A 57671-nucleotide genomic window follows, 5' to 3' on the forward strand; every position below is an offset into this window, starting at 1 on the left:
TGTGCGCTTTGTCAGCCAGCTTCTGAGTTTCCTCATGGCTAAGCCCCGGAACATGCACATCCAGCTCTGCAGAGAGCACATAAGCATTACCATCCTGATTAAACGAAACCTGTACGTTAACTGTAGCATCAGCCACCTCTATACCTTCGTTTTTAGCCACTGCATGTAATGCGCCCAGGTAACAGGGGCCCCATGCCGCAGCGAATAATTGTTCAGGATTTGTTGCTCCTCCCTGACCACCCATTTCTTTAGGTGTTCTTACTTCAAATTCTATTGTTCCATCACTTGATTTTATATGGCCATCACGACCTCCTTTAGCTAGTACTGCAGCTGTATATAACTTTTCCATGTTTTCTTGTTTATGCTATTACAACAAAAATCCATGCCTTAAGTTTTATATTTTAATCCTTTCAGTTAATTTAAAAATATCATAAGCCACCTTCTGGATCATATCATACTGCTCAGTAACCATCCTTTCATTCGGATCGGTAACCTTCTGATCATCCTGTATACTTTTGATTAAGGGCACGTTACTCAGCTCGCCATCATTTTTAATCAGGTACTCCGCAGAAAGGTTCAGCAGGTAAAGCGTGTTGTTTACAATGGGCTTTAATTCATCAGGCCGGCTCAATGAAAAAGCATGTTCTTTAAAATAAAGGGAAAGTGTAGCCGTATAAGAAGACAACAAATGATTAAGTGCAGTGAACTGATGCAGCTCAGGCATTAACCGCTGTTTACTCTTAGGCTCAGAGAACATCTTTTGAAAAATAGAAGATAAATTCGCAGACGTTACATAGACCTCCTTACGTGACAGCCTGTAATTGGTCAGGTTGTGTTCTGTCTCAGTATATAAAAGCGTGACTTCGGTAAAATAAGCCATATTTGCTCTTATCGTACTCAGCATGGCCTCTTTTAAATTCTTGTTCTCCCAGTTAGGGAATAAAGTATAACTTCCTAATAAAGCAATCCCAGAACCAATTAAAGTATCAAAAATCCTTTCCCGGGCTACAGATAAACTCCCCATCCCCAGAAAATCGAACAAGACCAGAATATACGGGGTCATAAACAGCACACTCACAATATAATTCTTCCGTTGAAAGCTGTAAGTCCCGATCATGCAAAATAACAGGATAAAAAACAGCGTATGCCTGTCATGGATATAAACCAGGATACCCATTCCAATAAGCGCCCCTACAACAGTACCGATTAAACGCTCGTAATTACGCTGTTTGGTTAAACTAAATGCCGGCTTGGAAATAACCAGTACTGTCAGTAAGATCCAGTAACTATGAGAAGAATCAAGCATTTTGGCGACCAGGTACCCAATCAGCATCGCAATTGATACACGCATTGCATGTCTGAAAGTAGAAGAACTAAAAGTAAGGTTATCAAAAAACAACTTGGCATCAAACTTCTGCCGCGTAATAAAACGCTCTGTATCCACTGCACTGCTATTTTTTAAATTCTTTTTCTCTTTCTTATTGAAGTATCCATTGATAGTTTTAACCCTGGCAGCTATATTTTCAATATTTACCTCGATATTTTTCAGCGCAATCAGCCCTAATGTATTGTACTTGCCGTCCGTATTATCCTTTTCAAGCACATTGATTTCATCTTTCAAGCGCTTCACATCTTCGGTTAATACTGCAGGCGGGCGGGGAGTGCCACCAGTTTTAAGTGCAAATGCAATTTCATCAAGCTCCCAGGCAATCCTGTTGATAATCCGCTCATAGCGGGAAAGTATCCCAGCCTTATCAAATTGATCATGGAGCTGCTCATAATTATAATAAGTGGACATGACCTGTTCATAAAGATCTACCATGTCTACAAAAACCAATAATAAAAACCTGCCTTCCGGAGTAGATTCCCTGACGATCTCGCGGGTTTTAAATAAAACCTCTCTCACCGCATCCTGCTTTTCATGAACAGCTACCTGAAGCTGGATCAGTTCCGCGTAATTATCGTCATAATTAGTGCTTTCATGATAAAATTTAGCCTTTGCTCTCAGAAATTCGCTGACCTCATGGATAGAATCGCTCAGCGTTTGTTGTACCAGCCGATAAGGTCTGAGCCTATAGAAGAAATAACTTAAAACCGTATACCATAAACTACCTGAGAGGACCAGCGCAGAATAGATCAGCACATCTTTCCATGGCCTTACATCATCAATACTCAATACCATGATCAGCAAAGATGCTGTACCCACTAAAGCTGCTCTTGTGCCATAAAGGAAAAACATAGAGAACAGGAAACTACAGCCCACCAATAACACTGCGATGAAATACTGGTTCTTATTTGTCAAACCTACAATCACAGAAAGTATCGTGATCAGTACCGTAGTAACCAGCATTGCATTCCTGCGATGAACAATCGGCCCCGGGGTATCAACAACGCTCACACATAATGCGCCCAGTGATAAAGTCATCCCATATTTCAATAGCCCGAACTGCGCTAAAATCAAAGAGGGCAGAAGCACCCCAAAGGTGATCCGCAGCCCATCTGCAAAATAGGTGCTCAGTAAAAAATCATGTATACTTCTGATGGGACGGTTAAACATTTCTGGAGGTTAATATTTGAATTGAGCAATAATCTGACCGAAACAACTTAATTAATCAGGAATGGTGCTTTTTAAGTGCAGCAGAACAAATAAACAGGCCGATAAGGGTTAGAAAAGCAGCCATTAAAAACGGTGCTCCCGGAAAATAAACGGTATGTTTTGGATTCGTGAAATAGGCAAAAAGATTGTTCATCAAAAATGGGCCGATGATGGCTGCAACACTCATCAAACTTGCCGTAAACCCCTGTATCTCACCTTGTGCATTTGCTTCAACATTATTGGAAATAATCCCCTGCATTGCCGGCCCGTAGATACCTGCCAGCCCATAAGGAAGCATAAAAGCAAACATCATCCAGCCCTGTGTTGCGAAGGCAAAAAGAACAAATCCGACCATATATAAAAACAGGCCATAAAAAACAGCCTTTTCCTGTCCTATCTTAGGGATAATGATCCTGATCAGTCCACCTTGTACTACACCAACTACAATTCCGACAAAACCCAAAGAATATCCTACCCAAGCCTCATTCCAGTGGAACTTTTCCATCGTATAATAAGTCCAGGTAGACTGAACAGCATGTGCCGCCAGATATAAAAGGAACAAAGCACCCAAAAGACCGATCAATTTAGGATATTTTGCAACCCGCAATAAAGACCCTACAGGATTTGCTCTTTTCCAGTCAAAACTTCTTCTGTTTTCTTTTGCCAGTGATTCCGGTAAAATGAAATACCCATAAAGCCAGTTGACCAGGGCCAGCACAGCCGAAATAATAAAAGGTACGCGCAGTCCGAACTGGCTGAACACACCGCCAATAACAGGCCCCACAATAAAACCTATACCAAATGCAGCTCCGATCATGCCAAAGTTCTGCGCTCTTTTTTCCGGCGTACTCACATCAGCAATATAAGCCATTGCCGTAGTGAAACTTGCCCCGGTAACTCCTGCCAGTGCTCTTCCTACAAACAACCAGCCTATAGTCGGTGCAAATGCCAGGAAAATATAATCAATTCCAAGGCCGAATAAAGATGCCAGGAGTATGGGTCTGCGTCCAAACTTATCACTCAAACCACCTAAAACAGGGGCGCTGATAAATTGCATAATAGAGTAAGACATAGTCAGATAACCACCGTAAAGTGCAGCAACACTTATTCCGCCGCCTGTAAGTTCTTCTATTAGTTTTGGTAACACGGGGATGATAATTCCAAATCCCGTAAAGTCAATCAGTAAAGTGATAAAAATAAATCCAATTGCAGATTTTTTTGGAGAGGCCATATGATAAATTGAACCGTAAAATTAGCTTAATTTCTTTAATTGGCACCAATTGCATACTGAATACCACCTAACAAATGTCCCAGATAATTCTGATCCGCATAAGATTCCTCAGTATGACCTAGTTCCGTATACCAGGATCTTCCGCCATCAAAATTATGATACCAGGCCATCGGATGAACTTCGCCATTAATACCACCTGTATAAGACTTTTCATCTATCGTGATCAGTACCTTGATGTCTTTACTTACGTCTTTGAAATTGTACCACTCATCTTTCCTGGTCCAGACTGCAGGCAAATGTTTGGTAGAAATATGCGTGCGGTCTATCACATGCAATACCGCTTGCTGCTGCGCAGGATGGCTTACAAAATAAGCACCAACCAGCTGACCATACCATGGCCATCCGTACTCTGTATCAGTTGCCGCGTGCACGCCGGCAAATCCACCACCAGCTTGTATATATTTTTCAAAACTCGCCTGCTGCACATCATTCAAGACATCACCAGTAGTCTGGAAGAAAACTACGGCGGCATACTTTTTCAAGGAATCAGGATTAAAATAACTGGCGTTTTCAGTAGTATCTACATCAAAATTATGTTCCTTCCCCAATTTTATGATAGCCGTTTTTCCAGTAGCAATAGCACTATGTCTGAATCCGGCTGTTTTAGAAAACACAAGAATCCGTGGTTTAACCGATTGTCCATACGTTGTAACCACCAAAAAAGGCAGCAAAATAAAACTAAATAATAAGGTTAGATTTTTCATAATTGAAATATACCTATAATATTTTAAGAAATGTTTTTTGCGTTAAAGCTTTGATAACTATTGGCCAGACCGAAGATGCCAGGATTTGGTCTTGGTGAATGCCCTTAACCCCTGATGGGATAAGGTAGCGCCGATCCCCGAATGTTTTCTTCCGCTCCAGGGCAGGCCTGCACTTACCCGGTCACAACAATTCCAATAACCAGTTCCAGAATCAATCTGCGCAAGAATTCCCTTTGCCCGGTCCAGGCTATCCGTATAAACGGACGCTGTCAGGCCGTATACAGAGTCTTTCATTAACCGGAGCGCCTCAGCATCATCCTTTACCCTCATAATGCCTATAATCGGCCCAAAACTCTCTTCCTGCATAACTTTCATTCCATTTGATACGTCAGTTAAAACAGTAGGCTCAAAATTATAACCCTTACCAGCAACTCTTTTTCCACCACTTAACAAGACTGCTCCTTTGGCCAAAGCATCCTGAACCTGGCCCTCCAATACATCAAGCTGTTCTTTACGCGTTAACGAAGCAATATAAACTCCTTCTTCAGTTGGAAGACCTATCTTCCATGATTTGACCTCTTTAACGAAAGAAGAAATGTAACTATCATAAACCTTTTCATGAACATATATTCGTTCCACCGCACAACAGCTTTGTCCGTTATTATAAAATGCACCATCTGCAGTTCCAGCAGCTACAGCTTCAATATTCTTCACATCATCAGCTACATACAAAGGATCTTTACCACCCAGTTCCAGCTGACAAGGAACCATTTTGACTGCTACCCGCTGATAAATATGCTGCCCGGTACGGTAAGAGCCTGTAAAATAATATCCATCAAAATCCATGTCCAATAAGCGTTCACCAGTTTCCCCGCCACCTAAAGCCACCTGGAAAACCCCATCAGGTAAACCAGCCCGTTTAAGCAGCTTTTCAATTTCCAATCCAGTTAACGAAGCATACTCAGAAGGCTTGTAGAGCACTGAATTCCCAGCGAGTAATGCAGGTATAAAAACATTCACACCAACCAGGTAGGGGTAGTTCCAGGCTGAAATATTACAGACTACCCCAAGCGGATCATAAGAGATCACTTCCTTTAGGTCATTATATTTAACAACCTGTTCATCAGAAAGATATTTAACAACATTACTATACATCCACTGAATCCTGGAGCGGGCACCATTAATCTCATTCCGGGATTGCTGTAAAGGTTTTCCAACTTCCGAAGTCAACACACCAGACAACCTTTCTTTCTCCATTTCCAGTAAATCATCAAATCGCTGAATCACATGAATGCGCTCTGCCAAATCTCTTTTAGCCCATTCCTTTTGCGCCTTTTTCAATATTTCCAGTTTTGTATGCAGCGAATGCTCAGTATCTTCCTGAAGCGTTGCAATGATCTCTTCTGTAGCAGGGTTTATTACGTTCATTTTTCCATTTTTTTTATCTCCTCCAAAAACCGTTCTTTGAGTTTTTGAGAAAGCGGATTTATTTCCTTTTCCTTCATTCTTTCCGGATGCCATTGCACCGCAAGCATGAAAGATTTATCTGTTTTGTCTTTAAATTCCAGACCCTCAATTAATTGATCCGGACTGTCAGCATAAGAATTTGATATTAAATTGTTACTTAAGTTATAACTATTAACTCCCTGATGGTGTGCACTATTAACTTTTCCATTTTGCACGCCAACTATAGCGTATAACATAGAGTTATGACCTATATGGATGGAATGCACCTTATCTTCAGCCTGTTTTTGATGAATCAGATTTGCCTGACCAATGTCTTCCAGAACTTTACCACCTTCCAGGATATTGATATATTGCATCCCTCTGCAAATTCCTAAAACCGGAATTTTAAAGACCTGTGAATATTCATAAATGAGCTTTTCAAACTCGTCCCTTTGCGGCAGGAAAAAATCGGGTTGCCCGGGATAATCAAGAGCTCCATCATAAAAAGAAGGAGTCACGTCAATCCCCCCGGTTAACAGGAAACCAGCACACAATTCAATATCCTTTACATTGTTTTTTTCGAAGGACAACTCAATCAATTCCAAATCTTCCCCCAGATCAGCAGCTGTAAACCAATTCCAGTAATTTTGAAAATTAGTCTCCGTATAACTTATTCCAATCTTCTTTTTCATTAAAGCGCCTTTAAATACAACTGCTTAAAATCCTCCCGGCTTACCGGTTTTGGATTATTAGGATGTGCAAAATCTGCCACTGCCAGATCTGCCAGTGTTTCAATATGTTCAGATTTCACCCCAATTTCACTTAACCGCTGAGGGATATGAACCCTTGAATTCAGCTCAGCTAAATAGTTCACCACCGCTGCACCCGTTTCATCTTTTAACTCCAGAGTTCTTGCAATACGCCTGAAACGGTCTTCAAAACCAGCAATATTAAACTCCATCCCATAAGGCAGATTAACGGCATTGGCTAAGCCGTGGTGTGTATCCAGCAAAGAAGAAAGCGGATGCGCCAGAGAATGTACCACTCCTAAACCTTTTTGAAAAGCAATCGCACCCATCATAGAAGCCATTAACATTTTGCTTCTGCTTTCTAAATCCGGGTGGTTCGTAGCCTTTTCAATTGAATCTTTGATCAGGTATATACCTTCTAAAGCAATCCCATCACATAAAGGATGCGGGTTCTTCGCTAAAAAAGCCTCCAGGTTATGTGTAAGCGCATCCATTCCAGTTGCCGCTGTAATAAAAGGGGGTAAATCCATCGTCAATGCCGGATCTGCAAACACAATCTTCGCCATTAGCTTGGGAGAGAACAGGATCTTTTTCTGATGGGTCACATCATCCGCAATAATTGCACTCCTGCCAACTTCACTTCCTGTACCGGCAGTAGTTGGAACAGCAATAAAATGAGGCACCTCATTCGTTACATAAACATCACCACCAATCAGGTCATCGTATTTAAACAAATCTTCCCGGTGATTCACCCTTAAAACAATAGAACGGGCTACATCCAAAGCTGCACCTCCGCCAATGCCAATAATACTGTCCCGAGAGGTATTGTCCCACACCTCAGTCCCTTTATAAACATCACTCTTTACCGGGTTTTTATGAATTTCGCTAAATACCTCAACAGAGATATGATTAGCCTGCAAATCATTCACAATAGCCTTAAAAAAAGGTAAACCGGCAATAGTCAGATCAGTCACAATCATCGGGCGCTTTAATCCATTCTGCTGTAAATAGGCAGGTAATTCTTTAATCGCACCTGCACCAAAACGAATGATTGTAGGAAAGTTATACTGATAAACTTTATCAAATGTCATAGCTATAATCGTTTAAATAATTTCAAAGTATCTTTTGAGTTCCCAATCGGTCACTACTTTTGCATATTGTTTCCATTCCCATTCCCTGGTTAAAGTAAAATGCTCCACAAAATCACCCCCGAATAACTCTTTAGCAACTGCTGATTGTTTCATTAGCTGTGTAGCATCATGCAGATTGCGCGGTAAAACTCCATAAGCAAGTTCTTGATAACCATTACCCTGAGTAGCGGGCTGTGTTAATTTCAACTGATTCTTAATTCCATATAATCCGGCAGCAAGACAAGCTGATAAAGCCAGGTAAGGATTCGTGTCTGATCCAACAACCCTTGTTTCTAACCTTGTGGCTTTTTTACTTCCCGGTAAAGCCCTTAAAGCGACCGTCCGGTTGTCAATTCCCCAGGTTAGCGTAGTCGGGGCCCATGCACCCTCCACAAGCCGCTTATAACTATTCACCGTAGGGGCAATCATGGGTAAAATATGCGGCAGACAATGCAGCTGTCCGGCGATATAACTCTTCATCAGTTCACTCATTTTAGCCGGATCATTTTCCTCATAAAACAGGTTTTTCTTCGACTCCTTATCCCATAAACTTTGATGAACATGACCACTGCATCCGGGCAGGCCTTCGCTGAACTTCGCCATAAAAGTTGCCATAATCCCATGCCGGTAAGCAATCTCTTTCACTGCAGTTTTAAACAATACCGCCTGATCTGCTGCCTGTAATACAGACGCGTACTTAATTGCAGCCTCATATACACCAGGGCCTGTCTCGGTATGTAAACCTTCAACCGGAACCCCAAACTTGCAAAGCAAATCAAACAAGTCACTCATGTAATCATTTTTCAGAGAACTCCGCAGAATAGAATACCCGAACATGCCGGGAGTCAATGGGGTAAGCTGTTGAAAACCCTTTTGATGCGCACTTTCAGGTGTCTCGTTAAAATTGAACCATTCAAACTCCTGTGAAAAATAAGGGAGAAAACCCTGTTGCTCAGTCTCAGCCAGTACTTTACGCAACAGCTGCCGCGGACAGGTATAAGCAGGCACATCACTTTCATTAACAAAATCGCCCAGAAAGAACGGCACCTCATTTTCCCAGGGAATTTTACGGAATGTGCCCAGATCAAGCTTGACCAGCGCGTCAGGATAACCCGTATGCCAGCCCGTAAACTTTACATTATCGTAAGCTGCATCGCTCATATCCCAGCCAAAGGTGACATCGCAGAACCCAATCCGGCCTTCAACAATAGACGTAAACTTTTCAGCAGCAATATATTTGCCCCTTAAAACACCGTCTATGTCGGCAACAGCTACTTTTACTTTTCCCGAAGGATGTTGTTTTACATACGCTAATATTTCTTGAACTGTCATGAAGCAGAGGATTTAAACGTTCGGTATAACAAAAAGGTAATGGCCAATATGGAAAAATAAATCAGCCCTAACTTAAAACTATAGATGAGCATGGCGATGATGGAAACCAAGGCAATCACCAGGGAAATTATCGGAAATAAAGGATAAAAAGGTACACGGAAAGGGCGCTCCAGCTCAGGTTCATTCTTCCTTAAAAGCAGAATGGAAACCATGGATATACTATATAAAGTCAAAGCGCCAAAAACAGAAATCACAATGATCTCTGAGGTTTTACCCGATAATAGCGCGAAGATCCCGATCACCATATTTCCGAATAAGGCATTTGCCGGAGTTTGAAAACGCGGAGATATTTTACCTAAAAAAGAAGGAATGTGATGTACACGCCCCATTTCATAAGTAGAGCGTCCGGCAGCAAGGATCAGCCCGTGAAAGGAAGCAACCAGGCCAAATAACCCTACCGTAATCAGCAAATGATACATCAGGTGGTTACTACCTGTTATTTTAGCCAGTGCCAGCGGAAGTGGAGAATCTGATGTTTCACCGCTTATTCCGTTTTTATAGACAATTGCTTCCCATCCGGCGATGCCTGTAGCGGCAATAAATACCAGTACACACAATACAACCAGCGTAAATATTGCCCAACCGAATCCTTTGCTAATATCTCTTTGAGGATTTTTTGTTTCCTCGGCCACGTTAGCCAGTCCCTCAATCCCTAAAAAGAACCATATTGCAAAAGGAATGGCGGCAAAAACTCCGCCCCAGCCATTCGGAAAAGAATTGTGGGTCAGGTTAGCTATTTCTATTTTCGGAAAGGCCAAGCCTGAGAACAATAACAATTCACCAACTGCCAATACGGTGATAACCACTTCAAACGAAGCGGCAGCCTTAATTCCATATATATTTAACCCGGTAAATATAAAGTAGATCACAATCGCAACGGTTAAAATAGGCACCTGGGGGAAGAAGGCATTAAAATAAGCACCAATAGCGAAAGCGATTGCAGGAGGGGCGAGTATAAATTCAACAATTTGTGCGATCCCGGCAATAAAGCCAATATTCTTGCCCATTGCTCTGCTGGCATAATCAAATACACCGCCAGCTTTAGGTATGGCACAAGCAAGCTCGGTATAACTGAATGTAAAAGTGACGTACATGATAGCCACTCCGAAAGTCGCTATAGCCATTCCGCCTGTACCGCCTTTTTCAAGGCCCAGATTCCAGCCGAAATACATGCCTGAAATTACATAACCGACACCAAGTCCCCAAAGCATAAATGGAGTTAGTGTTTTTCTTAAACCCTTATTTTCTGTCATTTACGCCTTAATTACCCGGTTACTAAATATAAGATAAATATTTAAAAACGTATCGGGTAATCAAAATTCCCTATGCTTTCTTTAAAAGAAAATTAAAAGACAAATTATCTTATAAAGATCCGGTTTTAAGATGCTTGAGCAATTTATCTCTCCTGAAAAGGCTAAATGTTTTATCCTTTGAAAGGAGGCAAAACATCGAATTTTCTTAGGGCCGTTATTTCAAAACAATAAAGTGTTAAAAATACACAACAATAGGTATCAAAAAACTGCTCCCATTATTCACAAACGCATAATAATATGAGTTTTAAGCCTTGTTTTATCGTATTAGCAATATTTCGTTCACCACGTGAATAAGCAGGTTTCGTCAAATAAATTATGATTTTAAATTATAATTACGAAAGTTTATACACTAATTATTTAAATCAATTAAACCAATATAAAATCAAAATGCAGTTACATAATATTCTTTTCAACAACAGAATCAACGTGCCAATTGATTTTTCCTTAAATGACCAAAGTTATCCTAATGTTAAATTAATAATTTTATAAAACCTATAAAAACACCTCCATAGCAACTTAAAAAAACCAAATACATTCAAACAATGGCAGACAACATTAAATTCATTAAGGGTGAAGGTATTCGCCTTTACACCCCAGAAAACGAAGAGTACATTGATGCTGTTTCCGGGACTTTCAATCTTTCATTAGGCTATAGTCATCCGGAATTAGTAGATGCCTTAAAAAAACAAGTAGAAGACCTGATCCACGTATCCTCGTCCTTCACCGGTGAACTGGCGCAAGAAGTACTGGACAGCATTCTTGATGAAGCACCTGAACACATTACTGACGGCTGGATGCGTGACATCATCGGTTCTACAGCAAACGAAGGGGCAGTAAAAATTGCGAATAAATTCAATGGTAAGAGTGAGGTATTGAGCGTATCGCTATCACACCATGGACAAACACTTTTTACGACGAATATCTCCGGAAACGCTTTCAGGAGAAAATCCTTCGCCAATACGATTACAACCAATAACGCTGTAATTCCAGCTCCATACTGCTACCGTTGTCCTTTTTCAGCAAAAGGCCCGGATTGCGGATACCTGTGCGCAGAAGCGATTCATGATTATGCACAGTATGGAAGTTCTGGCGGGGTATCCTGTATGATTATAGAGCCAATCCTGGGCAATGGCGGAAATATTATCCCACCAGATGGTTATTTCAAAAAAGTAAGAGAAATATGTGACGAACTGGACATCACCCTTATTGCTGATGAAGTACAAACAGGAATAGGCAGAACAGGCCACATGTTTGCCAGTGAACACTATGATATTAAACCGGATATTATTACCCTCGCTAAAGGTTTAGGCGGCATCGGTATCCCTGCAGCAGCTATTCTTTATAAAAAAGAATATGCAGTGCTGGAAAAATTTGAACATTCCTATACTTCAGGAGGGAACTTACTTTCACTAACCGCGTCACAAAAAACAATGGAAGTCGTTTCCAGACCAGGTTTCCTGGAGAATGTACAGGAAACAGGGAAAATACTGGGAGACTTCCTGTATAAACTAAAAGAAAACTACCCGGTTATTGGTGATGTGCGCGGTATCGGTTACATGTGGGGGCTGGAAATCGTGGATAAAGACGGTGCACCAGACGTTGACCTTGCCAATAAAATCGTTGATGTAGCCCTTTCAGACCATAAAATGATTCTTAGAGGATCACGTTACGGGTTTGGAAATGTGGTCAAAGTCCGCCCTGCATTAACCGCTACACAAGATGACATCGAAGAGATTTATTTCCGCTTAAACAAAATATTCAGTCAATTATAAAATGAAAGCAATCGTATATAACGGAGCCTGGGACATCCAGCTCAAAGAAAGAGAAGAACCCGTAATCACAGCTGCCGATGAGGTTATTGTCGAAATCAAAGCTACAGGTATTTGCGGAACAGACCTGAGTATAATTTCCGGAGAATACAATGCAAGTCCGCGGGTAATTATCGGTCATGAATCCGCAGGAATAATTGTTGCCAAAGGCGAAGGTGTAGAAACCTGCAGCATTGGACAGCGCGTTATCATTGATCCGACTTTTTATTGCGGTTACTGCGAAAACTGCCGTAAAGGACTTCGCAACCACTGTTTGTTGAAATCAAGTACAGAAGCTGGTGTTTCTATAGACGGTACTTTTACCAAATACTTTAAAACTACCAAACAGTTTATTTATCCACTGAACGATAACATCCCTTTTGAGCAGGGCGCAATGTCTGAGCCGCTGAGCTGTGTACTTACCGCAGTTAAAAAGCTGGCTGTAACCCCGTATATGCGCACAGCAATTCTGGGTGGAGGGCCAATTGGCTTGCTATTTTATATGGCATTAACCCAGCACGGCATACAAGAAGGCGTTGTTTATGAAGCCTCCCGTGACCGGATTAAACTCATCGAAGAAAACAATGTCCTGTCCAGGAACTGGAAGATAGAGCCTTCATTTATTCCCCAAAAGAACCAATATGACCTGATTATTGACACTACAGGTTCACTATTGGAAAAATCAATGCAAGCTATCGCAGATGGCGGTAAAATCTGTATGATGGGCTTACGTAATAACCAGCAGACTATCAACGCAAGAGAAATTGCAGACCGCAGTATTTCAATTATCGGTTCTATTGATTCTATGGATACCTTCAGACATGCTGTAGACCTGATCAATAAAGGAAATTTAGGTTTAGAAAAGATCATTACCAACGAATATGGCCTGGAAGATTTTGAATCAGCGATTAAAGATTTGGGTTGTGATGTAGGCACCAAAGTAAGAAGTAATAATATTTCCAGCCTTAAATCAGTCATCAGAATTTAAACCCTTAAAAAACGATCATGAGATACATCATATTTGATATAGACGGAACATTGACAGACACAACCGAGGTAGATGATCATTGTTTTACACAGGCATTGGAAGAAACTTTCGGTTTCCGCGGTTTTGAAACAGATTACGGACATTATGAGAACACAACAGACTCCGGCATTATCCATCAGTTATTTATGGAACGTGACCAGCGTACCTATACCGAAGCAGAAAGAGAACGTTTTATTCAAAACTTCTTAGTTTTATTGAAAGATGCTTATGCCCAGCGCAATGACTGTATGAAAGAAATACCAAAAGCAGGTAAAATACTCCACGCACTGTGCACGCAGGAAGGGATCAGTGTTGGCCTGGCAACTGGTGGCTGGAGAGAATCTGCACTATTTAAATTGAGCTGTGCAGGGATTACTACTGCGGCTTGTGCAGCGGCCTCATTTGCACAGGACGCAAGAGCAAGGCGGGACATTATAGGCAATACTATCCTGCAAATGAACAAGCTGCATAAAATAGATATGCCCTTATCAGAAATCATCTACGTAGGTGACGGCAAATGGGATTACCAGGCGACACAACAATTAGGTATACAATTTATTGGAATTGATAACAAAAAGTTAGAAGATCTTGCAGATATTGTAAAGATTGGAGATTACGACGAGTTACAACTTCACCTGGTATAAAATATAACACTTAACACCAAACAGGGCATTGGACAAAATCTGGTGCCCTGTTTTAAAACACAAATGATCTATGCCTTTATCTATTGATAAAAAACGTTCTCATCGTATTGCAACCAGTATCTTCTTTTTCATTGCCGGGCTTACTTATTCCAGCTGGGCATGCCGTATCCATGATATTAAATCTTTCTATACTTTAAGCGATGGAGAACTGGGAAGCGTGTTATTTGCGTTACCAGTAGGCTTGATGATCAGCTTACCCATATCCGGTTGGATGGTCACCAAATTTACAAGCCGTAAAATACTGATTGCCGCAGGTTTGCTATTTCCTTTCGTATTATGTATCATCGGATTGACTTCCCATATCTGGCAGCTGGTTATTGTGCTGTTTCTATTTGGATTTTTAAATAATGTTTTTGAAATCTCGATGAACACACAAGCGGTGGGGATAGAAGAATTGTATAAAAGATCAATTATGGGCTCTTTCCATGGACTATGGAGTTTAGCAGGTTTTACAGGCGTTGCCATCGGCACTTTGGCCATTGCGTTAAACTGGCCTTTCTGGATGCACTTTACACTGATTGGTATACTCTGCTGGGTCCTGGTTTTTTATTCCTGGCGCTATTTGCTACCAGAAGACGGAGCTTCAGAATCACAACCCTTATTCGCAAAGCCTGACGGTAACATTTTGAAACTGGGTATGATTGCTTTTGCAAGTCTGATTACTGAAGGGACCATGTTTGACTGGAGCGGGGTGTACTTTAAAACAGTAGTTACAGTTCCCGAAGCCTTGACCACCATGGGCTCTATTGCATTTATGGCTACTATGGCCGGCGGACGTTTTGCAGCCGATAAGTTTGTGACCCGCTTCGGGATCAGCAGAATCTTACAATGCAGCGGAATCATTAGTACAACAGGACTCTTACTGGCTGTGATGTTTCCGAATATTTACACCGCTACTCTGGGCTTTTTGATGGTAGGAATTGGCGTATCGTCTGTTGTACCACTGGTATTGGCATTAGCCGGAAAATCTAAGACTATGGCTCCGGGAATGGCGATTGCAGCAGTTTCTACAGTTGGGTTTTTAGGCTTTCTGATCGGCCCGCCGATGATTGGTTTTATTGCACAGGCAACCAATCTCCGCTGGTCATTCTTGTTAATTGCCATACTTGGGTTCGGAACCACCTTATTAGCTTCTCAGATTAAAAAAATGACTTAAACCCCCTTAAATAACTACCTGTAAACCAGCCACTAAACACATTAATAACGCGTTTCAAGAGCTTTAATCAGCATCTTCAATGAATTCATACTGAATATGGAAGGGAAGGTTCACGGCCCTTATTTCAGTCCTTAAAATTAACATTTACGGTATTAAATTAATGGTTTCACCTGCCCAAATAATTGGGACTTAAACGTTGTAAATTTTCATTTAATTACATTAAATTTAAGTAAGTGTAAACCAAATAATAAATTAACGTATGATGAGAAGATTTACAAAACCAGTATTCTTGCTTTTAATGTTCTGTATCACAGCAATCTGTGTTCAGGCACAAAGCATTGTGATTAGCGGATCAGTCACTGATAAGCTTAGCAAAGAACCTATCCCTGGTGCAGGAATTACCGTTAAAGGAAAAACAGTAGGTACAACCACTAATCAGAGCGGAAAGTACGCATTCAGCACCACACAAAAAGCACCCTTCATTCTTGTAATCTCTTTCCTGGGCTATACATCCGTTGAAAAACTGATCACAGGAAATACAACCGATCTGAATATAACACTGGAACAGGAAGGTATTCTCGGACAGGAAGTTGTGATTTCAGCTTCCAGAACTCCCGAAAGGATACTGGAATCTCCTGTTTCTATCGAAAGAATGGGCAGCAGTGCAATCAAAGAGCAAGCCACTCCATCTTTTTATGATGCTTTAAATAATATGAAGGGTGTTGAAGTGAGTACGCAGAGTTTAACTTTCAAATCTATCAATACCAGAGGCTTTAATTCGAACGGAAATACCCGGTTCAACCAATTTGTCGACGGGATGGATAACCAGGCTCCGGGGCTTAATTTTGCGGTAGGGAATATCGTAGGGATTAATGATCTGGATGTAGACAATGTCGAACTGCTGCCTGGTGCCTCATCAGCGCTCTATGGCGCAGGCGGGATTAATGGTACCATGCTGATGACTTCAAAAAGTCCGTTTGATTACCAGGGACCTAGTTTTCAGTTCAAAACAGGGATTAACCATGTGAATGATAACAATACAGGTGTACAACCTTACAATCAGCTGGATGTCCGCCTGGCGAAGGCCTGGAATAATAAGTTTGCCATCAAGGGAACTTTCTCTTTTCTTCAGGCACAAGACTGGCAGGCAGACAATTTCTCCAACTTTGACCGCGCTGCAAGAACCGGGAAAGATGGCAACAGAAGTTCAGATCCGAATTATGACGGGATCAATGTATATGGTGATGAAGTGAGCCAGAACATGCGAAATGTGGCACAGTCCGTATTAAATGCCGGGACTTCTGGTTTTGTTCAGGGTGCGCTTGGTTTACAGGCCCCGCCAACTGCTGCACAAATTGACGCGTTTAAATCAAATCCTGCAGGGCTAAATGCTTTAAACGGCTTTCTAAGAACAAATGCTACCATGAGGCCTTTTTATGCCGGTCTGAATACACCTGGCTTATTACCTGATCAAAATGTTTCCCGGACAGGCTATAATGAAAGTTCCCTGGTAGATTATAAAACACAATCGCTTAAAATGTCAGGTTCAGCGAATTACCGTTTCAGTAAAACTATAGAAGGGATTGCGCAGGTTTACTGGGGCAGTGGTACTTCTGTGTATACCGGGTCGGATCGTTATTCTTTGCGGAATTTCACTATTGGACAGTATAAACTGGAATTAAAAGGGCAGGATTTTTTCATCAGAGGTTATACCACACAAGAGCGTTCTGGTGATTCTTATATTGCTTCAATTCTGGGTAGTTATATCAATGAAACTTCTAAAAAATCGACAGACTGGTTTCCTCAGTACGTAGGAAATTACATAGGCGCAAAATCTCAGGGGGCTACAGATGCAGCAGCATATGCGGCAGCAAGGGCAGCTGCTGATCAGGGCAGGTTCGCTCCGGACTCCAAAGAATTTGGACTCGCTAAAGAACAGATCCTGAATACAACGATTGCAGGTACTGATTTTAAAAAGGGAATTTACGGAGCCAAGTTTAATGATAAAACCAATTTATACCATTACGAAGGAATGTATAACTTCAGCAACCTGTTTAATAATGTTGTTGAATTTCAATTAGGCGCATCTTATCGTTTGTATCAATTAAGATCAAACGGGACTATTTTTAATGACCTGACTGATGAAATAAATATCAAAGAATATGGCAGCTTCGCACAATTAGGGAAGAAGTTTTTTGAGGATAAGCTTAAACTGACTGTTTCCGGCCGTTATGATAAAAGCACTAATTTTGACGGTAGGTTTACCCCAAGGGTGACCGGCGTATATACAGTAGCAAGGAACAATAATATCCGGGTTTCTTACCAGACCGGCTACCGGAACCCGACTACGCAGAACCAGTATATTGATTTATCCGTGGGTGGCGGCTCACAAAGGCTCATTGGAGGAATCCCCGAAATTCTGAATAAATACAGCTTGTTTACCAACCAGGCATTTACAGATGTTAGCTATAGGGCTTTTCTGGCCGCTGCAGCAGGTGGAAATCCTGATCCGACCTTGTTAAAAGGGTATAATTTCAATGCAAAAGGGGTGAGGCCAGAAAGCGTTCAGGCTTTTGAAGTAGGTTATAAGGGCTTGCTTGGGCCTAAATTCCTGATTGACGCATATGCTTATTACAATATTTATAAAGATTTTATTACAGCGGTAGATGTTTATCAGAGAAATACTGACGGATCTGGTTTTACCAAATTCGGTGTTCCGGTAAACGCTACCGGTAAAGTAACTTCCTATGGCGCAGCACTGGGAATCGACTATTTACTGGGTAATTATAACCTGAGCGGTAATATATCCTATAATAACATTGGAGACATTCCTGACAACTACATCAATGATTTTAACACACCAAAAATCCGTTACAACCTGGGAATAGCGAAAAAAGAACTGATTAAAAATGTAGGTTTTAATGTGAACTACCGATGGCAGGGCAAGTTCTATTGGAATTCTTCTTTTGCTTCTGGCGATGTTCATGCATTTGGCTCGCTTGATGCACAGGTCAATTTAAAAATTCCTTCAGTGAATTCCATGATCAAAATTGGCGGCTCAAATGTGCTGAATAAATACAATTTCACTTCTTACGGAAATCCTGCAGCTGGCGCAATTTATTACGTGGCTTACGCATTTAATCCTTAATAATAAACTCAGTATATCGCCTGGAATGAATTTTTCAGGCGATATACTGAGTTTTCATTGTGGAGGTCTATTTAATATGTCTAAACAATCGTATTTATTACAAACGAGCTTCTACTAATTCGTTTTTAATAAATAATTTAGACGGTTTATTAAAAACCATAGATGAAGAAACCTTACTTACCAATTTTACTTTCACTCTGTACTGGGTACAGCGCAATGGCGCAAACAAAAACATTTACCATTACAGAATCTTCAGTCGCAGCTCCTAAAGCAAACTATCAGCTGGCCTCAAGATTTTCGCCAGCCAAAGTTAAGAAGATGGTCTACTCAGTTGAAGCAGATCCGCATTGGATGAAATTAAGCAACCGGTTTTGGTATGCTTATGAATCCCCGGCAGGTAAGGAATGGTACCTGGTAGATCCATCGGCAAAAACCAAAAAGAAAATCTTTGACAAGGCAAAACTCGCTGCCGAAATAACGACCATTATTCGTGACCCTTTTGATGCACAGCATCTGCCTTTAGAAAACCTGAAATTCTCAGGTGATGAGAAATCGGTTACTTTTGAAGTTAAAAGCTCCATCGATGAGCCCAAAAAAGACAGAAAAGATAAGAAAGCAGCTGACTCTACGCAGAAAAAAATCTTCTCTTTTCACTATGTGCTTGCCACCGCAAAGCTAACAGAGATAGCTGATTATTCTAAACCTAAAGAAAAGCCGCAATGGGCCTCAGTAGCACCAGATTCTTCTGCTATTATTTTTAGCAGGAACTATAATCTATACTGGATGGATAGGGAAAACTATAAAAAGGCAGTTAAAAATGAAGAGGATAGTACCATCATAGAACATCAGCTCACCAAAGACGGAGTTAAATTCTATTCTTATGGTGCTAATGGCGATGGTGAAAACAATGAAGAGAATGAAAAGAAAAATAAAAAAAGGAGGGAAGCCTACGTATTATGGTCGCCGGATGCCAGAAATTTTGTATTAAACAGAAAAGACGAGCGTAAGGTGAAAGATCTTTGGGTAATCAATAGTATAGCCGAAGGAAGGCCGACATTGGAAACCTATAAATACCAGATGCCTGGTGAAGCAGAAGCACCAATTAATGAATTGTTGTTGTTTAATTTTGGAGCAAAAACTTATAAAAAACTAAATACGGTAGCTTTTAAAGATCAGGATTTCTCCTTGTGGGATGCGCCATCACTAAATAAAAACAGAGATAACGAATTCAGGCCATCCATTTGGCTGGGTACAAATAGTAAGATTTATTTCTCCCGTAAAAGCAGAGATTTAAAAAGAGTAGATCTGTGTGCAATTGATATTCAAAATGAAACGGTTACTCCTTTGATTGAGGAACGTTTTAATACTTATCTGCAGACCGAACGTCCAGCGTTGGTAAATGACGGCAAAGAGATCATTCATTGGTCTGAGCGTGACGGATGGGGACATTTCTACCTGTTTGATGCTACAGGAAAACTGAAAAATCAAATTACCAAAGGCGCTTTTCATTGCGAAGACATTGTCAATGTAGATCATAAGAACAGAGTTCTTTATTTTACTGCTAATGGCAGGGAAACAAAAGAAAATCCTTACTACCTGCATTTGTACCGTATCAACTTTGATGGTTCAGGAATTAAGTTACTGAATGCCGGGGATTTTGATCATGCGATCAGCATGAACGATGAAGCAAAGTTTTTTATAGACAATTCATCCAGAGTGAATACTGCTCCAAAAGCAATCGTGAAAGATAGCAATGGCCAGGTGGTTATGGAGCTGGAAACTACTGACCTTTCTTTATTAATGGCTACAGGATATAAATTCCCAGAACCCTTCACTGTAAAAGCTGATGATGGTATCACTGATCTTTATGGAGTGATGTACAAGCCTTTTGACTTCGATCCGAATAAAAAATATCCGATTATTGAGTATGTATATCCTGGTCCGCAAACAGAAGCAGTAAATAAGTCATTTAACAAAAGTATGGACAGAATAGACCGTCTGGCACAGTTTGGCTATATCGTCATTACTGTTGGAAATCGTGGCGGGAACCCTGCAAGGTCTAAATGGTATCATACTTTTGGCTATGGAAATCTGCGAGATTACGGATTGGCAGATAAAAAGGCTGCAATAGAGCAATTAGCAGACAGAAATAAATTTATCGACATCAGCAGAGTAGGTATTACCGGACATTCTGGTGGTGGTTTTATGTCTACAGCTGCGATGCTTGTTTATCCTGATTTCTTTAAAGTTGCAGTATCCAATGCAGGTAACCATGATAATAATATTTACAATCGTTGGTGGAGTGAAACCCATAATGGCGTAAAAGAAATTATTACAGCAAAAGGTGATACAACGTTTAAATATAGTATTGACAAGAATCCTGACCTTGCCAAAAATCTTAAAGGACATCTAATGCTGATGACGGGCGACATTGACAACAATGTACATCCAGCAAATACAATCAGGGTTGCAAATGCTTTAATGAAAGCCGGTAAACGTTTTGAGTTTGTAATTGTACCTGGGCAGCGTCACGCATTTGGAGAGCTGACAGAATACACATTCTGGAAATTAGCAGATCACTTCAATAAATATTTGATTGGCGATTTCTCTGCTGCAGATCAGGTAGATATTGTGGAAATTGAAAAAGAAATCGAACAGAAAAAATAATAAAATAAGCTCAGGATGATAACTGACCCTAATTACCTTAAATGGTTAAGGGTCAGTTTCTTTTTATTTGTTCTTTGCCGGTAAAGTCGTACATTATTCCCTTTTATATTATTGTTATATAATTAACATTATGTTAAGTACATTTTTATCATACGCTCCCCGGCAACAAAATCAGCCTCAAATCTGAGCTGTATCCCTTTTCCTGATATTTAGTTTTTTATAATCTTATAGGTCTTTGTAATCCCCTCTAAACTGAGTACAGTTAACACATAATATGGATCATGATAATCTTTCATATTCAATTCGAGATTTTTACTATTTACCTGTGTGACGGTTTGAACGACCTGACCAGTTCTGAGTGAAGTCAGTTTTGCAGAGGAAATTTCGGGGTTAATTATATTTGGTTTGGTGATGTACCCTAAAAATAACCAGAACCACCCACCGAAGGTTATGCTTTTTTGGCCTTATATTAAGTTATACCCTGAAAAATCCCTAAACGCAAAAAGCATCAGAAAATCAAACCCTTGCGAATCCTTATCTGATGCTTTTTATATTTTAAACCTCTGCCCTGCGCTAAAACTCTTCTAACTGAGCTTTCAATTCCTGAGCCCTGTCAAATCTGTTTTTACGTGTATAAATATCAATTAACAAATTGATAGTAGGTTTATCCTTTCTATTCACCTGGTGAGCCTGTGCTAAAATGATCTCAGCGCGGTTAAGATTAGAAGTAAATGCCAATATATCCTTTTTAGGTGTAGCCAACGCATCATTGCTCAGGTTGATATAAACCAGCCCTAACTGATATAACGCATCAAAATAATTACGGTCAATTTCCAAAGCATTATTGTAAGCTAATTCAGCAGTTCCCATATTTGTATTTTTCTGGTGCAGATAACCATACAGATAATACAACAACTTACTTCTTGTCTCTACCTTCAACGTATTTTCAATCACTTGTCTCGCTTCAGTATACTTTTCAGTATCCAGCAATAAGTTGATATAATCATTGTTCAATAAATCATTATAAGGATTATAAATCAATCCCTCCTGCAGCGTTTTTAAAGCAAGTTCATTATCAAGCTTACGCTTATAAATATCAGCCATACGCTGGAATACCACGGCATTCATAATGCCATTCTCTTTGGCACGTTTAAAATAACCTAAAGCCTCATCCTCGTTTTTGACACCTTCTGCACTTAAAGCAGCGTTTACCGCAAGGATTGTATCCTTAGGAAAGAAATCACTGACCTCTTTCAAATATTTGAATGCAGCGCCAAAATCTTTAGCCTGGTAAGCATACTTTCCTTTTTGCTGCTTTTTGATATTTACATTATAACTTGACGCTTTAATTAAACCGGAGTTATCTTCAAACTTATCAAACCTTTTAGCAGAATCTATCGCATTAATAGCCAGATCAAAATATTTATCAGAATTATCCTGGCTCGGGTCAACAATTGCAATATATGAACTCAGGTAAGATTTGATTGCCCAGGTTTCAGGCCATTTCTTGGTTTCTCTGTCCTTTTCAGCAGCTTCTACCGCCTTAATACCTTCTGATAGTATAGACAGTTGTGTTTTTTGATCTTGCTTGTTTGCAATTGCTGCCTGAAGCTTTCCTACACTATTTCTCGCAATATAGAGTTGGGTCTTTTGGGAAAACGCTGAAGTGGAACTCACCATCAAAATAGTAACTGCAAATAAATATCGTTTCTTCATCATATGCTTCATTAGGCTTAGCTACAAATTTATACAAAAAAAAAGAGGGATAAAATTTATCCCTCTTTTAATATCACATTTGTGATTAATAATTATTTTTTTGGTGCTGCAGCCGGCGTACCATTTTGCGCATCCAGTAATTTTTTAGTAGCCTCATAGTTTACTTTGTCATCTTTAAAAGCATAAATAACTTTTAAGTTTTCTAAAGCAGAAACCATTTTAGGATCTAACTCATAAGCCTTTTTGTAGAAAGGTAAAGCCTGATCGATGAAACCTTTCATCTTAGCAGTTACATCATCAAATTCCTTTTTCTTTTTAGGATCGATTTTGTTTCTTTTTCCTTGTAAATCTAAAGCTTGTTTGTAGTAAGTATCGCCCATAGCATATTGGTATGAAGCATTTTTACCGTCTTTAGCAATTAATTTAGCTAATGATTCCTGAGCTTTTGCAACATTACCCTGTTTGATATAAAGGTCAGTCTGCATACCAGAGAAATATGAATTCTCAGGATATTTAGCCAAAGCAGCCTCTAATAAAGCAGTACCAGCAACTGTATCTTTCACCTGGCTGAATTCAGTAGAAATGATTTCGCTATACAAAGATTCTGAATCTTTAGAACCTAAATCAATTGCTTTTTTGAAATTTTTAACCATTTCAGGATAATCATTGATCTGCTTAGCAGTAACACCTGCATTTACAAACGTTGAAGTATCCTGAGGATTTTTAACCGTTAACTCATTGAAAAACTGAAGTGCAGATTTGAAATCTTTTTTATTGTAAGCAAAAATCGCTCTGTTTCTTAAAGCATTAGACAAAGTTTGTTCCGCCTCTTTAATATTTTCCTTCTCACCACCTTTTGTATCTAACTCTTTAGCTTTTGCGATTGCCTCTTCAGCAATTTTATCCTTAGCAACTGCATTTGCAATATTTAAAGAATCTACAAATGAGATTCTTGAAGCAAATAATGCTCTGTAAGACCATGCCTCAGGCATATCTTTAGACTTTTCGTTTGCAATAGCATTATCAGTAGTCTTCAAACCATCTTCAAGAGATTTTAAGGTTTCATCTAAAGTTTTAGCACCAGGTAAACTCGCTAATGCCCAGGTATTTTTAGCTTTGGAAACTTCACTCTTCTGAGCGTTCGCATAGGTGGCAGCACCTATTAAAAGCATACTTAAAACTACTTTTTTCATATTGTAAATTGGTTTTAATGAACATAAACCCTGCAGTTTAGAAGGATAAAAGCTATCCGTTATTGCTGCAGGGTTTATTGGGTCTGTTTTTAATTTAATTTATTCTTACTTTTCTTCTGTTTCGTCAGTATCATCTGCTTCACCTTCCTCATCAGACTCTTCTTCCTCTTCTTCAGTTTCAGCTTCTTCAGCACCACCTTCTTCAGGTAATACATCAGCAGGATCTACAAATAATAACTCTCCGTTAACTTCTTCTTCAGGATCATCCTCATGCTCGATTTTCGCAACAGATGCAATAGAGTCATTTCCTTTTAAGTTAATCAAACGAACCCCCTGTGTTGCTCTTCCGATAACTCTAAGCTGACTTAATACAATTCTGATAACGATACCCGATTTATTGATAATCATTAAATCATCAGCATCCGTAACCGCTTTAATAGCGATCAAATCACCTGTTTTTTCAGTAATGGTAATTGTTTTTACACCTTTACCACCACGGTTAGTAACGCGGTAATCTTCTACATTAGTACGTTTACCGTAACCTTTTTCAGAAACTACCATGACCGTTGCTGATGGATCATCAACAGCAATCATGCCAACAACTTCATCAGCAGCATGACCTAAGGTAACACCTCTTACTCCGGTAGCTGTTCTGCCCATAGGTCTTACGGTCGCTTCATTGAACCTGATTGCACGTCCTGAACGCAATGCCATGATGATTTCGCTTGATCCGCTTGTTAAACTAGCTTCCAGTAACTGATCACCTTCATTGATATTAATTGCATTGATACCATTTACCCTTGGTCTTGAATAAGCTTCCAGAGAAGTTTTCTTAATCGTTCCCTTTTTGGTACACATGATAATATAATTGTTCTCCAGATAGTCCTGATCTTTCAGATTCTTAACCTTAATATAGGCCTTGATTTTCTCTTCTTTAGGAATATTGATAATGTTCTGGATCGCTCTTCCTTTACTTAGTCTTGAACCTTCAGGGATTTCGTATACCCTTAACCAGAAACAACGTCCTGTTTCGGTAAAGAATAACATATAGTTGTGGTTAGAAGCAATCAGTAAATGCTCAATGAAATCTTCATTTCTTGAATCACTTCCTTTAGAACCTTTACCACCTCTTGCCTGTGTACGGTATTCAGTTGCAGGTGTACGTTTGATATAACCTTCATGAGAGATTGTGATCACGACTTCTTCATCTTCGATAAAGTCTTCCATGCTCATATCTTCAGCAGAGTGAACGATAGTAGTTCTACGTTCATCGCCGTATTTATCCATCATTTCAGCAAGCTCATCCTTGATAATCTGCATTCTAAGACTTTCATCAGCTAAGATAGATTGTAAGTACTCAATCGTTTTCATCAACTCATTAAACTCTTCTTTGATTTTGTCTCTTTCCAGTCCTGTTAAACGACGTAAAGTCATATCCAGAATCGCTCTCGCCTGAATATCACTTAAGCCAAACTGCTCCATTAAACCTGTTCTGGCTTCTTCAGGAGTATTTGACGCTCTGATTAACTTAATTACTTCATCTAAGTGATCTAAAGCAATCAATAAACCTTCCAGAATGTGTGCACGTTTCTGCGCCTCATCCAATTCAAACTTAGTACGGCGTACAATTACGTCATGTCTGTGATCCACAAAGTGTCTGATCAGATCTTTCAGATTTAACATCTGAGGTCTGCCATTCACTAACGCAATGTTATTTACACTGAATGAAGTTTGTAAAGCTGTTTGTTTGAAAAGGTTATTCAATACAATTGAAGCATTCGCATCACGTTTAATTTCATAAACGATGCGGATACCATCCTTGTTTGACTCATCCTTGATATTAGAAATACCTTCCAGTTTTTTCTCTCCGACTAATTCAGCAGTACGCTCAATCATCATTGCTTTGTTAACCTGGTAAGGAATTTCAGTAACGATAATCGTTTCACGGTCTTTAACAGTTTCGATTTCCGCTTTAGCGCGCATTACAATACGGCCTCTGCCAGTTTCGAAAGCATCCTGAACACCTGTATATCCATAAATTATTGCTCCGGTAGGAAAATCCGGGCCCTTTACGAACTTCATTAACTCAGGAATAGTAATTTCTGTATTTTCAATGTATGCGATAGTCGCGTTGATTACTTCTGTAATATTGTGAGGAGGCATATTGGTTGCCATACCTACTGCAATACCCGAAGAACCGTTGATTAAAAGGTTGGGTACTTTTGCCGGAAGCACTGTTGGCTCTTTTAAAGAGTCATCAAAGTTCAACTGAAAATCTACAGTATCTTTATTAATATCTGCAAGCATATCTTCAGCGATTTTCTGGAATCTCGCTTCCGTATAACGCATTGCTGCCGGAGAGTCACCATCAATCGAACCGTAGTTACCCTGGCCTTCTACCAGTAAATAACGTAAGCTCCATGGCTGTGCCATACGAACCATAGTCATATATACTGAAGAGTCACCATGCGGGTGATACTTACCCAGTACTTCTCCTACAATACGGGCTGATTTCTTGTAAGGCCTGTTATTCGCCAAACCAAGATCAAGCATCCCGTAAAGTACACGACGGTGTACAGGTTTTAACCCATCGCGTACATCAGGTAACGCCCTTGATACAATAACAGACATCGAATAATCGATGTAGGCAGACTTCATCTGCTCGTCAATATCAATTTTTATTATTTTGTCGTTTTCCTGATTTTCTAAATCTTCTGCCATAAAATATTGATGTTCGTTAAAAACGATTTAAATAAGGTAATGTTATAACCTTGCGAATTTAAGAAAATATTGCCGTTTAAGCGCATTGTGGAAAAAAATTAAGCCCAGTCTATACCTTTTATTAACTTGGTCAGAGTTGCAGCCTCAGGGCTGTTTTCTGCAGCCTGATGATTATATATCCATTTTGCCATTGGTGGTAAGCTCATTAAGATAGATTCGATCCTTCCGTTTGTCTCCAAACCGAACTTTGTACCCGAATCATAAACTAAATTAAATTCTGCATAACGGCTTCTTCTCACATATTGCCATTCCTGCTGTGCTGCTGTAAATTCAGTATTTCTGTTTCGCTTAATCAGCTCAGTATAAGCAGGAATGAACGAATTACCAACCGCAAGGGAGAAATTAAACAATTGATCCCAGTCCAGCCCGGTATTTTCAGGTTTCAGCCTGTCATAGAATATTCCGCCTACACCACGCATTTCATTGCGGTGTTTAATGAAGAAATAATCATCTGCCTGTTTTTTAAATTTCGGATAAAACGAAGCGTCGAACTCATCGCAGGTTTGTTTCAGCAGCTGATGAAAAAAGCGGACATCCTCATCAATTACATAATGTGGTGTTAAATCAATCCCGCCACCAAACCATCTTGTTTGTTCATCCATTTCAAAATAACGGATATTCATATGTATAATAGGTACAAATGGATTCGAAGGATGAATAACGATAGAAACTCCAGTAGCGAAGAATTCATCATTTTCTACCTTGAAAGCTTTTTTGACCGCTTCGGGTAATTTACCATATACAGCAGAGAAATTAACTCCACCTTTTTCAATTACATTTCCATTCTGAAAAATACGTGTACGGCCACCGCCTCCACCCTCTCTGGTCCAGATTTCTTCTTCGAACTGCACTCCGCCATCGGCTGAAGCCAAAGCCTGGCAAATCTCATCCTGGATCTTTTGGTACGCTTCTACAACTTTATCTTTTAACATCGTTCCGTGAATATATATAGGCGGGCAAAGTTAAATTTTTATACCTTAAAAAGTACAAATCACACATTATTATGTGCGATTTGTACTTTTTAAAGCGGAATATTATTATACAAAAAAAGGCTTTGCTATCAACCAGCAAAGCCTAAAAAATCAACTACTTATTTTATTTAGAAACTATTTTTTCGGCATTAATACCGTATCAATAACATGTGTTACCCCATTGCTTGAAACTGCATCTGTAATCGTGATTTTTGCGTCATTCACATACCACTGACCATCTTTTTTAGTGAATTTAATTTTCTGTCCCTGAACAGTGGTCAGTTCCAAACCATCTTTTAAATCAGCAGCTTTATAATTTCCTGCTACTACGTGGTAAGTTAAAACACCAGCCAGGTCTTTTTTCATTTCTGGTTTAAGCAATTTAGCGACTGTACCTGCAGGTAATTTATCGAAAGCTTCATTTGTTGGTGCAAAGACAGTAAAAGGGCCTTTTCCACTTAACGTTTCAGCCAGACCAGCAGCTTTAACAGCAGCAACCAATGTAGTATGGTCTTTAGATTCAACAGCATTTTCTACAATATTTTTTGTAGGTACCATTAAAGCTCCACCTACCATAACGCCTTCCTGAGTGCTCATTTTTGAAGTATCAGCCGTGCCTGACATTTTACTGCTCGTATCGGTCATTTTTGACGTTGTTGTATCCGTAGCAGCGTCAGGTTTTGATGAATTACAAGCTGAAGCTAAAGAAAGAAATGCAACAGCCATTGCAATCGTAAAAATTTGCTTTTTCATAAAGTTTAATTTTGTTTTATCTGTTTTGTAAGCTCATATACGGCAACAAAAGCCAGCTGGTTTTTTTAAGGACGATTATTCTATAAGAACTGTAAAATTTATCACATTAATTCTTACAGTTCCTACAAGATCCCAATAATCTTTCTGATATTTAAAGCTCATGATAGTATCAGAAAGAACACTTAAATGGGGACTACGCTTTTATCCCCCACTTTTATTTCAGCGTATTTGGGTTAAGAAATTCCATAAAGGGTTCAGGGGAGCTGATGTTAAAATCTATAAAAGCCTTTTCAATAAAAACTATAACGGATCTATATTTGGCGGAACTATTTATGCCGCAACAGATCCATTTTATGCGTTATTATTCGATCAGCTCCTGCAACGCCAGGGATTTAAAATCAGAGTATGGCTTAAAAGCGCAAGTATACAATACCTGAAACCAGGGAGATCAGCCCTGGTTTTTACTATTATTATTACCGATGAAATGCTGAATGATGCTATTGAAGCGTTAAATACCAGTGGCAAATTTGTAAAAGCTTATCCCATGGAAATTAAAAACAGCGATGGTGAAGTTTGTGCCACAGTGATGAACGAGGTATATGTCAGAAACCTGCACAGCGGCGAAAATGGCCCGGTAGCTTATTAAATAGAAATGTCCGTTAAAACCTCTGAAAATGAATATCAGGAAACTTATTTTGCAAGGAGAAGGAACTACACTGGATTTTAAAAAGACGATTAATAACTATGAAAAGATTGCAAAAAGCCTGGTTGCCTTTGCAAATAATAAAGGAGGACAATTATTGATAGGTGTTGCCGATGACGGCACTATCAAAGGCGTTAAATCTGAAGAAGAAGAAAAATATATGATTACCAGATCCGCACATCAATTCTGCAAACCAGCAATTGAACCGGAATTTGAAGAAATATACATTGATAATAAACTGGTTCTGGTCGCTAAAATTCCGCAGAGTGATACTAAACCACACTATGCACTGGATGAAAATAAAAAATGGTGGGTCTATTTCCGTGTCAACGACAAGAGTATTCTGGCCAGTAAGATCATCGTTGATGTGTTAAAAAAGGAAAATACACACAGCGGACAACTGATTACCTACACCGAACAAGAACAAAAATTATTACAGTATCTCGATCAGGAAGGGCGTATTACCTTAAAACAATTTAGTAAACTGACTAAAAGCTCTAACCAGAAAGCGCAGAAAATATTAGTCAGTTTCATCCTTGCTGACCTGATTCAGCCTCATTCTTCCGAAAAAGAGGAGTATTTTACCATGACAACGCCGAAATAGCCGTACCTTTGCTGATTCAATCAATCGTTATGTTCAGTTCCTTTTACGCAAAATACAAGCCCTATTATTCAGATAACCTTAGATTGGCTATGCCTATTGTGGTATCCCAGCTGGGTCAAACGCTTGTGCACCTTGTCGATAGTGTGATTGTTGGTCATTTTGCAGGAACGGTCCAATTGGCAGCAGTTTCCCTGGTGAATAGTTTGTTTATGATCATCCTTGTTATAGGGATGGGTATTTCTTACGGATTAACCCCGCTTATCGCACAGGAAAACGGACGGAAGAATTATAAAGAATGCGGAAGATTATTATCAAATAGTTTATTGATTAATATCATGATAGGTATCTTCCTGTACCTTTTGACACACTTTGGAACCTTATTGATCATTGATAACCTCGGACAATCCCCGGAAGTTGTTGCCTATGCAAAACCTTACCTTGGATACCTGAGTTTTTCTATCATTCCATTGATGATTTTTAATACTTTCAAGCAATTTGCCGAAGGACTCGGTTTCACCAAACAGGCTATGTTTATCTCTATCTGGGGAAATATTATCAATGTTATCCTTGGGATAATCCTGGTCAAAGGAATGTTCGGCATTGCACCTATGGGCGTTAAAGGTGTAGGGATCTCTACCCTGGTAGACAGGATCTTAATGGCTACTGTGATGTGCATTTATGTCTTTAACTCTAAGAATTTCAAAATATACCTGAAAAACTTTAAACTGACGCTGATTGATAAAATAAGAAGTATTAAAATCTTAAAAATTGGTGCACCCGTTGCTTTGCAATACTCTTTTGAGATCAGTGCATTCAGTGGCGCTGCGATCCTGATTGGTACCATTGGTGCTGTAGAACAAGCAGCTCACCAGGTAGCAATTAACCTGGCTTCTGTAACTTATATGCTGGCCAGCGGAATTGCCTCAGCAGCCACCATTAAAACAGGTAATAACCTGGGCAAAAACAACTTCCTTGACCTCAGAAGATCAGCCATAGCAAGTTATCATGTCATTGCTGTTTTCATGAGTATCACCGCTGTTGCTTTTGTTTGTGCAAACCACATTTTGCCATACATTTATACAGAGGATACTGCTGTAATTCATATTGCAGCTCAGTTATTGATTATCGCTGGTTTCTTCCAGTTATTTGACGGCACACAAGTCGTTGGATTAGGTGTTTTGCGAGGTCTGGGCGATGTAAACATTCCGACAGTCATCACTTTTGTCGCTTACTGGATTATTGGTATCCCGCTAGGTTATTTTTTAGGTATCACGTTAAAAATGGGCGTAAACGGAATCTGGTACGGTTTAACTTTTGGACTGCTTACCGCTTCTGTCATGCTGTTTTTCAGGTTTCAAAAAAGAACAAGGATGCTAATCCCTGTTACCGCATAAAAAAAGGAGGATGCCCAAATAATTTTGGACACCCTCCTTTTATTCTTCGTATCAGCATGAGTAAGAGATATGATTTTCTGGCTTATGGTCTTTCCATGGCTGAGCAAGCTCTAATTGGGCCGCCAGATTAAACAACATAGCTTCATTTCCGATTTTTGTTGAAAATGTGATACCTATAGGCATTCCTGTGCTGCTCCATCCCAGAGGCAGCGTGATTGCAGGGACACCTGAAATGTTGAATACCTGGCCAAAAGGAGCAACTTTACAAGCTTCCAGCACCCAGTTATACCAGTTAAGGTCCTTAATATTCTGATCTGCCAAAGGAGCCTGAATTGCATTTGTAGGTGTGATCATCACATCATACTTTGCAAAGAAATCACCAACTGTACGGGCTACAGTATTGGAATATTCTATAGCTGCTATAAGGTGCTGCGAAGTGTAATTCATCCCGGCGCGATAGCCATTAAGGCTACTCTGCTCAAGTGTTTTTGCCGAAATTTCTCTTCCTGTTATGGCAGCTAAGTTATTGATGCCATAGGTCGTATAACAAGCCCAGATGGTTTCCATACAATTCAGAACCTGCTCTTCATTGAGCTCAAAACGGTTCGAATCTACCTGATGGCCAAGTGATTCACAAAGTTTTGCTGCCAGGATAGTTGCCTGAAGTACTTCTGCATCTACAGCTGCGCTGATCCAGGGAGCTGTATTTACAGCAATTTTAAGTGACGCTGGTCTTTCAAACATGGCCGACAGGTAGGACTTCGTGTTTTTAGGTGTATGATAGAATTCACCTGCCGCTGGTCCCGCTGTTGCATCCAGGACTGCTGCGGAATCTCTTACGGTTCTTGTTAAAACATGTTCAGTGGCCAGGCCCAGGAAAAGCTGGCCCGCATCAGGACCTACAGGATTAAGGTTTCTGCTGGGTTTGAGGCCAACAAGACCAGTGAATCCTGAGGGAATCCTGATTGAACCTGCCAGATCTGTGGCGTGGGCTATCGGAACTATTCCTGTCGCAACCGCAACAGCAGATCCTCCGGAAGAACCGCCGGGAGATAAATTGAGGTTCCAGGGGTTACGGGTAATTCCACAGGCGAGAGAGCCTGTAATAGTTGAACCTCCAAATTCCGGAGTAGTCGTGCGGCCTAAAATATTAAGGCCCGCTCTCTTATAACGTTTTACCAATTCACTATCATGACCAAATTTTAATCCCCTGGCCATTCTGCTTCCCATTTCTGCATTTTTATTTGCTTCATGGGCCCCCAAATCTTTTAATAACATGGGAACGCCATCATAGGGCTGGCCATTTTGGGAAAGCGCATTGGAGATAACCGCCCGTTCTTCATAATATTCAACCACCGCATTTAATTTAGTATCGATAGTTTGAATTGCTTTTATTGCACATGCTGCAACCTCAGACTTTGTTAATTCTTTTTTTCTAATCAGCTCTGCCAGACCTATGCCATCAAAGGAGCTATATTCTTGTAAGTTCATACTATTGTTTTTTTTGACAGCAAATTTATGCTGATAACACAGTGTACATCTGTATTATTTTGCCATAAAAAGAGTAAATTTGAGCGTGAAACAAAATCTATATTACCCATTTGAGATCCTTTATAAGGAGATCAACGAATGTTCGAATTCAGGATATAGCCAGAATTTCTTTGAATTGGTTTATATAGTTGAGGGAACCGGGATACAGCATATCAACAAGAATACATTTAATTATGCAGCAGGTCATTTACTACTGATCACTCCAGAAGATCTTAACGCGTTCGAAATACTTACAACTACTAAAGTGCTGTTTATTTGCTTCAATGATATTTATCTCAAGTCTGGTCCTGTTGGTGTAAATGACAAAGAGCGTATACAATGGGTAAAAAGACTGAAATTTATACTGCATCATGCTACGCATTTACCAGGATGTATTTTAAAAGATGAGATTGATAAGGTACTGGTGAGATCACTGGCGGCAAGCATTGTTGAAGAACAGCGATGCAGTAATCTTTATAGTAAAGAGTTGATTCAGCAGCTGATGAATAGTCTCATTATTTTAGTTGCGAGATCTATTGCTGATAGTTTACCAACAGATCTTTCTCCGGTTACTGATCAGAAACTATTGGGAGTTTTCCAATATATACAGGATAATATTTATTTTCCGGACCGGTTGAAAGTTACTGTGATCTGTAGTCATTTTAATATATCACCTAATTATTTTGGTAAGTTTTTTAAAAAGCATGCTGGTGAAACTTTGCAGGATTATATCTTGAAATATAAGATCAAAATAATTGAGACGCGGCTTTTAAGCAGTGACATGAGGATCAATGAGATTGTGAGTGAGCTGAAGTTTTCGGACGAGAGCCATTTAAACAGAATATTTAAGAAATACAAAGGAGTGAGTCCTTCGGTATTCAGGAAAAATGAGCTGGTGCTTTAGTGGTGATGTTTTATTTAAACACGTTTTGTGTTTTTTGAAATATCTTATAGAACTACAAAGCGGGTGTCATATTAAACCGTTTTAAAACATTTTGCCCTTTGCTGTTGTACAGTAAAGGGCAAAGTTTTTTAAAACTTATTTTTTTCTTGCGTATTTTACACCTATGACCAATCAAAAAGCATCAATTTACAGCGCGCTGGCGGCGAACCTGCTCATTGCGATTACCAAATTTATTGCGGGTGCATTCAGCAACAGTGCTTCGATGATTTCCGAAGGGATACATTCCATGGTCGATACCGTTAACCAGGTTTTACTGCTTTTTGGATTGAGAAGAAGTAAAAAACCTGCAGACGCATTGCGTCCTTTTGGCTATGGAAAAGAGCTTTATTTCTATTCCTTTATCGTTTCCATTCTGATTTTTGGTTTAGGCGGCGGAATTTCCATTTACCAGGGTATTATACATATTGCAAACCCGGAACCCCTTGGAGATCCGACCTGGAATTATATAGTACTTGCTTTATCTGTTGTTTTTGAAGGTACATCCTTAGTTATCGCCGCTAAAGCTTTCAATAAAGTGAGAGGTCAGGATAGCTGGTGGAATGCCATTGTAAAAAGTAAAGATCCTTCCAGCTTCTTAGTTCTTTTTGAAGATGGCGCAGCTGTTTTAGGCTTATCAATTGTGATGGTCTGTATGGTGATCGGTCATCGGTTTCATATTCCACAATTGGATGGCGTAGCGTCCTTATTAGTCGGCCTGCTATTAGTCGGAGTTTCTTTAATACTGGCCAGGGAAAGCCGGAGTTTATTAATGGGCGAAGGAATTTCTGCAATGTCAAGACAGAAAATCGTTGAAAAAACTGAGGCAGTTCCCGGAGTTGTTAAAGTTTTAACCGTTGTTTCCACTTACCAGTCACCAGATGAAGTATTATTAATGCTGATTGCAACTTTTAAAGAAGATCTGAATACCCATCAAATCAATGAAGCTATTGATGCTATACAGGCTGGGATCAGAAAAGAATTTCCACTGATCCGTTATATTATTGTACAACCAGAAGAGTTTACAAAGCAGTTTAAGTTTTAAGAACTGACAGGATATTCCTGAAACAGGTGTCTATTCCTGGCTGGATTTTGCAACACATCCCTTACACAATATAGCTTTAATCCTGTTTTTTAGCTGAAGTACTTGACCAGGAATTTATTTATATTTATCGCATATTATGAAAAGAAAAATCAGTCTCCTCCCCTTCGTACTTTTTGCCGCGTTTATCTTTCTTTTAAACTGGTACGTGCTTTCGGGTTTATTAATTATAAGTACATCCAGCCTTACTACTCCCTTATTCTGCCTGTTTATTATAGCGGCTATCGGCTCTCTTTTTTTCGCGATCAGAAGAATGAATGCACATGGCATGGACCTGTTCTTTAAAATCTCCAGCCACCTGCTCCTTACGCTTTTTGCTGCCGAAGTAGTGGTGTCACTTTTCCTGTTTATTGGTGATGTGCCCCGGATTTTCACTGGTACAGGAAGAAATGTTTATTGGGTAGATCTATCTTTTCTGATGTTCCTGCTCACAATTGTACTCTTCATTTATGGAATGATCTTCGGGAAATACAATTACAAAGTCATCAATCATGTACTTTATTTTGACGACCTGCCCAATAAATTCAACGGTTTTAAACTCGCACAAATCTCCGATGTCCATGCCGGAAGCTTCAATAATCCAGCTGCTGTACAGCGCGGCATCAGCTTAATCAATGCACAAAAAGCCGATTTATTTGTTTTCACGGGTGACCTGGTTAACAATAAAGCAGAAGAAATCAAACCCTGGATCAGCTACTTTTCGCAGATCAAAGCACCATACGGTCAATTCTCTATTTTAGGGAACCATGATTATGGCGATTACATCAAATGGGATACTGAGCTTGAAAAAGCGAAAAATCTGCAGCAATTAAAAGCTTATCATCAGGATCTGGGCTTTAAACTACTGCTTGACACCCATGTTGAAATTAAAAAAGACGAGCAGCATATTATACTCGCAGGCGTAGAAAACTGGGGACTTGGCTTTGGAGAAAGAGGTGATTTACCAAAAGCCTTAGCCGGTACAGACAACAGCGAGTTTAAAATCTTATTATCCCATGATCCAAGTCACTGGGAAGAACAGGTAAAGGTATTTGGCAATAAAGTCCAGTTAACGCTTGCAGGCCATACCCATGGGATGCAGTTCGGTCTGGAAGCATTTGGCATTAAATGGAGCCCTGTTAAATATCGCTATGCACATTGGGCGGGTATCAAATCAGAAAACGGCAGAGTATTAAATATTAACCGCGGTTTTGGATTTCTTGGTTTTTCAGGAAGAATTGGTATCTGGCCGGAAATTACGGTGATTGAACTCAGGAAAACCGTTTAAATAATTACATGCTTAATGGTTGTGCGGTAAAACTATGGTGAATGCTTTGACATAAAAAAGCCGCTTATCTTTCGATAAACGGCTTTTTTAGGAATTATTTATTTCGCGTCCTGCGCGTAGATGTAAAGCTTACTATTTCTTACCGGCTCACCTTTAATAGCCAGGTATTCACCTTTGTTATCTCTCAGCGTTTTGATCACGAATGGATCATCACCCTTAGCTCCAAGATCAAAAGCAATCTTAAGTCTGTCGATATGTGTATCTGCATTTACTTTCCACTTTCTATCCTGGTACATAAAGTGTGCAAAAATTACACGGGTATCACCTTTAATTTTGCCATCTAATCTCACAAAGATTGGATTCTCTTTTTTTAAAGGTTCAACAGCTTTTACATAGAATTCATTAAAATCTGCAAATATTTGTTTTGCGTTATCGTTAGTCATATTATTATTCTTTCGTGTTGTGTATGTTAATGTATATTATTTTGGTAATCAATAAGGTAAACAAGGCGCTAAGACTGCTCTTTTACATTACCGGTACGTTTTAGAACTCCCCAGCCTTCCAGCTCCCCTTTCAACGCTTTACGTACAGATCTGAATAAAACCAGGTACATTAGCTGCCTCCAGTAAAAACGTTGCGGGATGATATAAATCAGTTTTTTATAAGACTCTTTCTCCATTCTGAAGGCGATCCCTGCAAAGAACAAATCTACCAGGATAAACACACAATAGAAGAAAAATACCTGTCCAAAACCATTATCAAGGCTCAGCAAGCTACCCATTCCTTCTAAGGTAAGTGAATTTACGGAAGATAAAGAAAACAGCCCGGTGATAATAGAAAGCACCATAAAGAAATCTGCCAGCGGAGAAAATAATGGAAGTATAATTTGATAAATCAGGATATTAGGCATCCCAACCATTCCAAAATAACCATATTTCTTATTCAGCAGCGTTTTCCTGTTTTTCCAGAAACTTTGCATCACCCCAAAACTCCATCTTAACCGTTGTTTCAGCAGCATATCCACAGTTTCAGGAGCCTCAGTATAAGCAATTGCCGTATCGCAATTTTTCACGACATAACCAGCTCTTAAAATACGCATCGTTAAATCACAGTCTTCCGCAAGTGTATCGGTCGTAAAACCACCAACTTCCTGGATCACCTGTTTTCTGAAAGCACCAATCGCCCCTGGTACTACAGTAATGGTATTTAAAATATCAAAGGCCCTTCTGTCCATGTTCTGCGCAGTAATGTACTCAATAGACTGCCAGTTGGTAATCAGGTTAATCTTGTTCCCAACTTTCACCGTACCCGCTACTGCGGCAATATCTTCATCATAAAAATAACGCATCAATTCAGTGATGGCATCAGTTTTCAGCTGCGTATCTGCATCAATACAGATTACAAAATCAGCTTCAGCAAGTGCAATACCAAAGTTCAAAGCAGAAGCTTTACCACCATTTGGTTTAGTATATATTTTGATATTCTCCAGGTGGCTGAAATGTTCCTTAACCAGTTCAACTGTACGATCTGAAGAACCATCATCCACAAAGATGAACTCCGCATTAGGATAGGTTGTTTTCAGCAAACTGTTTAAAGTTTGTACTACGGTCACCTCTTCATTGTAAGCAGGAATGATAATACTTACTTTCATTGCCGGATCTTTCAATAACAATAAGCTATCTTTTTTACCCGCCATTTTCTGTTTAACAGCTAAAATAGCAATGAAGATACTTCTCAGCATCGCTAAAATAATAGCCATGATGAAAACGTAGTTCAAAATCAGTGTTCCATAAGAAAACACATTCAGGAACAACGTATTTCCTGAAGTGATAAAGCCATTTCCACCAGCATTAACCGGAGGCATCAGCTCATCTTTTTTCTTGCCGATCAGGTTTCCGATCGTTACGAATTCATACCCCTTATCCTTGAAATATTTGATGATTCTTGGTAAAGCTGCTACAGTTGCCGCGCGGTTACCGCCAGCATCATGCAAGAGCAGTACATTTCCATTGTCCTGGTATTTAACAACTGCAGCAAAGATTTCATCCGCAGTAATTCCAGGCCGCCAATCCTGCGGGTCAATAGACTCCCCGATATTGATATAATTCTGGTCCCTGCTCTGTGCTACCGGAAGAATCTCCGCCGAAGTTGAAGGCTCTGCATCCGCATTAAACGGAGGCCTGAACAGAATTGTACTATGTCCGGTCACAGACTCAATCAATTTTCTGGTGGCATTCAACTCAAAATTCACCCTTTCCGGCCCTACTTTTGACATGTCGGGATGGAAGAACGTATGGTTACCGATTTCATAACCCAGGTTAAATTCTTTCAGTAAAAGGCCCATATTCTGCTCCGCCATAATCCCTACGACAAAGAAGCTTCCCGGTACTTTCTCTTTTTGTAAAATATCAATGATCTGAGGAGTATATACCGGATCAGGTCCATCATCGAAAGTCAATACAATTTTCTTTTCGGCATGACCATATCTGCGGATCGTATATTTTGTAGGCAAATCGACATAAGTCTGATCTGCAATCACAAAATTCTGAGTATCCAGTTTCACATCGATCTTCCCCTGTTTAGGAACGGAAACTAAATCCAGTATCTCCCCTTCACCAGAGTAATCAATTCTATCATTTAATCCGATATGGGTTAATCTTTTAATATCTACGCCACTTTTTCTTACCGAATCAATACTCAGATCTTTAGAAATGAAAGACCATAACCTTGGATCTTCTGCACCCATACGCCAGATTGCGATACCGGCAACATCCCAGTCATCAGCCTTTCTGATCAGGTTAAAATTAGTTGCAGCATCTGTAAAAAACACCTGGTGATGTAAACCTGACTCATCAGTATAACTATAGTTCAGATTCGCTGAGATTGGATTATACTTAATTTTTCCACCATATCTGCTTGCATTGGCAATAGCCTGCTGATAAGTAACATTCTTTCCAACATCCTGATCCGGCCAGTCATAGCCATAACAAGCAAGCGCAAGGATAACTTTTTCAGAAGAAATCTTTTCACAGATCTTATCCAGTTGCTCTTCTACCCATTGCTGATGGGAAATATCACCAGCGTTACTGCTTTCGCTATGCTGATCATAAGCCATGATAAAAATATAATCATTATACATGGATAAAATCTGCAGGTTATAATCATCATTTTCCGGTGAAATATCCTGTGTGACGATCAGGTTCTGCGCATGCAGTTTATCATATAAGTTCTTTTGGAATTCGGCCAGCGGGGCATCAGACTTTTCTTTAATCTCTTCAAAGTCAATGTTTACACCGTGGAAACCGTATTTCTTTAACGATTTAATCAGGTTGGCAATAAATCTGTTCTGCAAAGGCTTATTTTGCAGCAGTTTGTGAATAGCATTTCCATCAAAACTGTCTTTACTAAAATTGGAAACCATCGCAATGGCTACCTTCTTATGCTTGTTGATGACCTGCATCGCCTCTACATTGACCTGATCAATTAAAGTATCAGCACCGTTCTTGATAAAGAAAGACTCTGTAACTACCATATCCAGCTGTTTGATATGATCTTTTAAATCAGTCAGCGACTGCGGGTCCCAGTTCACATAAAAACCAGCATTGATCCTGGCTTTGTTATTCGGGTGTTTAAGCCTGTTCAACTTTTGATGCTCCTGTATATGAAGCAGCTTCTTTTTAGAAATTTTGAAATCTGAATACGTTTTTGATTTCTTGATCTGCTCAATCTGTTTCTTGCTTAAAGTAGCCGTACTATTGATAATGGGCAAATTCGGATAATGATTAGATAGCAGCGTATAAGCTACACAAGCAGATGCAATAATAAACACAATAAAGAGCATCCTGGTGACCCATTGAAAAGTTATCCATCTGCTTTTCTTTGAGGTTTGAAAAATTTGTTTTCCGGGCATTTGAGAAATAAATAATTATTATTCAAGATAAAACTATAGCCACTCCCTGCTTGAGGCATGGGAAAATATTGAGTGCGCCATAATTAAAAAAATCCTAATATTGGTCAAATATAAGGAGAATTTGACAAAAAAACCGGAGATAATAGGGAGATTTACCGAACCAGAATTAACGATGTCAGATCCAGCAGAAAAAACGCTTCAGCGAAAAATAATTCACATAGATATGGACGCATTTTATGCGACTGTAGAACAGCGTGATTTCCCCGAATACAGAGGTAAACCTATTGTAGTCGGCGGTTCTCCTGATGGCCGTGGCGTGGTGGCGACAGCAAGTTATGAAGCGCGTGAATTTGGCATCCATTCAGCCATGTCCTCTCGCAAAGCCATACAGCTTTGCCCCCATGCGATATTCGTATATCCAAGGTTTGATGCCTATAAAAGTGTATCAGTCAGCATCAGGGAGATATTCAGACGTTACACAGACTTGATTGAGCCACTTTCACTGGATGAAGCCTTTCTGGATGTCACTACCGATAAATTGAACATTGGTTCTGCGCTGGAAATTGCCAAACAAATAAAAGATGCCATTAAAAATGAACTTAACCTTTCTGCCTCCGCAGGAGTTTCCAGCAATAAATTTGTAGCCAAGATTGCTTCAGATATGAACAAGCCAGACGGACTGACCTTTATCGGCCCCTCTAAAATCAATACTTTCATGGAAAAGCTGCCTGTAGAAAAATTCTTCGGCGTAGGCAAAGTAACAGCAGATAAAATGAAGAAGATGGGCCTGTATAATGGAGCTGATCTTAAAAAACTATCCGAACAGGAGCTGATCCGCAAATTCGGTAAAACAGGCAAATTCTATTATAAGATTGTCAGAGGGATTGATGAGCGCCCGGTACAACCCCATCGTTTAACCAAGTCGCTAAGTGTTGAAGATACTTTTGGGAAAGACCTGGATTCCAATGAAGAACTTGTTGCAGAGCTGGAGCTGATTGCCGAAAAAGTAGCGGAAAGACTAGAGAAAAGCAGGTTAAAAGGAAAAACACTGACACTGAAAATCAAGTTTGATGATTTTAAACAACTCACCAGGAACACCTCATTTCCTACGGGGGTAGCCGATTATGCCACGATTATTACTGCAGCAAAAGAGCTGTTAATCAAAGTGGAGACGGACGACCGGAAAATCCGCCTGCTGGGTATCACAATCAGTAATTTCGGAACCACCATTAACCCGGGTAAATTTACAGATCCTGATCAGCTGGAATTGTTCTAGCTTTCGCAGATTATGCTTTAATTTGCAAAATTATCATTCCATAAAAAGAGAAAACCAATTGTATGGCACAAATATTTGTAGAAGAAAAAACATTTGAGAAAATAGACTTTACTAAAAATCCATTGGAAAAAGGTGAATATGAATATTGTACTTTTAAAAAGTGTGATTTCTCCAATGCAGACCTTTCAGGTTTCGTCTTTTTGGAATGTGACTTTTCAGGCTGCAACCTGAGCCTGGCTAAACTGAATAAAACAGCTTTAAGAGGTATTAAATTCAAAGATAGTAAGCTCATGGGACTATCTTTTGATAGTTGCAATGAATTTGGACTGGAGCTTACCTTTAACAATTGCACTTTGGATCATTGTTCTTTTTACCAGGTGAAACTTAAAAAAACAACCTTTAAAGACAACAGGATTCACCAGGCAGATTTCACAGAAGCCGACTTAAGCAGCTCTGTTTTTGACAACTGTGACCTGAGCAGAACAACATTTGAAAATACAATACTGGAAAAAGCGAATTTCACCAGTGCTTATAACTATACGCTTGATCCTGAACTAAACAGAATCAAGAAGGCTAAGTTCTCCATGGCCGGAATATCCGGGCTTTTAGCGAAGTATGATATTGATATTAAAGAATAAAAATTCTGATAAAAGAGTCTACTAATTCTGATAAAAAGGAACCTGTAATTGATTATGGTATGACCTCAAACAACATGAACTGGCTTTGCTCCTTCTGATTAAAGTTATTATCCGCTACAAAGATTATAGTCTGATGTCCGTTTGGCAACACAGGCCCTATAGTTGCCCCTTCAATATTGTCGATATAAATACCCAGGTCATCCATATTTAAAAGCATTTTCTTCTGAACAGGATGACTTGCCGGATTTTCTTTCAAAGACTTTGTATTGATCACGTTTGCTGCCCCTTTAAGCTCTGCAAGGAACACTTTAATAGTCGTACCTTTTTGCCCGGTAGAATAAGAACGTTCAGTAACCAGCATGCGCTGGTTGCCCAGCCAAAGAATATCAGGAATACCATTCACATATTCCTCCCCTGGTTTTGATGTCGGCAAGGCCACAGGTTCCAGCTCATAAGCATATTGCCCGGTATTCTTTTTAGTCTTTAAATCAAACTGGTAAATTCTGACAAAGGCATTATTTCTGATCCCTACTTCCGCGCGCGGCCCATCCTGATACAAAGGTTCTTCCAAATTTACATATAGCGTGCTGAAATTATCCGCAAAAGTAAGTCCTTCTAAAACACCGTTTCTTCTTGGCCCGCTTTCTGTACGCTGCATCCTCAGGTTATCGGGCAGCGGAATCGTATCTATATAACTTCCACTGGTAGATATAATATTGATAGTCGGGTCAATCATTACAGTATCACCTGCTTTCATCACCCGGTCCCCCTCACTCGTCCAGTACAACTGCCTGGTTTTCCCGTTATAACGCATAGCCTCCGGATCTGTAGTCCGGGTAGCACCTTTGCTCAATTTAGGATAGGCCGTGCCATCTTGCTGATAAAGAGTATTTACAGCTATCATATTAACACTATTAATCCCGGCAGCAGATAACGCAATTTTCGCTGTATAAAACCTGGCCGGGTTAATAGCCGACCGATCATCACTGATCAGGTAATAAACCTGCTTTACAGGGTCAAAATCTATAGCCGACAAACCACCAACGGTAGTTCCTTTAAATTGCTGGTTATGCGGCAAAACATAAGTATTGATATATTTCAGGCTGCTAACAGAAGCGATCTCCTGTTGCTGAGGGCTTACATTTTTATGCACTGCACAACCACCTAAAGTTAAGGCAATCAGTAAGCTAAAGGCTATTTTGGAATAGGTATCACGTTTTGCCATAAAAACTGAATAGCTGGAAATTTTATTGTTTCCAGTAAAACGCTGCTAATATACGGTGAGAACTAAATAAAAAAGGATGCTTATCAAATAAGCACCCTTTTTTAAAAATAACAATTAATTGATTAACTCATACTTATTAGCCCCTTCCTGGATAGTAAGTCTTCATATATAACACATCTTTTGCAGAGATAGTCGTGTTATTAGCTGCAATAGTTGTATTGTTTGTGGTAAAACGGGCTTCAACCGGATAGTGCATAATTGACGAAGAATCATAAGCTGTGTAATTTAAGCCTGTTCTTGATTCTACCGCTAATACATTGAAATCCACGTCTGCTTTAGACCAGTTATTAGGAGGTCCCATGTAATAAGCATATACCGCCTGCGTATTCCATGGAATATTAGCATCGGGGTGAGACTGCTCATGGTTAAGCCCTAAAGCGTGACCAAACTCATGGGTAACTGTTCTTCTGAATTCAGTGTCACTGGTATTGTCATTAAACCAGCCATAGTTCATTGAAGGGGAATAGTTTTTAGATACCTTGCCTACATAAGACCAGGAACCGTCATTGGCAAAAGCAACTTTAATATCAGCTGCGGCATTGTCTGCAACAAACGAAAAAGTAACATTTGCAGAAGTTTCCCAGCTTTTGGCATACTGCTTAACTTTACTGCGGACATAAGTTGATCCCCCAATAAATTTCACTTTAATGGTGCTTCCATTTGTCCAAAGCTGGTTTGCGGGGCCATTCGCTTCCGTTTGCGGACCAGTGCGCACCGGCACTTTCATCTGGCAGCTAAAATCTGTGTGTAAGCCTGTTTCCTGAACTTTTTGATCGTTCTCAACCGGCGCTGAATTCTCTGCATTTTTCTTACAGCTAGTCAGGCAGAACAGTACCGCAGTACTGATCAGTAAAAATTTGTTTTTCATGGTAATAGATTTAGTTGTATAGGTATCAGCAATTTATGAATATTATTTTTATTACAAAACAATATTTGAAATTTCTCTCAATATTTTGTTCAGAATTAAATTGTTCTGTAATATTTAGAAAAAAAAGTGGCGCTCAATTGATTAAGCGCCACTCTTAAGAATAAGGGATGTTATTTATTAATTAACTTCTTCCAGGGTAGTAATTCTAAAATTAGATATGATTACAGCTTATCCGTTAATGATTTCAAAAAAGAAACGAGGTCTTGTTTTTCTATTTCCGTCAGGTTCAGTGGCTTAGAAGACAGCGTTTGTCCGGGCAAGTCCATTCCCAAGCCTGCTCCACCACCCTTATTGTAAAAATCAACTACCTGGTCTAAATCCTGAAACACCCCATTGTGCATATAAGGAGCGGTCTTTTCAACATTGCGGACCGTAGGTGTTTTAAATGCGGCCTGGTAATAACTAATGGGAAAAAAGTTATACCTGCCCCGATCATGGTCTTGCTTAGGGTGCTGAAAGTCTGCATTTTCAGGAGTACCCAGTATTTCGTACTCCGTTAATTTATAATACGGAGGGATCAGTCCGTTAAAAAGTGGTGCAAAATGACAGCTTCCGCATTGCCCTTTCCCCATAAACAGATTAAAGCCTTTCAATTGACTGGCATTCATAGCCTTGTGATCTCCACTGATATACCTGTCAAAAGCAGAATTAAAAGGCGCAAGGCTTTGCACATAGGCCGCTAATGCAAATGCTATCGCATCCATAGTAACTGTATTTTCTTTAGACAACAGCAGCAAATCTTTAAAATCACGCCGATAAGTTACTGACTGACTGACCCTTTCTACAATTACCTGATGTGATCCATTCATTTCCTGCGGATTAGCAATAACTGCTTTAATCTGATCTTTTAAGCTTTTAACACGACCATCCCAAAACTGGCTATATTGAAAACCTGCATACAATAAGGTTGGCGCGTTTCGGGAAACATTACTTTTACCGTCAAATGCCATACTGGTTTTAAAAGGCTCGCTAAAATATTGGTTAGGATGGTGGCAACTCGCACAGTTTCGCTTCAGATTTCCTGACAACGCTTTTTCCAGAAAGAGCTTTTTTCCAAGAGCTGCAATTTTAGTATTTGTTTTTACTGCCTCAGGAAATACAGTTATTGGGATGGCAACCGGACTAAAAATGTTTTTGGCGTTGTAATTCAGGGCACTTTGCGTATTCAGGTCAGCCTTTGAAAAACTGATAAAGCCGGATAGCTGTTCTTGTAAAGGTAAAGCGTAGCTGGTTAGAAATCCCATCCGGTCAAAACTATCAAAATCAGGATGTTGATAGAGGTAAGCTGTCGTCCTGTCCAGACTTTGGATAAGGGAAGCTGATCCCGGGCCTGCCTGTTTCAACAAAGGTAATATGGCTTTTTGAATAGCCCGGATACTATGTTCAGCTTCTGCTATCCCACTTTTTAATTCGGGCGCATCATATCCAGTAATACTTAAGGTTATAACTCTAATCAGCTCTAAACGTACACTTTCCAATATCTGAGAATCTGTCGCGGTAAAACTATAAAGTAAGGAAGGCAAGTCTGAAGCTGAGCTTACCAGTAACTCTGCCTGTGCCATTAATTCTTTTTGATGAGTTGCAGGTTGCGTATCGAATAATAGCGCCTCTATCACCTGGAATCCGGAAGGCTCCTGGTATTCCATATAAGGTTCCTCGACCTCTACTTTTGCGGGTTTATTGTAAATCAATGAAGAACTCTGGAAAAAGTAGTCCAGGAAAAATGCAATTCTTTTATAGGCTAAACGGCTGTTTTTTAAGGCCTTTTTAGCCACGATGAGACTTTGAGGGCTTTCATTCAATGCTGCGATTGCGCTTTGCAGCTCATTCGTGCTTTGCGAAAACAGCTTGAAATTAACTTTAATGTCTGCCACCAAAGGAGTTAATCCCTTACTGTCTGTTGATTTCGCTAAACCTAAAACAACAGACAGACAGGTGATCAATAATAAAAACTGGATAATAAGCTTCAGTTTATTTCGGTACATGGGCAACGCCAGCTTTCTTAAGAATAGTGAACTGATCGCGGATTTCTCCATCTGCACAAATCCATTTGAGCTCTAAACGGTTACCTTCTACTTCTAAAACACTCGCTCCACCGTGTTCTGCATCAGAAAAATACATTGCATTGTGCGGGTAAGTTGATTGTTTACCGCCCAGTTTCCCGGCAGAACCACTTACCACATAAACTGTCCCTTGCTGATGGGCAGGATCTTTCTGATAAGGAGCAGAATCCGGACTTCCATCATTTTTTCCCGAAGAAGTACTTAAGTTATATTTTTTAGCATCAAAAGTATCAGATGGCCCATAATGTCCTTTCATCATCCTGCTGCGTTCATAATCATGACTATGTCCGTTTAGCACAAGGTCTACCCCTTCACGCTCCATGATACGGATAAAGTTTTCCCTGATTTTCACCAGTTCTTCTTCCTGATCTGAATTGTGTGAACCCATAGTATAAGGCGGGTGATGCCAGAAAGCTACAATCCAGCCTTTATTTTTATTGGCAGCCAGATCTTTTTTTATCCACTGCACCTGCGGGCCCAGGGTATCATATAACCGGTAAGTCCGGTCTTCTTTTCCATAAGAGTCCAGCGAAAGGAAATGTATGTTTCCAATATCAAAAGAGTAAAAAGCCTGGGTATTTGAAGGTGTTCCGCCCGATTCACCATGAACAGGCATAGAGAAGTTCTGGTAATAAGCAGTCTCATGAGTCTCCTGCGCATGTTTTGCCGTCAGATCCGTATCATGGTAATCATGATTTCCCGGCGTTGGGAACAAAGGATACTTTTTCAGCAGGTCATCTTTGTAAATATTAAAAAACTTACTCTGAAATTCTGAATCCGTTCCGTCAGAATAAGCATTATCACCCAGTAAAATCCATGCAGTGAGGTCATTGTTACCTGCATATTTAACAATCTGTTCTTTGACCCTGCGCTGATTGATAGAATTATCGCCGCAATCCCCTAAAGCAGCAATGCGATAGCGTCCAGCTTTTCCAGGTTCAGGCAAAGTAGTGAAATAATTATCCTGATTGCCCTGCAAAGTATCTTGAAGGCCGCCAATCGAATAATAATAACGCGTTGCAGGCTTCAGTCCTTTCAACTGCACCTGATGTTCTGTTAACAGCGTACGATCTTCAGCCGCCTGATCGAGCTTAGCCAGGCTTGTGCCATAACGTACTTTACTTCTGGAAGAAACATCAGTTCTCCAGCGGATTAATATCCCGGTACTGCTGGCCACTTGTAAATAAGGGCCCCGGATTAGCCTGACAGGTTCGGTTGCCGCACCTTTTTGTTTTTCCTGTGCACAGAGCGCTAAACTCAGCGCACAGGAGAAAAATAATACTACTGATTTCTTAAGCATCTTAACGATTTATTTTAAGTTTTTTACCCGCTATATCTTCCCAACGGTAATAATGAAAAGTTTTATCATCACTCATTACTACAAATAAGCCATGCTTAAAAGTCTCATTCAAAGGAACGTTAACGACTTCTGAGCCATCACTATGATTGGCCAGCACCTTCACTATTTTCAGCAATTCATGTGCATGGGGATTTTTGGCTGTACTTGCTCTGTTAAAGATATGAAATTGATTTGCTCCCTGGTCTGATACTAAAATATAGCCTTCGGTCGCTGAGGTTTTATAAATAGAAATACCTTCATGATCTTCTTTAAAGCCTGTTGTTGCAAATAAAGCTAATTCTTCATTTCCTTTTTCAGGATCTGCATAATATTGACGCACGCCGAATTGTTCGTCCGAATAATAGATATAGCCCAGTTCGTTATCGACAGCGATAGCTTCAATTTCCTTTTTACCGCTATACTGACCAAATTTCCGAACCAGTTCTGCTTTAACATGCCCCGTTCCATCGTCAGTTAACAGGTATTGCCAAAGGTAAGTACCGTCTTTAGGGCCCGTTTTACGGCCAACAATAGCGTACATTTTTCCAGCTTTACTGGTATAAACCGAAATCCCCATCAGATCTCTGAATTCTGGTGCCGTTTCTCCTTCAAACATCGGAAGACCTCCGTGATCGACCGCCTTCATATCAGGCAGAGAAAACAGGCGGAGTTTATGGGTAAAACGTTCTGTAGTAACCGCAATATCAGTAGCTTTTCCATTGAGCATCAATCCGTAAGCAACGTCTACATTATTTGGACGTTTAAGTCCTTTCACGACCAGGTTATGCTGAATCTTGCCTTGCAGATCAAAAACATATAATCCGCCTTCAGTGGCTTTGTCAGTCCCGATAACAAGACTTTTTGAAGCATCCTTCGGATTGATCCAGATCGCAGGGTCATCAGAATCAAATTGTACTTTTTCTGAGATCACTGCGGGCTGAACTATTGCTGAATCTGCAATAACTGCAGCGGTATTGGTAATTTTCTGACTACAGCCTGCTGCTAAAAGCGGCAGCAAAAGAAATTTTACAGGGTATTTTAACATCGTCTGATTTATTATTTTAATCCAAATGCGCCAATATTGACAGATGGTGCTGGTGAAGGATAAAGGATGCCGTTAACAGTCAATCCATCCGGGAAATTACGTACAAAAGCTGTTGTTCCTTTATTTAAAGCTGCCGAGCCTGGCAGTAAATGGAAATCCCAGCTTTCATCTAATGTCGGGTTGTCTGTAGCGGTATTCAGCGGGTAATTTGCAAATTTAGGATCATTCTCCCCTGCCAGTTTACCAATCACATCATTTGTTCCGCCTACAATATCGGTTTTGGGCTGAAACTGATCAACTGTAACCTGACTATAACCATAATATAGAGAATTTTTGAAAACGGAACGTTTATCCTCAGTAAGTTTCAGATCTCTTTTAATTCCAAATCGGGTATTGGCGAATAAATTGTTATACAGCTCTGCATACACTGCAGATTCTAACCATACAGAACCACCTTTTGCTGTTGGTCTTCTCCAGCCAGTGTTCAACATCGTATTGTTATAAGCCACGACATGCGCTTGCGGAGTGCGGTCACCAACATTAGAAAGTTTAAGTGCATTGGTATTGGTTCCGTAAAACAGGTTATAACTCACATCTGCCAGACATCCTGATTTGATGTTAATTCCTTCCCCGCCTACTAAACCAGTACTGTAGAACCTGTTATTGGAAAAGATAATCTTTCCGCCTTCGATATAAGTACAATCGTCTCTGAAATACCGGAAAGTACTGTTAGTAACTACCAGTTTCCCTTTTACGTTGGCAAACCATAGTGCTGGTGCATTCTGTCCGCTGATCCCTTTATACAAACCCATTTTTACTGAGGTTGAGGCTTCAGTTGTCGCTCCGCCACCATATTCTATAATTGTATTATCCAGCAATAGTTCCGTGCAGCTTGGTGCCGCAAAGATCCCTCCCCAGAGTTTACCATATTTATTGGCGGCAGTTCTGTAGTTTTCCTCTACGGTGATTTTAACCGGGCTTGCCGCGCTTCCCATGGAATATAAATTCCCCAAAACGATAAATTCTGGTTTAGAAATAGTATCCATAATCACCGTCACTCCTTCTTCGATCGTTAATGTTTTAGTGGCAGGAACAATAATATCGCCAGTCACTCTTACAACACTTCCTTTGGTCCAGATCCCGAATACTTCACCCGAAATACCATTTCCATTTTGTGGTACCGGTGAAGTATCCACATCTATATTTGCCTTTTTACAGCTGGTAAATAGTGCAATCATTAAAACTGCTGCTATCAAAAATCTATTTAAGTTCATCTTGTTTTATCTATTTAAATTATAACTTATAGCGTAAGCCTATCAGGTAAGTCTGTTCGTAAAAATCTTTGCGGATCAGGGTTTCATTGCCCCCTTCTTTTTGTTTTGGCAAGTCTGCATTCAAACTATTTTTACCTTTGATAAACAACTCATTAGGTGTATTCAGCAGATTTCCAGCTTTAATAAAAACACTGATGTTATTTTTAAATTTCTTCTCTACAGAAGCATCCATCTGGATAAATCCTTTCTGCCATAAATCGTTGTCAACAAACTGAGAAATCGTATTGATCCTTTCTCCGGTATAAGATCCTGCCAGCTGCGCATCCCATCCATGTTTGCTGTCTTTGTAAATCAATGATAGATTTCCCGTATGAGCGGACTGACCAAATAAAGGCCTGCTCTGTTCCACATTAATTAACTTCAGGTCACCACTTTCAGTTCTGATCCTGGTACTTTTGTCGGTGGTAATTCTGGAATGGGTATAAGTATAGTTGGCTTTAATCCCTATTTTATTGAAGAATTTGATATAATCTACTTCTAAGCCATAATTCTTAGCTGTTCCAAAATTGCCCGGTGTATAATATTGATCCTGTCCTCTAACCGGATCTGCCTGGATAGTATATTCAATCGGATCTTTGATCTTTTTGTAAAAAGCACCTACTAATAACTGATCAGTACTGTTCGGGAACAATTCATAACGTAAGTCAAAGTTATCAGCAATAGCACGTTTCAAATCCGGGTTACCACGTTCTCTGTATTCTTCATAAACCGCTCCTGAAGGAACAAGTTCATAAAATCCAGGACGATTCAGCGAACGAAAGTAAGTAGCTCTCAGGTTTTCATTTTTACTCAGCCCATATTTTAAGTTTAAACTCGGCAACAGATCAGTATATACCTGTTTTCCTACCGGTCTTGACTCTCCTTGCGGGAATAAAAGATGATAACCCTGGTTAGTATGCTCTACCCTTGCTCCACCGATCACTTCAAGTTTCGCGATCTTAAAATTGAACATTCCATACCCTGCAGTAGTTTGCTCAGCTGCATCATAAGTAAGCGGATTTGCTACTGCACCCTTTGGATTCTGAACTTCCCAGGTAATGTCTGTGTAATTCATGAAATCAGTACCATATAAACCTTGTCTGTTTAATGGAAAAAGGACATAATTATTGTAGAAATTGCTTCTTTGTTTGTCTCTGTAAAGCCCGCCACCTGTAAAATCTACCTTTGTACCTGCAATATCTGCGGTATAAGTTACATCCAGGTAACCCGCTTTATCTTCATCAGTATTTCTGGACCATCTATGGTCAACTTCTTTTGCGGTAGTACGGTTCTCCAGGAAATTTCTGCGTGTTCCGTTCAGCGTGATCGTTGTTTCATCAGGAATATCATTTTTAGCGGTAGAATAAACTGCTGACCACTGGATTTTCAATTTCTTCGGGATCAGCGTATGCTCTCCATGTAAAGTACTGTTATAAATTTGCTGTTCGGTAAATCTGGAACGGGTAGCATAAGAGATTTCCGCACTTCCGGCTCCGGCATTATATTCTGAAGTGGAGAAGTTTGTCGTGATCTGATCTCTTGTTTGTATACTGGTCAGGTTTACATAAGAATTAACCAGGGAAAGTTTATTTCTATCATTAAAAATATAATCTATTTTCCCATGTAACCCATAACGTTTTTGTTGTTCGCTAAACTGTCTTTCATCCATAGAAGTAATCCTGGAATATTTATCTACATCTGCCACAGTTGAGTTAAAGAATGCACTGTTTGTACCGCGGTAAGTATTTTGATAACTTCCTGCAATTAATACACCCAATTTGTTGTTTAAAAAGCGCTGTCCAATAGAAATACCGCCCACCAGGTTAGGATCTGCTTGTTTTGCTTTATAGTCTACAGTCCCTTTGGAGAAGTCGGCAGCTTTGGCATCATAAGCTCTGCCGTTAATTTCATAAGGTGATTTCGAATTGATTGCGCCTGCATCGAAAGCCAGGAACTTACGGTCAAAAAGCATCTGACTGTAACCTGTCGCTAAGTTTGCATTCACTTGTAATTTAGAAGGTGCATCTTTCATGACCATATTAACGACACCACCAACAGCGTCCCCCTCCATATTTGGGGTCAATGATTTGTAGACCTCCAAACGTTCCAGTAGTTCTGAAGGAAAAATATCCAGAGGAACATATCTGAATTTATTATCAGGACTCGGTATTTTGATACCATTTACCAAAGTATAGTTATACCTTTTATCCATTCCCCGCAGAATAGCGTATTGTCCGTCTCCGTTATTGCTTCTTTCAATCGTTACTCCAGACACCCTTTGTATGGCATTGGCCACTGTTAAATCCGGGGAAATTTCCATTGCCCTGCCAGAAACCACATTCATCACCTGCATAGATTTCTGTTCTATCTTTCTGGCCGTGCGTTCTGTAGAGCCTTCCTGTTTCGCTGCAATTACAATTTCACTCAGGTCATTAGTATTATCTTCACTCAGATAAACATTCAGCGCAGGATTATGCTCCTTTTCTACTTCAATTTGTTTGCTGAAGGTCTTGTAACTGATGTAAGAAACTTTAATGGTAAAAGTTCCTGCTTTAACATGTTTGAACTCGAAGGAACCGTCCAAACCTGTCATGGTTGTTTGTGTTGTGTTTTCCAATCTGACAGAAGCGCCGATCAGGGCTTCTCCGGTTCGATGGTCGTACACGTGTCCTTTAATGTTACCGGCTTTTGCCACCGCTATGCTTAAGAATAAGCAAAGAATCGTTTGTAAAATTAATTTCATTGTTCAAATGGTTTGTTTGTGAGCGTGTTGTTTTTTCGCTGCGACAAAATTGTATTATCCTTTCCGGACAGGCTAAAAATCACCGTGTACAAAATGTAAACACCGTGAACCGGGCTGTATACAAAGCGCATACAGCGTATACACATCCGATATAACTATTTGATATTAAGCGATATAAAAAGAACAAAGCCGCCGTTATCATTTAGTTAGCGTAACATTAAGGAATTGTTAATGGCCAAAAACACCTTAAATTGTCTGGATGAACGTACTTAAGTTATCCCCCTGACTGATGTTCAATTTTTTGCGCAGCCTGTACCTGGCTACCCGGAGGCTGTCCTGGGAGATCCCGAAGATCACTGCCATGTCTTTAGAACTCATATTCATTTTCAGCAAGGCGATTAAACGAATATCATTTACAGTCAGTTCTTCACAATGTGCTTTAAGATTATCAAAAAATGATTGGTGCAATTGTTCGAATACCTGGGTAAAATCTTTCCACTGCTGGTCATGGTTGATATTCTGATTCAGTTGCCTCACCAATTGCTGTAATTGCTTTTTCTGATCTCTTTTGTCTTCTTTGATCATTTCATCAAGCTTGGTCCGCAGGCTATCAAGGAAATTATTATGTTGTATCACTTGTAAAGTATGCGTGGTGAGTTCCCTGCTTTTGAGCTCCAGTTGCTCCTGCTGCGCCTGATTGAGCTGTTCATTCTTTTCTGCAATCGCCTTGTTTTCCCGAAGCTTCAGCCGCTGACGGGAAATAGTCAGCAGCCCCATTACAATGAGCAGCAAAATGACCACCACTACCGCTATACTGATAATCAGGTTTACTTTCCTGCTATTTTCCAGGGCGGCGATCTCATCATTTTTCTTATCTATATTATAAATGATCTGTAAAAAGGACATCTGCTTATTACTTTCGTCAGAATACAGGTGCAGCATATGTTTACGGCTCAGTTCCATATAATAATAAGCACTATCATTTTGCCCGGTCAGGTTATAGGATTTAGCAATATCCCGGTAAGCAGAAGCTTGCTGATATTCATTTTTAGTGGCGATGGACAAGCTTAAAGCAACTCTTGTATATTTTAACCCTTGCTTGTAATCACCCGTTTTACGAAAAATATCGCCTAAATTATTGATCACTTCAATACTGGAAACCTCATTATTTACGGCCTTATATAATTTCAAAGATTCATCGAAGTAATATTTCGCAGAGTCATAACGGACGAGGTCTTCATGGATGCTCCCCAGGTTTTCATAAATCTTTGCTTCTCCCTGTTTATACCCTGCCTTCTGATACTCTTTTAAGGCATGCCGCTGATAATAAAATGCGCTATCATAACGCTGTTCTTTTTCATATAAGTGGCCGATATGTCCATAAGTTTCTCCCAATCCTATACGATTATTGGTGCTTTTATAGAGCTTCAACGCCTGATCATATTGCTTTCTGGAAGCGTGTTTATTGAAATTCTGATAATAGACAATTCCCATATCATTCAGATTATCAGCGAGTAAGTCTTGTTCATTAAGCTGCTTGAATAATTTATCCGCTTGCTGATGGTATTCCAAAGATTGCGCATAATGCCCCTGGGCGTAACATATTTTCCCCATCTGCTGCAAGCACATCCCAATAATCTTTCTGTTGTTGTCTGCCAGCGCCTGATGATAGAGCTTTTTGAGCTGGATGAATGCGGAATCCGGGAAGCGGTGACTGAGTACCAGGGTATGTTTAAGGTCTTGCTCGGGTATTGATTTTGCCTCGGTTTTGTTCAGCTGGAATAAACATAAGATAAATAAAATAGAGGTTTTAAGATAAAATTTGCAGTTGACAGCTATCATTGGAGAACAATTAAAACAGCCGCTTGATTGGAAATCCGGCTCTTGCAAAGGAAGCCTTCTAGTATTAATACAATGTTAAGCCAATGGTAATGAATACTGAAATGTTAGGTTTTGTTTAATAACATGATAACATTAATTGTACAAAATAAGAAATAAAAGATTTAAATTTAGGCATAGGTATTGATATACATTCCCTACTAAAACTATTTAACCATATAATATATGCTCAGACACACCTATTACGATCCGAATGAAACGAATATGCCGGAGAACAAACTAATTGATTTACAAGAATATTATGAAGTGGAATATTGGTCTAAAAGATTCGGTGTTACACCAGAACTATTAAAGCGCGCAGTAAAAGAATCAGACAGTGCTGTCGCTGATGAAGTTGAAAAATATATCAGAACTAAATACGCTTAGTTATAGCAGATATTCAATTGTATTAAAGAAACGCTCAATTACATTAAAGGAGAAAACAGACGACTTAACTTTTCAGGAAACTGTTTGTATAATGGTCTTTTTTCCCACTCTTCAGGATTAATCTGTATGGCATCTTCCAGATCCTGATAGAATATTTTTGTCATTTCCTGAGCGGTATGACTATCATAAATAACACTGTTCACCTCAAAGTTCAGTTCGAAACTCCTATTGTCCATATTTGCCGTTCCGATCACAGACAACTGCTGGTCTGAAACCATTGTTTTCGCATGGATAAAACCTTTCTGATATTCATAGATCTCTACTCCTGCTTTCATCAAATCACCATAATAAGATTTCCCTGCAGCAGAAACCATTCTCGAATCCGATATGCCTGGCACCAATAAAACGACTTTTACACCACTCAATGCAGCCACAACAAGTGCATCCAGTAAACTTTCTCCAGGAATAAAATAAGGGGTGGTAATCAGAATTTCTTTCTCTGCCATACCTATGACCTGGATTAATGAGAACAGAATTGTAGGATTGTCTGAGTCGGGCCCGCTGGCAGCAATCTGCATAACCGCATTTTCGCCGTTTTCCTGGGAAGCAGAAAAGAAGTCCCGCTGAGGAACAAGTTCTTCATCCGCACAGAAATTCCAGTCACAGATAAACAGGTATTGAAGGTAATAAATGCCGGGACCTGTGATTTTTAGATGGGTATCGCGCCAATAAAGCTGATTTGGGCGTTCAGCGCTGTTGATATAGCGGTCACTTACATTAATTCCCCCGGTAAATGCAATGTTGCCGTCAATAACAATGATCTTGCGGTGATTCCGGTAATTAATCCGGTTGGCTAATGCAATGAACAGGATCTTATAAAACGGATAAGCCTGTACACCTGCATCAATTAATTGAGGTACAACTTTCTTACGGATACTCCTGCTGCCAAAATCATCATAGATTAAGCGTACCTGTACTCCTGTTCTGGATTTCTCCATTAAAATCTCTTTAATCGCATTGCCTATTTCATCGTCTTCATAGATATAATATTCAATATGAATATGATGTTTTGCTTGTTTTAAAGCTTCCAGCACAGCCGGAAATTTCTCTTCCCCGTTTTTTAAGATTTCCACTTTATTATTTCCGGTCAGGTTACTCAGGCCATCCTTCAATAGAAGTTTAACGAGTTTCTGATATTTCAGGAGTTCACTGGGCACACTGTTCCATATTTTCTCAGACTCTCTGAAAATCTGCTTCTCAATATGACGCTGCATGATTTCATTTTTAACGATCTTTTTACTGTATAATTTTCGCTTGCGGTAATTGGTGCCTACACAGAAATAAATGATAATTCCCAATATGGGAAAAAAGACAGTTAACATCAGGTAAGCGAGGGTCTTACTGGTGGAATGGGTGTCATAAATAATACGCAGACAAGTGGCTACAACTATCAAAGTATAGACAATTTCCAGTAAAAGTATCCAGCTAATTTCTTGCATATTATTTTAAAAAGATGTCGTAAGCAAATCGTAAAATGGCAAATACAACAACCATCAGGAAAAAAACCCTGATAAATTTATTGCCCTTCAATATAGCGAGTTTTGTGCCCAGAAAAGCGCCGCTAATATTAAAAACTGCCATAGGCAGCGCATATTGGTATAAAATATGGCCGGTACTGCTAAAATAACAGATAGCAGCCAGATTTGTTGCAATATTAATGAGTTTGGAACTTGCACTCGCTTTCAAAAAATCATACCCCATTAAGGAAATAAAAGCAAGGATAAAGAAGGTTCCTGTTCCAGGGCCGATCAGTCCGTCATAAAAACCGATGGTAAACCCAAAAAGAAAACCAATCAGCAATTGCTGAAGCCTGGTCAGCTCTTTAACTGTTCCTGCACCAAAAGTTTTATTGAAGTAAGTATAGAGCGCCACACTGATCAGCACAACCAGAATTAGTGGTTTCAAGAACCTGCTGTCTATTAACGTGACATAATGCGCACCAAGCATGGCCCCGATAAAGGCCATTATAGCCACATACAGCAAGAATTTCCAGTCCAGTCTGATGTCCCGCGAATATTTCCAGGCGGCAAAAGCTGTACCCGAAAGAGAAGGTATTTTAGTGGTTCCGAATAAAGTAGCCACAGGATATTGCGGAAGTACGATTAAAATGGCAGGGGTCTGTAATAGTCCTCCTCCCCCAACAACAGCATCAATAAAACCAGCGGCAAAAGAGACTACACAAAGAATAAGCAGATCGTAAAGCATATTCCCCAAATGTAACCAAAGATTTAATTCTGATGTCCCCGAATTTACATTTTCAAGGCAGAGATAAATAAATAAATAGGAGTCCCTCAGTATCAACAGATTGACTATTTGACGATTTCCTATGAAAAAGGCAAACCTTGGCATAAAATTGGTGGTACAATTATCAATTAACGAAACTCAAAACCTATGAACAAGAAAATTTTAATATTTGATGATGATCAGGAAGTACTGACTGCAATGGAGTCTTTACTTGATTTTGTAGATTGGGATCTGATTACCTTTTCAACTGGCCGGGATGCACTGACTAAAATTGAAAAGGAAAGTCCTGATTTGATTTTGATGGATGTAGAATTAGATGGATTTGACGGCCGGGAGATTTGCAGATCCATCAAAGAAAACTCAACATTACATCATATCCCTATTATTCTTATTTCAGGGAAACTCCGTCCGGAAATGATCGTAGATACGGAATTTGGTCCGGATGACTTTTTACCAAAGCCATTTAATATTGGTGAT

At 39.7% G+C, this 57671-nt stretch carries 43 protein-coding genes (2 of these 43 cut by a window edge); 16 read left to right on the forward strand and 27 right to left on the reverse strand.

Annotation, left to right across the window (positions count from 1 at the left end; all coding sequences use genetic code 11):
• The 9 genes in view from LY11_RS12795 to eat are tightly spaced (at most 57 nt apart) and all read right to left on the reverse strand, a layout consistent with a single transcriptional unit that may run on beyond the window.
• Positions 1–349 carry the 5' portion of an organic hydroperoxide resistance protein gene (locus tag LY11_RS12795; RefSeq protein WP_111634062.1) on the reverse strand. It extends 62 nt beyond the left edge of the window, so 349 of the gene's 411 nt are visible here — the first part of the coding sequence; the start codon lies at positions 347–349; its stop codon lies off the left edge, out of view.
• 45 nt (positions 350–394) lie between these two features.
• A complete protein-coding gene (locus LY11_RS12800; RefSeq protein WP_111634063.1) occupies positions 395–2557 on the reverse strand; it encodes an FUSC family protein in 2163 nt (720 codons plus the stop codon).
• 55 nt (positions 2558–2612) lie between these two features.
• Positions 2613–3827: a TCR/Tet family MFS transporter gene (locus tag LY11_RS12805; protein WP_111634064.1), complete on the reverse strand. Its 1215-nt coding sequence runs from the start codon at positions 3825–3827 to the stop codon at positions 2613–2615.
• 35 nt (positions 3828–3862) lie between these two features.
• Positions 3863–4591, reverse strand: coding sequence for a ThuA domain-containing protein (locus tag LY11_RS12810; protein ID WP_111634065.1), 729 nt, complete (start codon positions 4589–4591; stop codon positions 3863–3865).
• A 57-nt stretch (positions 4592–4648) separates the two neighbouring features.
• Positions 4649–6019, reverse strand: a complete 1371-nt coding sequence (locus LY11_RS12815; protein ID WP_111634066.1) for an aldehyde dehydrogenase family protein — start codon at positions 6017–6019, stop codon at positions 4649–4651.
• Positions 6016–6729 carry a gamma-glutamyl-gamma-aminobutyrate hydrolase family protein gene (locus LY11_RS12820; protein ID WP_111634067.1) on the reverse strand — a complete coding sequence of 238 codons (714 nt, stop codon included), beginning with the start codon at positions 6727–6729 and terminating at the stop codon, positions 6016–6018. Before LY11_RS12820 ends, LY11_RS12815 begins: the two co-directional genes overlap by 4 nt.
• On the reverse strand, positions 6729–7877 hold the full coding sequence (locus LY11_RS12825; protein ID WP_111634068.1) for an iron-containing alcohol dehydrogenase: 1149 nt from the start codon (positions 7875–7877) through the stop codon (positions 6729–6731). Before LY11_RS12825 ends, LY11_RS12820 begins: the two co-directional genes overlap by 1 nt.
• Positions 7878–7889: 12 nt before the next feature.
• Entirely contained in the window at positions 7890–9248 is a 1359-nt protein-coding gene (locus LY11_RS12830; protein WP_111634069.1) for a glutamine synthetase family protein, read from the reverse strand.
• Entirely contained in the window at positions 9245–10561 is a 1317-nt protein-coding gene (gene eat / locus LY11_RS12835; protein WP_111634070.1) for an ethanolamine permease, read from the reverse strand. Before eat ends, LY11_RS12830 begins: the two co-directional genes overlap by 4 nt.
• 602 nt (positions 10562–11163) lie before the next feature.
• Here eat and LY11_RS12840 point away from each other — a divergent pair.
• The 6 genes from LY11_RS12840 (at position 11164) to LY11_RS12865 (ending at position 21131) form a co-directional block, all read left to right on the forward strand.
• Positions 11164–12393: an aspartate aminotransferase family protein gene (locus LY11_RS12840; protein WP_211321542.1), complete on the forward strand. Its 1230-nt coding sequence runs from the start codon at positions 11164–11166 to the stop codon at positions 12391–12393.
• A 1-nt stretch (position 12394) separates the two neighbouring features.
• Positions 12395–13417: a zinc-dependent alcohol dehydrogenase gene (locus LY11_RS12845; protein WP_111634072.1), complete on the forward strand. Its 1023-nt coding sequence runs from the start codon at positions 12395–12397 to the stop codon at positions 13415–13417.
• Between the two features lie 17 nt (positions 13418–13434).
• Complete coding sequence (locus LY11_RS12850) at positions 13435–14100, forward strand: HAD family hydrolase (RefSeq protein ID WP_111634073.1); 666 nt, start codon at positions 13435–13437, stop codon at positions 14098–14100.
• A gap of 70 nt (positions 14101–14170) precedes the next feature.
• On the forward strand, positions 14171–15316 hold the full coding sequence (locus tag LY11_RS12855) for an MFS transporter (protein WP_111634074.1): 1146 nt from the start codon (positions 14171–14173) through the stop codon (positions 15314–15316).
• Between the two features lie 259 nt (positions 15317–15575).
• Positions 15576–18464 carry a TonB-dependent receptor gene (locus tag LY11_RS12860; protein ID WP_111634075.1) on the forward strand — a complete coding sequence of 963 codons (2889 nt, stop codon included), beginning with the start codon at positions 15576–15578 and terminating at the stop codon, positions 18462–18464.
• A gap of 162 nt (positions 18465–18626) precedes the next feature.
• Positions 18627–21131 (forward strand): S9 family peptidase, encoded by a 2505-nt coding sequence (locus LY11_RS12865; RefSeq protein WP_111634076.1) that lies wholly within the window; start codon positions 18627–18629, stop codon positions 21129–21131.
• Positions 21132–21704: 573 nt separating this feature from the next.
• On the opposite strand, the gene LY11_RS12870 is transcribed toward LY11_RS12865, so the two are convergent.
• From LY11_RS12870 to LY11_RS12890, 5 genes are all read right to left on the reverse strand, one after another.
• Entirely contained in the window at positions 21705–22850 is a 1146-nt protein-coding gene (locus tag LY11_RS12870) for a tetratricopeptide repeat protein (RefSeq protein WP_245952738.1), read from the reverse strand.
• 89 nt (positions 22851–22939) lie between these two features.
• Positions 22940–24040: a tetratricopeptide repeat protein gene (locus LY11_RS12875; protein ID WP_111634077.1), complete on the reverse strand. Its 1101-nt coding sequence runs from the start codon at positions 24038–24040 to the stop codon at positions 22940–22942.
• A gap of 105 nt (positions 24041–24145) precedes the next feature.
• Positions 24146–26761: a DNA gyrase subunit A gene (gyrA, locus tag LY11_RS12880; RefSeq protein WP_111634078.1), complete on the reverse strand. Its 2616-nt coding sequence runs from the start codon at positions 26759–26761 to the stop codon at positions 24146–24148.
• 98 nt (positions 26762–26859) lie between these two features.
• Entirely contained in the window at positions 26860–27753 is an 894-nt protein-coding gene (gene hemF, locus LY11_RS12885) for an oxygen-dependent coproporphyrinogen oxidase (protein ID WP_111634079.1), read from the reverse strand.
• A 174-nt stretch (positions 27754–27927) separates the two neighbouring features.
• Positions 27928–28416, reverse strand: coding sequence for a fasciclin domain-containing protein (locus LY11_RS12890; RefSeq protein WP_245952746.1), 489 nt, complete (start codon positions 28414–28416; stop codon positions 27928–27930).
• 289 nt (positions 28417–28705) lie between these two features.
• Here LY11_RS12890 and LY11_RS12895 point away from each other — a divergent pair, with 289 nt between their 5' ends.
• Genes LY11_RS12895 through LY11_RS12905 form a run of 3 tightly spaced genes read left to right on the forward strand, consistent with a single transcriptional unit; the run spans position 28706 to position 31246 of the window.
• Positions 28706–29191: a DUF4442 domain-containing protein gene (locus LY11_RS12895; protein ID WP_111634081.1), complete on the forward strand. Its 486-nt coding sequence runs from the start codon at positions 28706–28708 to the stop codon at positions 29189–29191.
• A 28-nt stretch (positions 29192–29219) separates the two neighbouring features.
• Positions 29220–29852, forward strand: coding sequence for an AlbA family DNA-binding domain-containing protein (locus LY11_RS12900; protein WP_111634082.1), 633 nt, complete (start codon positions 29220–29222; stop codon positions 29850–29852).
• Between the two features lie 29 nt (positions 29853–29881).
• On the forward strand, positions 29882–31246 hold the full coding sequence (locus LY11_RS12905; RefSeq protein ID WP_111634083.1) for an MATE family efflux transporter: 1365 nt from the start codon (positions 29882–29884) through the stop codon (positions 31244–31246).
• A gap of 51 nt (positions 31247–31297) precedes the next feature.
• On the opposite strand, the gene LY11_RS12910 is transcribed toward LY11_RS12905, so the two are convergent.
• Positions 31298–32737 (reverse strand): amidase, encoded by a 1440-nt coding sequence (locus tag LY11_RS12910; protein ID WP_111634084.1) that lies wholly within the window; start codon positions 32735–32737, stop codon positions 31298–31300.
• Positions 32738–32822: 85 nt separating this feature from the next.
• Between LY11_RS12910 and LY11_RS12915 the strand changes: the two genes are divergently transcribed.
• The 3 genes from LY11_RS12915 to LY11_RS12925 all read left to right on the forward strand — a co-directional run bounded on the left by LY11_RS12915 (position 32823) and on the right by LY11_RS12925 (position 36085).
• A complete protein-coding gene (locus LY11_RS12915; RefSeq protein WP_111634085.1) occupies positions 32823–33680 on the forward strand; it encodes an AraC family transcriptional regulator in 858 nt (285 codons plus the stop codon).
• A 163-nt stretch (positions 33681–33843) separates the two neighbouring features.
• Entirely contained in the window at positions 33844–34761 is a 918-nt protein-coding gene (locus tag LY11_RS12920) for a cation diffusion facilitator family transporter (protein ID WP_111634086.1), read from the forward strand.
• Positions 34762–34897: 136 nt separating this feature from the next.
• Complete coding sequence (locus LY11_RS12925) at positions 34898–36085, forward strand: metallophosphoesterase (RefSeq protein WP_111634087.1); 1188 nt, start codon at positions 34898–34900, stop codon at positions 36083–36085.
• A 98-nt stretch (positions 36086–36183) separates the two neighbouring features.
• On the opposite strand, the gene LY11_RS12930 is transcribed toward LY11_RS12925, so the two are convergent.
• Together LY11_RS12930 and LY11_RS12935 are read right to left on the reverse strand one after the other, a co-directional pair.
• The gene (locus tag LY11_RS12930) at positions 36184–36528 is read right to left on the reverse strand and encodes a hypothetical protein (protein WP_111634088.1); all 345 of its coding nucleotides are present in this window, start codon (positions 36526–36528) and stop codon (positions 36184–36186) included.
• Between the two features lie 68 nt (positions 36529–36596).
• Complete coding sequence (locus tag LY11_RS12935) at positions 36597–39995, reverse strand: glycosyltransferase (protein ID WP_111634089.1); 3399 nt, start codon at positions 39993–39995, stop codon at positions 36597–36599.
• 172 nt (positions 39996–40167) lie between these two features.
• On the opposite strand from LY11_RS12935, the gene dinB reads away from it, so the two are divergent.
• Together dinB and LY11_RS12945 are read left to right on the forward strand one after the other, a co-directional pair.
• Entirely contained in the window at positions 40168–41271 is a 1104-nt protein-coding gene (dinB, locus tag LY11_RS12940) for a DNA polymerase IV (RefSeq protein ID WP_111634090.1), read from the forward strand.
• Between the two features lie 62 nt (positions 41272–41333).
• Positions 41334–41909, forward strand: coding sequence for a pentapeptide repeat-containing protein (locus tag LY11_RS12945; RefSeq protein ID WP_111634091.1), 576 nt, complete (start codon positions 41334–41336; stop codon positions 41907–41909).
• Between the two features lie 52 nt (positions 41910–41961).
• Here the strand turns inward: LY11_RS12945 and LY11_RS12950 are convergent, their stop codons facing one another.
• The 8 genes from LY11_RS12950 to LY11_RS12985 all read right to left on the reverse strand — a co-directional run bounded on the left by LY11_RS12950 (position 41962) and on the right by LY11_RS12985 (position 54467).
• Complete coding sequence (locus LY11_RS12950; protein WP_111634092.1) at positions 41962–43134, reverse strand: esterase-like activity of phytase family protein; 1173 nt, start codon at positions 43132–43134, stop codon at positions 41962–41964.
• A 136-nt stretch (positions 43135–43270) separates the two neighbouring features.
• Positions 43271–44062, reverse strand: coding sequence for a M12 family metallopeptidase (locus tag LY11_RS12955; RefSeq protein ID WP_111634093.1), 792 nt, complete (start codon positions 44060–44062; stop codon positions 43271–43273).
• 221 nt (positions 44063–44283) lie between these two features.
• Entirely contained in the window at positions 44284–46107 is a 1824-nt protein-coding gene (locus LY11_RS12960; RefSeq protein WP_211321543.1) for a cytochrome c peroxidase, read from the reverse strand.
• Positions 46094–47485, reverse strand: coding sequence for a purple acid phosphatase family protein (locus tag LY11_RS12965; RefSeq protein WP_111634094.1), 1392 nt, complete (start codon positions 47483–47485; stop codon positions 46094–46096). The genes LY11_RS12960 and LY11_RS12965 overlap by 14 nt, the downstream gene beginning before the upstream one ends.
• Position 47486: 1 nt before the next feature.
• Complete coding sequence (locus LY11_RS12970) at positions 47487–48569, reverse strand: phytase (RefSeq protein ID WP_111634095.1); 1083 nt, start codon at positions 48567–48569, stop codon at positions 47487–47489.
• A gap of 11 nt (positions 48570–48580) precedes the next feature.
• Positions 48581–49843 carry a right-handed parallel beta-helix repeat-containing protein gene (locus LY11_RS12975; RefSeq protein WP_111634096.1) on the reverse strand — a complete coding sequence of 421 codons (1263 nt, stop codon included), beginning with the start codon at positions 49841–49843 and terminating at the stop codon, positions 48581–48583.
• A 19-nt stretch (positions 49844–49862) separates the two neighbouring features.
• A complete protein-coding gene (locus tag LY11_RS12980) occupies positions 49863–52625 on the reverse strand; it encodes a TonB-dependent receptor (RefSeq protein WP_111634097.1) in 2763 nt (920 codons plus the stop codon).
• Between the two features lie 246 nt (positions 52626–52871).
• Positions 52872–54467, reverse strand: a complete 1596-nt coding sequence (locus LY11_RS12985) for a tetratricopeptide repeat protein (RefSeq protein WP_111634098.1) — start codon at positions 54465–54467, stop codon at positions 52872–52874.
• A gap of 222 nt (positions 54468–54689) precedes the next feature.
• Here LY11_RS12985 and LY11_RS12990 point away from each other — a divergent pair, with 222 nt between their 5' ends.
• A complete protein-coding gene (locus LY11_RS12990) occupies positions 54690–54890 on the forward strand; it encodes a DUF3606 domain-containing protein (protein ID WP_211321544.1) in 201 nt (66 codons plus the stop codon).
• A 38-nt stretch (positions 54891–54928) separates the two neighbouring features.
• Here the strand turns inward: LY11_RS12990 and cls are convergent, their stop codons facing one another.
• Both cls and LY11_RS13000 read right to left on the reverse strand, forming a co-directional pair.
• Positions 54929–56389, reverse strand: coding sequence for a cardiolipin synthase (gene cls, locus LY11_RS12995; protein ID WP_170132678.1), 1461 nt, complete (start codon positions 56387–56389; stop codon positions 54929–54931).
• Between the two features lies 1 nt (position 56390).
• Positions 56391–57155: a sulfite exporter TauE/SafE family protein gene (locus LY11_RS13000; RefSeq protein WP_111634099.1), complete on the reverse strand. Its 765-nt coding sequence runs from the start codon at positions 57153–57155 to the stop codon at positions 56391–56393.
• 186 nt (positions 57156–57341) lie between these two features.
• On the opposite strand from LY11_RS13000, the gene LY11_RS13005 reads away from it, so the two are divergent.
• Positions 57342–57671 carry the 5' portion of a response regulator gene (locus LY11_RS13005; protein WP_111634100.1) on the forward strand. The gene runs 36 nt beyond the window's last position, so the window shows 330 of its 366 coding nt (coding positions 1–330); it begins with the start codon at positions 57342–57344; the stop codon falls past the right edge of the window.

Source organism: Pedobacter cryoconitis, from assembly GCF_003259615.1.
Classification (GTDB): Bacteria; Bacteroidota; Bacteroidia; order Sphingobacteriales; family Sphingobacteriaceae; genus Pedobacter; species Pedobacter cryoconitis.

Bases quoted from the DNA above. Each gene is read 5' to 3' on its own strand.
- LY11_RS12800 (WP_111634063.1), bottom strand. From the start codon at position 2,557: ATGTTTAACCGTCCCATCAGAAGTATACATGATTTTTTACTGAGCACC.
- LY11_RS12805 (WP_111634064.1), bottom strand. From the start codon at position 3,827: ATGGCCTCTCCAAAAAAATCTGCAATTGGATTTATTTTTATCACTTTA.
- LY11_RS12810 (WP_111634065.1), bottom strand. From the start codon at position 4,591: ATGAAAAATCTAACCTTATTATTTAGTTTTATTTTGCTGCCTTTTTTG.
- LY11_RS12815 (WP_111634066.1), bottom strand. From the start codon at position 6,019: ATGAACGTAATAAACCCTGCTACAGAAGAGATCATTGCAACGCTTCAG.
- LY11_RS12820 (WP_111634067.1), bottom strand. From the start codon at position 6,729: ATGAAAAAGAAGATTGGAATAAGTTATACGGAGACTAATTTTCAAAAT.
- LY11_RS12825 (WP_111634068.1), bottom strand. From the start codon at position 7,877: ATGACATTTGATAAAGTTTATCAGTATAACTTTCCTACAATCATTCGT.
- LY11_RS12830 (WP_111634069.1), bottom strand. From the start codon at position 9,248: ATGACAGTTCAAGAAATATTAGCGTATGTAAAACAACATCCTTCGGGA.
- eat (WP_111634070.1), bottom strand. From the start codon at position 10,561: ATGACAGAAAATAAGGGTTTAAGAAAAACACTAACTCCATTTATGCTT.
- LY11_RS12840 (WP_211321542.1), top strand. From the start codon at position 11,164: ATGGCAGACAACATTAAATTCATTAAGGGTGAAGGTATTCGCCTTTAC.
- LY11_RS12845 (WP_111634072.1), top strand. From the start codon at position 12,395: ATGAAAGCAATCGTATATAACGGAGCCTGGGACATCCAGCTCAAAGAA.
- LY11_RS12850 (WP_111634073.1), top strand. From the start codon at position 13,435: ATGAGATACATCATATTTGATATAGACGGAACATTGACAGACACAACC.
- LY11_RS12855 (WP_111634074.1), top strand. From the start codon at position 14,171: ATGCCTTTATCTATTGATAAAAAACGTTCTCATCGTATTGCAACCAGT.
- LY11_RS12860 (WP_111634075.1), top strand. From the start codon at position 15,576: ATGATGAGAAGATTTACAAAACCAGTATTCTTGCTTTTAATGTTCTGT.
- LY11_RS12865 (WP_111634076.1), top strand. From the start codon at position 18,627: ATGAAGAAACCTTACTTACCAATTTTACTTTCACTCTGTACTGGGTAC.
- LY11_RS12870 (WP_245952738.1), bottom strand. From the start codon at position 22,850: ATGATGAAGAAACGATATTTATTTGCAGTTACTATTTTGATGGTGAGT.
- LY11_RS12875 (WP_111634077.1), bottom strand. From the start codon at position 24,040: ATGAAAAAAGTAGTTTTAAGTATGCTTTTAATAGGTGCTGCCACCTAT.
- gyrA (WP_111634078.1), bottom strand. From the start codon at position 26,761: ATGGCAGAAGATTTAGAAAATCAGGAAAACGACAAAATAATAAAAATT.
- hemF (WP_111634079.1), bottom strand. From the start codon at position 27,753: ATGTTAAAAGATAAAGTTGTAGAAGCGTACCAAAAGATCCAGGATGAG.
- LY11_RS12890 (WP_245952746.1), bottom strand. From the start codon at position 28,416: ATGTCAGGCACGGCTGATACTTCAAAAATGAGCACTCAGGAAGGCGTT.
- LY11_RS12895 (WP_111634081.1), top strand. From the start codon at position 28,706: ATGATAGTATCAGAAAGAACACTTAAATGGGGACTACGCTTTTATCCC.
- LY11_RS12900 (WP_111634082.1), top strand. From the start codon at position 29,220: ATGAATATCAGGAAACTTATTTTGCAAGGAGAAGGAACTACACTGGAT.
- LY11_RS12905 (WP_111634083.1), top strand. From the start codon at position 29,882: ATGTTCAGTTCCTTTTACGCAAAATACAAGCCCTATTATTCAGATAAC.
- LY11_RS12910 (WP_111634084.1), bottom strand. From the start codon at position 32,737: ATGAACTTACAAGAATATAGCTCCTTTGATGGCATAGGTCTGGCAGAG.
- LY11_RS12920 (WP_111634086.1), top strand. From the start codon at position 33,844: ATGACCAATCAAAAAGCATCAATTTACAGCGCGCTGGCGGCGAACCTG.
- LY11_RS12925 (WP_111634087.1), top strand. From the start codon at position 34,898: ATGAAAAGAAAAATCAGTCTCCTCCCCTTCGTACTTTTTGCCGCGTTT.
- LY11_RS12930 (WP_111634088.1), bottom strand. From the start codon at position 36,528: ATGACTAACGATAACGCAAAACAAATATTTGCAGATTTTAATGAATTC.
- LY11_RS12935 (WP_111634089.1), bottom strand. From the start codon at position 39,995: ATGCCCGGAAAACAAATTTTTCAAACCTCAAAGAAAAGCAGATGGATA.
- dinB (WP_111634090.1), top strand. From the start codon at position 40,168: ATGTCAGATCCAGCAGAAAAAACGCTTCAGCGAAAAATAATTCACATA.
- LY11_RS12945 (WP_111634091.1), top strand. From the start codon at position 41,334: ATGGCACAAATATTTGTAGAAGAAAAAACATTTGAGAAAATAGACTTT.
- LY11_RS12950 (WP_111634092.1), bottom strand. From the start codon at position 43,134: ATGGCAAAACGTGATACCTATTCCAAAATAGCCTTTAGCTTACTGATT.
- LY11_RS12955 (WP_111634093.1), bottom strand. From the start codon at position 44,062: ATGAAAAACAAATTTTTACTGATCAGTACTGCGGTACTGTTCTGCCTG.
- LY11_RS12960 (WP_211321543.1), bottom strand. From the start codon at position 46,107: ATGTACCGAAATAAACTGAAGCTTATTATCCAGTTTTTATTATTGATC.
- LY11_RS12965 (WP_111634094.1), bottom strand. From the start codon at position 47,485: ATGCTTAAGAAATCAGTAGTATTATTTTTCTCCTGTGCGCTGAGTTTA.
- LY11_RS12970 (WP_111634095.1), bottom strand. From the start codon at position 48,569: ATGTTAAAATACCCTGTAAAATTTCTTTTGCTGCCGCTTTTAGCAGCA.
- LY11_RS12975 (WP_111634096.1), bottom strand. From the start codon at position 49,843: ATGAACTTAAATAGATTTTTGATAGCAGCAGTTTTAATGATTGCACTA.
- LY11_RS12980 (WP_111634097.1), bottom strand. From the start codon at position 52,625: ATGAAATTAATTTTACAAACGATTCTTTGCTTATTCTTAAGCATAGCG.
- LY11_RS12985 (WP_111634098.1), bottom strand. From the start codon at position 54,467: ATGATAGCTGTCAACTGCAAATTTTATCTTAAAACCTCTATTTTATTT.
- LY11_RS12990 (WP_211321544.1), top strand. From the start codon at position 54,690: ATGCTCAGACACACCTATTACGATCCGAATGAAACGAATATGCCGGAG.
- cls (WP_170132678.1), bottom strand. From the start codon at position 56,389: ATGCAAGAAATTAGCTGGATACTTTTACTGGAAATTGTCTATACTTTG.
- LY11_RS13000 (WP_111634099.1), bottom strand. From the start codon at position 57,155: ATGCTTTACGATCTGCTTATTCTTTGTGTAGTCTCTTTTGCCGCTGGT.